This window comes from Bacteroidetes bacterium SB0662_bin_6, assembly GCA_009839485.1.
Classification (GTDB): domain Bacteria; phylum Bacteroidota; class Rhodothermia; order Rhodothermales; family VXPQ01; genus VXPQ01.
In genome coordinates this window covers 57,672-106,680 of record VXPQ01000001.1, presented here as the reverse complement: position 1 = coordinate 106,680, position 49,009 = coordinate 57,672, and the positions used below count along the sequence as shown (strand labels likewise).

The 49,009-nt window shown below is 59.9% G+C and carries 33 protein-coding genes (1 of these 33 running past the window's edge); 23 read left to right on the top strand and 10 right to left on the bottom strand.

Annotated elements, in window-relative coordinates; genetic code table 11:
* Positions 1-439 precede the first annotated feature (439 nt).
* Positions 440-2,269: a T9SS type A sorting domain-containing protein gene (locus tag F4Y00_00385; protein ID MYE03427.1), complete on the top strand. Its 1,830-nt coding sequence runs from the start codon at positions 440-442 to the stop codon at positions 2,267-2,269.
* A 9-nt stretch (positions 2,270-2,278) separates the two neighbouring features.
* Here the strand turns inward: F4Y00_00385 and F4Y00_00380 are convergent, their stop codons facing one another.
* On the bottom strand, positions 2,279-3,076 hold the full coding sequence (locus F4Y00_00380; GenBank protein MYE03426.1) for a TIGR02757 family protein: 798 nt from the start codon (positions 3,074-3,076) through the stop codon (positions 2,279-2,281).
* Positions 3,077-3,107: 31 nt separating this feature from the next.
* Complete coding sequence (locus F4Y00_00375; GenBank protein ID MYE03425.1) at positions 3,108-3,323, bottom strand: hypothetical protein; 216 nt, start codon at positions 3,321-3,323, stop codon at positions 3,108-3,110.
* 422 nt (positions 3,324-3,745) lie between these two features.
* Between F4Y00_00375 and F4Y00_00370 the strand changes: the two genes are divergently transcribed.
* Both F4Y00_00370 and F4Y00_00365 read left to right on the top strand, forming a co-directional pair.
* Positions 3,746-3,952 carry a type II toxin-antitoxin system HicA family toxin gene (locus tag F4Y00_00370; GenBank protein ID MYE03424.1) on the top strand — a complete coding sequence of 69 codons (207 nt, stop codon included), beginning with the start codon at positions 3,746-3,748 and terminating at the stop codon, positions 3,950-3,952.
* The gene (locus F4Y00_00365; protein ID MYE03423.1) at positions 3,952-4,392 is read left to right on the top strand and encodes a type II toxin-antitoxin system HicB family antitoxin; all 441 of its coding nucleotides are present in this window, start codon (positions 3,952-3,954) and stop codon (positions 4,390-4,392) included. Before F4Y00_00370 ends, F4Y00_00365 begins: the two co-directional genes overlap by 1 nt.
* Positions 4,393-4,497: 105 nt before the next feature.
* On the opposite strand, the gene F4Y00_00360 is transcribed toward F4Y00_00365, so the two are convergent.
* The 3 genes from F4Y00_00360 to F4Y00_00350 form a co-directional block, all read right to left on the bottom strand.
* On the bottom strand, positions 4,498-5,793 hold the full coding sequence (locus tag F4Y00_00360; GenBank protein ID MYE03422.1) for a T9SS type A sorting domain-containing protein: 1,296 nt from the start codon (positions 5,791-5,793) through the stop codon (positions 4,498-4,500).
* A 189-nt stretch (positions 5,794-5,982) separates the two neighbouring features.
* Positions 5,983-8,433, bottom strand: a complete 2,451-nt coding sequence (locus F4Y00_00355) for a T9SS type A sorting domain-containing protein (GenBank protein ID MYE03421.1) — start codon at positions 8,431-8,433, stop codon at positions 5,983-5,985.
* Positions 8,434-8,650: 217 nt separating this feature from the next.
* A complete protein-coding gene (locus tag F4Y00_00350; GenBank protein ID MYE03420.1) occupies positions 8,651-9,583 on the bottom strand; it encodes a tyrosine-type recombinase/integrase in 933 nt (310 codons plus the stop codon).
* A gap of 438 nt (positions 9,584-10,021) precedes the next feature.
* Between F4Y00_00350 and F4Y00_00345 the strand changes: the two genes are divergently transcribed.
* The gene (locus tag F4Y00_00345) at positions 10,022-10,360 is read left to right on the top strand and encodes a hypothetical protein (protein MYE03419.1); all 339 of its coding nucleotides are present in this window, start codon (positions 10,022-10,024) and stop codon (positions 10,358-10,360) included.
* Positions 10,361-10,423: 63 nt separating this feature from the next.
* Here F4Y00_00345 and F4Y00_00340 read toward each other — a convergent pair whose 3' ends face one another.
* Positions 10,424-11,257 (bottom strand): class I SAM-dependent methyltransferase, encoded by an 834-nt coding sequence (locus tag F4Y00_00340; protein MYE03418.1) that lies wholly within the window; start codon positions 11,255-11,257, stop codon positions 10,424-10,426.
* Between the two features lie 328 nt (positions 11,258-11,585).
* Between F4Y00_00340 and F4Y00_00335 the strand changes: the two genes are divergently transcribed.
* The 7 genes from F4Y00_00335 (at position 11,586) to F4Y00_00305 (ending at position 21,075) form a co-directional block, all read left to right on the top strand.
* The gene (locus F4Y00_00335) at positions 11,586-13,001 is read left to right on the top strand and encodes a hypothetical protein (protein ID MYE03417.1); all 1,416 of its coding nucleotides are present in this window, start codon (positions 11,586-11,588) and stop codon (positions 12,999-13,001) included.
* A gap of 342 nt (positions 13,002-13,343) precedes the next feature.
* Positions 13,344-14,627 (top strand): sugar isomerase, encoded by a 1,284-nt coding sequence (locus F4Y00_00330; protein ID MYE03416.1) that lies wholly within the window; start codon positions 13,344-13,346, stop codon positions 14,625-14,627.
* A 10-nt stretch (positions 14,628-14,637) separates the two neighbouring features.
* Positions 14,638-16,056, top strand: a complete 1,419-nt coding sequence (locus F4Y00_00325) for a rhamnulokinase (GenBank protein ID MYE03415.1) — start codon at positions 14,638-14,640, stop codon at positions 16,054-16,056.
* Positions 16,057-16,109: 53 nt separating this feature from the next.
* On the top strand, positions 16,110-18,269 hold the full coding sequence (locus F4Y00_00320) for a bifunctional rhamnulose-1-phosphate aldolase/short-chain dehydrogenase (GenBank protein ID MYE03414.1): 2,160 nt from the start codon (positions 16,110-16,112) through the stop codon (positions 18,267-18,269).
* Positions 18,266-18,994: a (Fe-S)-binding protein gene (locus F4Y00_00315; protein ID MYE03413.1), complete on the top strand. Its 729-nt coding sequence runs from the start codon at positions 18,266-18,268 to the stop codon at positions 18,992-18,994. The genes F4Y00_00320 and F4Y00_00315 overlap by 4 nt, the downstream gene beginning before the upstream one ends.
* Entirely contained in the window at positions 18,987-20,384 is a 1,398-nt protein-coding gene (locus F4Y00_00310; GenBank protein MYE03412.1) for a lactate utilization protein, read from the top strand. The genes F4Y00_00315 and F4Y00_00310 overlap by 8 nt, the downstream gene beginning before the upstream one ends.
* Positions 20,299-21,075: a hypothetical protein gene (locus tag F4Y00_00305; GenBank protein ID MYE03411.1), complete on the top strand. Its 777-nt coding sequence runs from the start codon at positions 20,299-20,301 to the stop codon at positions 21,073-21,075. Before F4Y00_00310 ends, F4Y00_00305 begins: the two co-directional genes overlap by 86 nt.
* 12 nt (positions 21,076-21,087) lie before the next feature.
* Here F4Y00_00305 and F4Y00_00300 read toward each other — a convergent pair whose 3' ends face one another.
* The 4 genes from F4Y00_00300 to F4Y00_00285 form a co-directional block, all read right to left on the bottom strand.
* Positions 21,088-22,455 carry a hypothetical protein gene (locus tag F4Y00_00300; GenBank protein MYE03410.1) on the bottom strand — a complete coding sequence of 456 codons (1,368 nt, stop codon included), beginning with the start codon at positions 22,453-22,455 and terminating at the stop codon, positions 21,088-21,090.
* 199 nt (positions 22,456-22,654) lie between these two features.
* Positions 22,655-23,776 (bottom strand): tagatose 1,6-diphosphate aldolase, encoded by a 1,122-nt coding sequence (locus F4Y00_00295; protein ID MYE03409.1) that lies wholly within the window; start codon positions 23,774-23,776, stop codon positions 22,655-22,657.
* Complete coding sequence (gene iolC, locus F4Y00_00290) at positions 23,650-24,579, bottom strand: 5-dehydro-2-deoxygluconokinase (GenBank protein MYE03408.1); 930 nt, start codon at positions 24,577-24,579, stop codon at positions 23,650-23,652. Before iolC ends, F4Y00_00295 begins: the two co-directional genes overlap by 127 nt.
* 45 nt (positions 24,580-24,624) lie before the next feature.
* A complete protein-coding gene (locus tag F4Y00_00285; protein ID MYE03407.1) occupies positions 24,625-26,100 on the bottom strand; it encodes a CoA-acylating methylmalonate-semialdehyde dehydrogenase in 1,476 nt (491 codons plus the stop codon).
* A gap of 261 nt (positions 26,101-26,361) precedes the next feature.
* On the opposite strand from F4Y00_00285, the gene F4Y00_00280 reads away from it, so the two are divergent.
* The 12 genes from F4Y00_00280 to F4Y00_00225 form a co-directional block, all read left to right on the top strand.
* On the top strand, positions 26,362-27,384 hold the full coding sequence (locus F4Y00_00280; protein ID MYE03406.1) for an alcohol dehydrogenase catalytic domain-containing protein: 1,023 nt from the start codon (positions 26,362-26,364) through the stop codon (positions 27,382-27,384).
* A gap of 83 nt (positions 27,385-27,467) precedes the next feature.
* Positions 27,468-30,941 carry a TonB-dependent receptor plug domain-containing protein gene (locus F4Y00_00275; GenBank protein ID MYE03405.1) on the top strand — a complete coding sequence of 1,158 codons (3,474 nt, stop codon included), beginning with the start codon at positions 27,468-27,470 and terminating at the stop codon, positions 30,939-30,941.
* Between the two features lie 108 nt (positions 30,942-31,049).
* Positions 31,050-33,389 (top strand): hypothetical protein, encoded by a 2,340-nt coding sequence (locus tag F4Y00_00270; protein MYE03404.1) that lies wholly within the window; start codon positions 31,050-31,052, stop codon positions 33,387-33,389.
* Positions 33,390-33,476: 87 nt separating this feature from the next.
* Entirely contained in the window at positions 33,477-34,562 is a 1,086-nt protein-coding gene (locus F4Y00_00265) for a PorV/PorQ family protein (protein ID MYE03403.1), read from the top strand.
* Positions 34,498-36,285 (top strand): CRTAC1 family protein, encoded by a 1,788-nt coding sequence (locus tag F4Y00_00260; GenBank protein ID MYE03402.1) that lies wholly within the window; start codon positions 34,498-34,500, stop codon positions 36,283-36,285. Before F4Y00_00265 ends, F4Y00_00260 begins: the two co-directional genes overlap by 65 nt.
* A complete protein-coding gene (locus tag F4Y00_00255) occupies positions 36,282-38,072 on the top strand; it encodes a CRTAC1 family protein (protein ID MYE03401.1) in 1,791 nt (596 codons plus the stop codon). Before F4Y00_00260 ends, F4Y00_00255 begins: the two co-directional genes overlap by 4 nt.
* Positions 38,073-38,108: 36 nt before the next feature.
* Positions 38,109-39,344: a tetratricopeptide repeat protein gene (locus tag F4Y00_00250; protein ID MYE03400.1), complete on the top strand. Its 1,236-nt coding sequence runs from the start codon at positions 38,109-38,111 to the stop codon at positions 39,342-39,344.
* 22 nt (positions 39,345-39,366) lie between these two features.
* Positions 39,367-40,689, top strand: a complete 1,323-nt coding sequence (locus F4Y00_00245; protein ID MYE03399.1) for an alpha/beta fold hydrolase — start codon at positions 39,367-39,369, stop codon at positions 40,687-40,689.
* A 40-nt stretch (positions 40,690-40,729) separates the two neighbouring features.
* Positions 40,730-43,114, top strand: coding sequence for a TonB-dependent receptor plug domain-containing protein (locus F4Y00_00240; protein ID MYE03398.1), 2,385 nt, complete (start codon positions 40,730-40,732; stop codon positions 43,112-43,114).
* Positions 43,111-44,070, top strand: a complete 960-nt coding sequence (locus tag F4Y00_00235) for a hypothetical protein (protein MYE03397.1) — start codon at positions 43,111-43,113, stop codon at positions 44,068-44,070. Before F4Y00_00240 ends, F4Y00_00235 begins: the two co-directional genes overlap by 4 nt.
* Positions 44,071-44,204: 134 nt before the next feature.
* On the top strand, positions 44,205-47,534 hold the full coding sequence (locus F4Y00_00230) for a TonB-dependent receptor plug domain-containing protein (GenBank protein ID MYE03396.1): 3,330 nt from the start codon (positions 44,205-44,207) through the stop codon (positions 47,532-47,534).
* A gap of 53 nt (positions 47,535-47,587) precedes the next feature.
* Positions 47,588-49,009, top strand: the 5' portion of a protein-coding gene (locus F4Y00_00225) for a hypothetical protein (protein MYE03395.1). It continues 825 nt past the right edge of the window; 1,422 of the gene's 2,247 nt are visible here — the first part of the coding sequence; its start codon is at positions 47,588-47,590; its stop codon lies beyond the right edge, outside the window.

The window sequence follows — 49,009 nt, the reverse complement described above, 5'->3', positions numbered from 1 at the left end:
TTCGTTGATAAATACGCCAACTGATTTTGTAACCCCCTCGGGGAATTTGATCCGCAGCGCCCCCGCGGCCTTGCGCCGGGGGGGGCCTTGTGTGTTTGATAAAGGCGCTCCCGTCGCAACGCTACTTAAATCAAAGTAGAATGAAGAATCTTCGAATCTTCATTCTCGCAGCAAAATCACCTGCATAGTATTGTGCCCTGTTTATACATAAGTGTTAAATTTGCCCCCAGCCTCATTTCCCACCCGTTCGCCTCTGTACGAAAAGCCTGAATAATATATCGGGTACACAGAGAAATTGTCATTCTGCAATTCGCAACGAACCCGTAGGGGCTGAACGGTGGTATCTCCCGCAACCTGGCGAACCCGTGTCTGGGGTAGCCCTGTACCAAACTCCATTCCGGTCGTTTTTCCATCACGGACGTTCTGCATTACATTCACCTTGCTGACGGTGCTTGCAACCAGCCCGGCCATGCGTGCGCACGCCACGGAAGTCGAGCATCGGCACGACGGCAATGACGAAAGGCTTGCATCCACACTGGCCGTCGCTGTCCCCGGCGCGCCGACCAACTTTACGGCGACAGCCTCTGGAACGAATACGATCAATCTTTCATGGACTGCGCCAACGAACAACGGCGGAAAGGCCATTACCGGATACCGGATCGAGGCATTCTCGATGTACGAAAGCAATCTCGGTACAGTAAGCTCAGACTCAGAGGAGGGGGGAGATTGGCGCACACTGGTGAAAGATACCGGAGATACCAACCTGTCCTATAGCCATACCGGGCTCTCGCCCAATACGGTGGTGAAATACCGGGTCCGGGCAATCAACGACGATGGCGTAAGCGAACCATCGAACGAGGACGAAGCCAGGACGGGCCTGCTCGGCGGCGGTACGGCGCCGACAATCACTTCGGTGACCGTGAACGACACCGAGATGGAGATAACCTTCGATCAGAACCTGGATGCCAATTCGATGCCGGGCGAAGTCTTTTTCCCGGTAAAGGTCTCTGGCAACGGGGGTGACTATCGTGTGCAGGACGTGGCGATACAGGGCGCCAAGGTCACGCTCACACTGGCGGAAAACAATGGAATAAATCATGGCCAGACGCTGCATGTTCGTTATTACCAGCCAACGTACATAGAGGAAGACGTTTTTCTGCCGACATCCGGCGGCCTGAAGAGCCCGGCCGGGAATCCGGTCGAGAAAACTATGTGGAAAAGCGTGACCAACAACACCCCGCCAAGAATCACGCTGGCGCTGAATCCGGTATCGATTAATGAGAATGGCGGCACGGCCACCCTGACGGCGACCATACCCTCTGCCATAACGGAGGCGAAGAGCCTGACGCTCACTCTGGAACCGGTAGCTCCGGCGGTGGACACTTCCCTGACGATAAGCGGAACCACCCTGAATCTTGCCCAGAACGCAACGACGAGCACCGAGACATTGACGATCACGGCAACGGACAACGCGGTAAAGGAAGGGCACAAGACCGTGCGGATAAGGGTACTGCGGGAAAATTATCCGATTAATGAGGTCGCGGCGAAGCCTTTCACCGTAGACCTGACGATCATCGATGACGAAAGTCCGCCGCCGCTGCCGCCCACACTGTCTACACCGTCCACACCGCTCGAGTTGACCCCGGAAGCGCCGATGTACTTGAGGGATACTCCCGGTAACGAACAGGTGACACTGACATGGGACCCTCCGTTTTATGACACGGGGGATATCACCGGATACGCGTACCGGTACAAGGAAAGTGACCAAACCTTTGGCTTCGACGCTCCTGCAACCTGGAACGATATCCCCGGTGGAGCAAGCGCCCGCAGTTATACGGTCACAGGCCTTACGAACGGGTTGGTGTACATATTCGAGGTGCGGGCGGAGAACCCGAGTGGAGGAGGAGTTTCTGCAAGAACTACTGTCCGTCTGCCCCGGTCAGAGAGTCAGTCATTAATGGCAGGGAACCCCGCGCCCGTGAACACAGAAAACGAAGAACTGCCTACCGAGGCAGCACTCCTTGGCAACTATCCGAACCCGTTCAATCCGCAGACGACCATCGACTATGCGCTGCCGCAGACAGGTGATGTGAGCCTTGTCGTGTACGACATGCTCGGTCGCGAAGTGGATGTGCTCATTGACGGTCCGCAGACCGCTGGCCGGCACACGGTGCGCTTCGACGCGAACCATCTGCCGAACGGCGCCTACATATATTGCCTTGTGGCTGGCGACAAGACGATTACACGCACAATGGTTCTGGTCAAATAAGCGGCAATTTCACCAGTCAATCGGCTCGCCCAAGTCGGGCGCACCGTAAGCGCCTATGCCGAAAAAGGCGAAATCGTAGCGCGCAGGATCCTCTGCGCACAGATGCCGGCAGTTTTCCGTCAACTCGATACAGGCTTTCCAGTCGTTGCTCTTGCGCGTGAGCATACTTAGACGGCGGGCTTCCCGCCCCGAATGCACATCCAGCGGGAGCATGAGTTGATCCGGCGCGATGTGGTTCCACAGGTTCATGTCCACCGGCCCCGGGCGCACCATCCACCGCAAGTACATGTTCAGCCGCTTACAGGCGCTTCCCGTTGCAGGACGCGCAAGGTGTTTTGCAAGGCGTGGCGGGGTATCCGGATGCGCGGACAGAACCGATTCGCTGAACCCCTGTATGGCCGGTCCGACATGGGTGGCGGAGATCGGTAGGTATCGCACAAAGAGTTCCTCCATCGTTTGGTGCCGGCGCAGCAGGATACTCAGGTTATTTGTGAGCCAGAAAAGATCCTCCGGCTGAAATGTCCGGTGCCTGAATCCATACAGGCGGTCGGCATCCCGTGCTCCGTCGAACCCTCGGACGAATGCATAGGGGCGAAAATGCATCCGCTCGCAGAGATCGTTCATCTTCGCCAGCACGGTCTCCCGGCGGCCCCAAGCGAGCAGGGCGGCATATAGGCCGATAACCTCCCGATCGCGTGGATCGTCGAACCCGTGAGGGATGGAGATGGGATCCTTGTCGATAAAGGCCGGCCGCTCGAAATGACTAACGAGCCGCTCAAGGTAATGATGCGTAGTGCCGGGGATCATGCGGTGAGATGATCAACCCAGGTATTTCAGATTATGCCGCACCGAGCTTCGATTCGATGTTGCCCACCCGCTTGTTCATCTGCTCAAACCGCTTGTTCATCTGCTCAAACCGCTTGTTCATCTGCTCAAACCTTCCGACAAGGTTGCCTACGTCCCGATGCAAGGTGCTTACACTATGCAGCAGCCAGCCCAGAAGAACGGGTACCGATAGACTCAACGTGGCAAATACGATTTGGAGGGTGTCCATGGTCTCGGAGACGGTTTAAAAGTCATCCAACATCCAGACATTGTCTGGAATAATATATGTCATTGACCAGTAAGGTCCCGAACAAATTTCCGGTGGGGCCATCTTCAGAATCGCCCCCTGAAGAATCAGTGCAGGTGCAACCGGAAAACCGGCCATCGCTCTATAGACTCTTTGCCGGCCCAAACATAACTCCGGCAGCACCAAAAACTTGCGGGCACCCATTACTTATGTAATCGAGCACGCTTGCACGTATTCCACCGCCGCATGTGACATTCGCCGGACACATTTTTTGAAAAATCTGGAGTTATATCTGGCGGGACCATGCATCTATATGCATGGGGTCGGGTTTCGGAGTGATTCTGAGCATTGACACACCATTTTTAAGGCATTTTCTATTGACAATCGTACATAAAGGTGCGAATTTGACGGGTGCTGAATTTCTCAGGCGAGCCAGACGCTATGCTAAACGACATGGCAAAGCGTATCACTATGACCCGAGGCAAGGAAAGGGAAGCCATGGAATCCTGTACGTTGGCGATCATCGCACGACGGTCAAGCGAGGTGAATTGGCGACGGGCACGTTTCGCAACATGCTGAAGCAACTCGATATTCCAAAGGAGGATTTCTGATGCAGTATGCATACCCGTGTGTATTGACCCCCGAAGCAAATGGCGGGTTCTCGGTCTCCTTCCCGGATGTGTCCGAGGCGCTTACCAGCGGCGGCGACCACGCCGAGGCACTGGCCATGGCGGAGGATGCCCTCGTAGCTGCATTGGGCGCATACATTCAATGCCGCGAAGATATCCCTTCGCCCAGTCCTGTTATCGCTGGTCAGAGGCGTATTGCCGTTCGGTCCATTGTCGCCGCCAAACTGGCTCTTTACTCGGCGATGCGGGCACAGCGTATCACAAAAACCGAACTTGCCCGCCGCATGGGACTGAGCGAAGGCGCTATCCGAAAGTTGCTTAATCTCGATCACCGTTCCCATATCGGACAAGTCGAACGAGCGTTGCGTATGGTCGGGCGCAGTCTGGTCATTTCCGACGAACCTGCATTACAACTTAACTGATCGGGATCGCGTATTTCACCGCCGCCACAAACACACAAGGCCTCCGCTGCCTTTCGGCAACAGGGGCCTTGCGAGTATAAGCCGAGAGGCATTCTCCCCCTTGGCTTATTTGGCCAGAACCATTGTGCGCGTAATCGTCTTGTCGCCAGCGATCAGGCGGTACACGTAGGTGCCGTTCGGCAGGTGGTTCGCGCCGAAGCGCACCGTGTGCCGGCCAGCGGCCTGCGGACCGTCCATGAGCACATCCACTTCGCGCCCCAGCATATCGTACACGACAAGGCTCACGTCGCCTGCCTGCGGCAGCGCGTAGTCGATGGTCGTCTGCGGATTGAACGGGTTCGGATAGTTCTGCGAAAGCGCGACTTCCGTCGGAAGCTCCGCGCCCTCCGTACCCGTGGTAACACCTTCGCATGGATCACTCATATCCACGCCATCGCAAGACACCACCGTGATGGTCGTCGTCACCGAAGCCTTGTAGCCCTCACGGTCTATCGCCGAGACCGTCACGGTCGCCGAGTTGGCGCCGACAGGCGTAACCGTCAGCGTACCCGCGACAGGATCCAGCACGAGGCGCATGGCCGACGTGTACACATCGTTTTCCATGCTCAGGCGATCATAGCGATGATCGGCTACCACATCCTCTACGCCCATACTGAACAACAACCCGCCCGGAATCGGATCGTTATCGGCAACGTTCGGATCGATGAAGAGCGGTATATAGTCCCCTTCTTCCTTTTCGCCCGTGAGATTCCGCAGATGTATTACCAGTGAAGGGGTGCCCGTCCTCAGCCGGAAGCCGGAGGCCAGAATGCCATGCACAACGGGATCCGCATTCACGATCGGCTTCCTGGCTGTCTCGACCGTCAGGTCGAAGTACACGGGGACACTGGTCTGGTCACGGGTGTTCGTAGCCGTGACCTTAACGCGGGTGGTCTCGGTGTCCTCCCGCCAGATCGGGGTAATCGTCACGATACTTCCGTCCACCGTTATCGTTGCGATCTCGTCCTCCTGCTCCAGCGTATACGTCAGCCCCCCGCTGGTGAGGTCCGAAAAAGCTTTCGGATTGCCAATCGCATCGCCGTTCAGATCTTCCAGGTCGAACGTGATGGCTGTTGAGTCCGCTATTACTTTCTTGTCCCCAATGGGGGTATCCGGCACCGGCACGGTCCTGGCTGCGACCGCCGCGGGAACTCCGGAATGACCCACGCCGCCCCCCGTCACATCCGTTAGCGCAACCTCCGCCGTCGCGGACCCCACACTCAGGAAGCCCGCAAGCAACAGACAAACCGCAAAGCGCCCGGCGAATGCGCCGCCGCTCGCGGAAAACCGCAAGCCGTTCCGGGCCTGCGCCCCGGCGCGTGCGCGGTCGATTGCATTGAATTTCCGGAAAAAGAATGCCATGGCGTACGTTCAGGTAATAGTGACGAATGTACCACCATGCCAAAGCCTTGTTCTCAATAATTTCAAAAAGCCCCGCTCTGGCTTCCATCCTATAAAATACCCGCCACAAACACACAAGGCCCCCGCCGCCTTTCGGCAACGGGGGCCTTGCTGAGCATAAGCCGAGAGGGGTTAACTCTCTCTTGTCGCTTATTTGACAAGAACCATTGTGCGCGTAATCGTCTTGTCGCCAGCGATCAGGCGGTACACGTAGGTGCCGTTCGGCAGGTGGTTCGCGCCGAAGCGCACCGTGTGCCGGCCAGCGGCCTGCGGACCGTCCATGAGCACATCCACTTCGCGCCCCAGCATATCGTACACGACAAGGCTCACGTCGCCTGCCTGCGGCAGCGCGTAGTCGATGGTCGTCTGCGGATTGAACGGGTTCGGATAGTTCTGCGAAAGCTCGACTTCCGTCGGAAGCTCCGCGTCTTCCGCGCTCACGCCCGAAACAACCATCACCGGTATGGTGACCGAAGCCGATTTGTTTGCACGGTTCGTCGCCGTAAGCGTAACCACAGCCGAATTTGCGCCGAGCGGCGTGACCTTCAGCATGGCGGCCTGCGGATCGAGATTGACGATCATGGCCGACGTGATCACGTTGTTCGCGGTGCTTGCAGGCGATTTGAAATCGGCCTCCACTCCCAGTACGTACAGCAACCCGCCGGGAAGCGTACCGTGATCCGGGTACGGATTCATAAAGACGGGGCCGAGCACCAGGGGCATGGTCGCATCTGCCGGATTCGGAATCATCACATTGGCCAGATTCACCGTCATCGCAGGATCGCCTGTGTTCAGCGTGAGCGTAAAGCCTGTCGCAAGAGCAGCCTGCACCGCCTCGCTGACAATGGGAGCAATGGCGTGGGTAACTTTCACGTCGATCTCACGGTGGAAGGTTTCTCCCAGATTGTTTTCCGCCGTAACCGTCGCCTTGGCCGTTTTGGCATCCTTTTCGCCATGCCAAACCGGGGCAAACGTGATCACGGAACCGTCCACGCTGGCCATGGCGATCGGCTTATCCAGTTCCACCGTGTAGGTCAACCCGCCTTCCGTAGCATCTTCGAAGGCTGCCTGGGCGTCGGCCTTATCGGCATCGAGATCCGCCAGATTCACCATCTCCGGATCGCCGTCGGCAACCAGTTCAACCTCCTCAATGTCATTATCCGTAGGCTTGGGCGTCGTTTTGGTGATCACCGTAATCGTGAACGAATACGATGCGCCCATGGAGTAATCCGGCTCGCTGGCTATACTTTCACCCTCATCATTGGTATCGCCATCATCGTTTTTATCTTGCGTGCACGCATCAGCTACAAACGAAACAGGAGTACCATCAAACCCGTCAGCACATTTGTACTGGTTCGTAGCACTCACCGTGACCTCAACCTTGCCCGTCGAACGGATGTCGGTTATATCGAACGTGGCAGTGGGACCCGGAGCGTCCGGATCGTCCCCGGTCTGCGTGACGGACGCAACCAAAGCCGGGGCGACAATGGTATACGAGGCGTCGTTTGCATCCGTCACGTACGCGCTGTTATCAGCTTTGGCGACGACAGAATAGTATACAGCCTGGGTGTTCTCACCCATAGAAAATCCATTCGCCAAATTGATCTCCGACAAATCAGCCGTGGTAGAGGTATCGTTCTCACGATATATCTTGTCGTCTTCCTTATTGTCATTGACGTAATAATTCTGCGCTGCCTCCACCGCGCCCAGGTCGATCTGCAACCTGGCGTATTCGCCCCGGGAGTCCGTCGCTATCAACCACACCTTGGTCGCATCATCTGCACGCGCATCGCCTGTAAGGGCAATGGTCAACGTCGTACCGCTTAGCGTTGCGGTTACAACGGCTACGTCGATCATGTCCGAACTGGGAGAGGCACCATCTGCTTCAACCGCTTTCCAGTTTTTAGCCTTCTTCACCGGATCCGCCTTGACGCTGTATGCAAGGGTGATGTCATTGGGATCGTTGAAAAGATCGTCGATATCCTTGATCTGCATGGACGGCTTGTCTCTCACCGTCAACATCACCGTGCTGTGCACATGCGGAGCGGTTACTTCCTCGTTGTACCCCGTGGCGTCATTATCGTCACTGGTGCCCATGAGATACGGAGAACCACTCGACATGATTTCGAACTCGATGGGCGTACCGTTATTAGTACCGTCTGCTCCGGTGGTAAGGTCCTGATCAGGATTCGGAGCCAAAGCCAGTTTGACTTTGCCCGCCGAAAGTGGAGTAACGGTCAGGTTGTCGCTATTAACTACCACATGGGCATGCGTACCCGCGACGAAATTGGTGTGACTCGAGGGGGTGACACCGTCTCCATCGTTAAGCACGTAATGATGGACTCCGGTGGCGGAGGAGGCGCCTTCACTTGTAAGGCTAAGCGTAGCGCTTCCGCCCCCTACGCGAAGAATTATGGGCTGTTGCTGCGCTGTCTGCGCCACTGCGGAGCCCACACCCAGGAAGCCCGCAAGCAACAGGCAAACCACCACAAGGCGGCCGGTGAAAGCGATGCCGCTTGCGGGAGACCGCAAGCCGCTTCGGGCCCGCGTCTCTGTGCGAGTGCGGTTGATCGCATTGAATTTCTGAAGCAAGAACGTCATGGCTTATGCTCAATGTTGGTTAAAATGACGCGCCACTCTCACAGAGAATGGTCATTTTGTTATGGGTGGGTGTGTCCAGGCAGGTGTACGCGCTCAGTGTGTTCCCATAAGGGCACTTGATGGAAATGATGCCGTGCCGAAGCCCTCTTCAAAAGAAAGCCCCGCTCCGGATAACCGGGGCGGGGCTTCTTTCTCATGCAATACCGCAGAACAGGGATTATATCCCTATAAAGTCGGCCGCGGAGTTGTTGAGTTTGTCGCGCTGGTGAATGTAGCGCAAGGTGGTGTTGATGTTTTTGTGCCGCGCATGGATCTGCACCTGATGGAGGGTTGCGCCCGCTTCCAGGGCAAGCGTGCATCCCGTATGCCTGAGCGTATGCGTGGATATTTCGGGAGGCAGGCCGGCTCGCTTTGCCGCTTTCTTGATAATGTTGCATATCTGCCGCGTACACAGCCGTTTGCCTTTCGTTCGGCCTTCCATCGATCTCCAGAGCGGCCCGGATTCGATCCCGTAAAATGTCTGCATTTCCTGTATTTCCTTGATCACATGCGCAGGGACCTTCACGAATTGATCGGCGCCGCCCTTCGTTTCCGGCAGGTCTATGACCCAATGCCCATCCAGACTTCGGATGTGCTCCACGTTCATGGCGCCCATTTCGGAGCGCCGGAGCAGACAGTTGAGAAGCGTTAGTACAATCGCGTGATTGCGCTTGGCCGTATTGCAGCGGTCGTGGAAGGGGCTAACCAGTGTTGCGTCCAGCAGGCGCTGAGATTCTTCTTTCGACAAGGCGAATATTTTTCGCTGTGCTCTGCCCCCTTTCTTCCACCTTCGGATAAGGTGCTTGTTCGCAGGATTTTTGCGAATGACGTCGATGGCGCAAAGCCAGTCGAAGAAGATTATTATGGAGGTTACGAACCCTTCGACGGTAGCCGGCGCGAGCACGTTTTCGGCTTTTTCGATTTGCCTGTTAACGTACTCGGTGGTGATCGCTGCCGCTTCTTTCATGGTCACTGACTCCACTCCGAAGAATCTGCTCAGGTGATAACGGTAAATACGAACCGTATTGGGGCGTTCGTATTTCGAAAGAAATCGGCTGATCAGATTGGTATCGGCATGGATATGGGTCGCTTGCGGGGCTTGGGTGGTCATAGCTATTTCCGGGTTTGTTTTTTTGTGATGCGGACACTTCTTTCCTGTTGCAGGAAAGCGTTCGTACAAACCAGGTTTCGTGTTGCCGGGATTATGTTTGGGCCAGCGGAGAGTCTATGGAGCGACGACCGGTTTTCCGGTTGCGCCCGCACTGATTCCCGGCGATCGTACGCAGGTACCCGGAATTTGAGTCGCTGGAGGCGGCGCAGGAGCGATGCAAATTGAAACGAGCAGGTTGACCAGGGAAAAACCAACCGATGTGGGGGTTAATCTTTCTTTTCAGGAGTATATTGACAAGGAAATAACATCTAAAATATCCGAAGTAGAGAAAGTGTTCTGGAGAGGGATAGCCACGCGTCTCGCAATTGCCTGGGTTTCCGCACTTGGGGCTGTTGCGGCAGCGATCCTTTCGTTCTTTGTGTCTTAACCCGTGTTGTCATGAAAGACAAAGAGAAAATGATAATTAACATTCCGCCCGATTTTGTGCGGTTAACGGGTGAAAAGGCGCGTATGTTCAGAGACAAATTCGCCTGGGAGATGGTTGCGAGAGAGTCGGATGGCGGGCCTGACCGGGCCAGGATTTTAGCCAGGTCGGAGCAGTTTGTAATCAAGCTGTATTTGAAGGGCGAGCAGATGTACTACGATGTGGGAGTAGACCAGAATGAAGAATCGTTTGTAGCCATTGATCCTGTTTGTGCGGCCCGCCTTTTGGGCGAGGCTGTTCCATTTATGCAGATGAAGGCGCCCAATCCCGGGATGCAATATTCTACGGCATGAGATAGATGCCCGTACGTTTTTCGTGCTGCCGGGATTATGTTTGGACTGGTCGCACCATCCGTATCACCCCACCCGTGCGTACGCCGTCACATGCGGCGGCAGGAGGAGGGGGCGTTTTGAGGTCTTCACCTCCTGCTTAAGGCGTTCTTCCAGCGTGTCCAGACCCACTTCTTCCGCGGTCGTAATGCCGAATTGTTCGAAGAGCGGCAGGAAACTTGCGAATGCCTGCACGGCGTACGGGTAGCCGGTCCACGTATCCGCGCCGCCCAGGAGTGCTTCGTAGTGCATCATCGGGGCGGGCAGGCCGGCGTCCACGAAGGCGCGGTACAGGCCGAAGCCCATGTCTACAGAGGCCCCGGATTGCTCGAACACCGCAATGACCCAGTCCTTGATCTGGTTCAGCAGAGGCGTTTCCGGGTGTTCGAAGGTGCGGTATCGGGCTAAGTCCGCCTCCTGAAACGCGACAATGCCGCCGGGGCGAAGGCGCTGCACGAATCCTCTCACGGCTTCCGTGGGATCGGCCATGTACATGAGCACGAGCCGGCCCACCACGGCGTCGAAATCGTTTCCGATGTCCAGCGTACGGGCGTCGCCCGCCACGAATTCGACGTGTTCGTGTCCGGCGGCTTCGGCGCGCGCCCGGGCGGTTTCTACGATATCCGGGTTCATGTCCACGCCGATCACGCGGCCTTCCGGGCCGACGATTCCGGCAACGGCGAGCGACACGTCTCCGGCGCCGCTGCCGACGTCCAGCACCTTCATACCCGGAGCGATGCCGGCTTCCCTGAAAAAGCGAAGGGTGATGCCCTCGTAGAGCAGCGACTGGGAAATGAGGCGCTCGGTTTCTCCCTCGCTGCGTCCCATGGTGTAGATCGGGTCGGCATTCGTGTTGGTCATGGTGTGTACAGGTGCTGAAAATCGTAAGAAAAGAGCGGTTTGATGAGGCTTGAACCCTGCCGCTCGTCAGGGAATCAATTTCGCCGGTGGATCGATGCGTTGTTAATTATTGAACCGAACCGACAGGCCTATCCTGCTAAAATGCTGTGCACAGGGCAGGAATGTCAAGTAAAAACTATGTGAGGAATGCCGTTGCGGAATTCGTGGTTCGGTATCGTATTTTGGGCATGCCGTGTTTTCGGAAGAGGTTGTTTGCGGGGTTTCTGCAATGTGTTGATTGGAATACCCTTTTTCCGTGATTCGCCCGCGCCATATCCAGGCCTGTTCCATGACGGATTCTTCCCCCGGAAGCACTCTTGCCGCCCGCCTCGACGCGATCAACGAATTCGATCGGGAGCCGGTCTCCGAAGACCGCCTGAGGGGGCCGGGCGGGTTTATCGGGTTGTATGCCGGCGAGCATGTGGCGGGCACCGAATTCGTGATCGGGCCGCTTTTCGTGGCACATGGCGTAGCGACGGGCGATCTGCTGCTGGGCCTGCTGGTGGGAAATTTGCTGGCTGTATTGTCGTGGGCTTTTCTGTGCGCGCCCATCGGCACAAGGACCCGGCTGAATCTGTACTGGCACCTGCGGAAGATCACCGGTCCCAATCTGCTTTTCGCCTACAATATCGTCAACGCCCTGATGTTCTGTTTTCTGGCGGGGGCGATGATTTCCGTGGCGGCCACGGCGGTGGGCATTCCGTTCGATATGCCCATGCCGGGCCTGAGCGACCTGTATCCCAACAGCGCCGCATGGGTGGTGACGGTGCTGGCGGTCGGAAGCGTGGTGACCGTGCTCGCCGTGCTCGGGTTCGACAGGATTGCACGCTTTTCCAAGATCGCTTCGCCGTGGTTGCTGCTCGTGTTTCTGGCTGCGGGGCTGGCCGTACTGCCGGAGTTGGGGGTGCGGTCGTTCGAGGATCTGCGGACCGTGGCGAACGAGAAGATATGGACGGGCGTGCCGGTGGAAGGCCGCGTCCGGTTCACCTTCTGGCATGTAACGTTTTTTGCCTGGTTTGCGAACATGGCCATGCATATAGGCATGGCGGACCTGACCATTCTGCGGTACGCCAGAAAATGGCAGTACGGTTTCGCCAGCGCCTTCGGGATGTATCTCGGACATTACATGGCCTGGGTGGCGTCGGGCGTGCTGGTGGCGCTGGCTATTCAGCAGGGGGGCGAAGTGGCGCCCGGCCCGATTGCGTGGCTCGGAGCGGGAATCGCGGGGTTGATCGCCGTGGTGGTGGCCGGGTGGACTACGGCGAACCCGACGATTTACCGCGCCGGGCTGGCCATGCAGACCATCACTCCGAACTGGAAGCGCTGGAAGGTGACCCTCGCGGTGGGAGGGGTTACGACCGTGGCGGCCCTGTTTCCCGCGCTGATGATGCGCCTGCTTGACTTTGTGGCGCTCTACGGGCTCATTCTGATGCCGATGGGGGCGGTGATTTTCGCCGATTTCTGGATTCTGCCGAAGATGGGTCTGCGCTCCGGATACGCCGGCTGGAAACAGATCGCTTTCGACTGGCCCGCTGCGTTGACATGGATAGGGACGCTGGCCGCCTGCCGGTTGATGCATGTGATCTGGGGATGGGATATATTTTTTCTGGGCCTGCCCGGCTGGTTCATCGCAACGGGTTTGTTTATCGGGCTTAGCGTGATCCGGCAACGATCGGGTCGGGCGTCTCCTGCCGCGCAATCGTAACGTTTCCGCCTTGCATCATCGTTTCATCATACAGCGATTCGTCGCCCTGTACGCAATCATACGCCAATGACCACCGTGCTGAAAATACTGTCGTACAGCGGCCTTGCCCTGACGGTCGTTCCGGCTGTGCTGGTGCTTGCGGGCGTGCTTTCCTGGCGCACGCATGCGGTGCTTATGCTTGTGGGCGCCGTGCTCTGGTTTTCGACCGCCTCGTTCTGGATGGGCCGCGCCGATGCTTCCTGACAGGAGCCGGCAGCATACGCGCTGCGCCATGCCGGCAAGGTCCGCATTTTACCTCCCCCATAGTTTACCTTCCTGTTTCATTCCTATTGTCCTGACGCCATGATGACACCGGATCAGATCGACGCTTCGAACCGGGAATGCGACGAAGCCTGGCGCAGCGACTATGCGCATCTCGACGAACAACTGCGCCGCCGCGGCCTGGACCCTGATGCGGTCGTGGAGCAGGTGGCTGCTTTTGAGGTGGCGGTGCCCTCGTGGGCCCTGGGGACCGGCGGCACGCGGTTCGGGCGTTTTCCGGGCGGGGGCGAGCCGCGCGACGTATTCGAGAAAATGCAGGATGTGTCCGTGGTGCGCCGGCTCACCGGCTCGGCCTCGCGGATATCGCTCCACATTCCCTGGGACGAACCCGACGATCCGCAGGCCCTGCGGGAGCAGGCCGCGGCGCTTGGGCTTGCATTCGATGCCGTAAACTCGAACACCTTTCAGGATCAGGCCGGTCAGACGGTTAGCTACAAGTTCGGATCGTTCCAGCACACGGATCCCTCGGTGCGCAAACAAGCGGTGGCGCACAATCTGCATGTGGTCGAAGTGGGCGCCGCGCTGGGTTCGAACGCGCTGACGATCTGGCTGGGCGACGGGGCCAATTATCCGGGACAGACGCATTTGCGCAAGGCCTACGAGCGGGTACGGGATTGTCTGGCGGACGTGTACGAGGCGATGCCTTCGGACTGGAACCTGTTCATCGAACACAAGCCGTTCGAACCGGCGTTCTACGCCACGGTGGTGTCCGACTGGGGATCGTCGCTTATGCTGGCGCGGGAGACGGGGGAGCGGGCGTCGTGTCTGGTCGATCTGGGGCACCATCTCCCGAATGTGAATGTCGAGCAGGTGGTGGCGCGCCTCATCACGGCGGGCAGACTGGGCGGTTTTCATTTCAACGATGCGAAGTACGGAGACGATGATCTCACATCCGGCTCCATCAAACCCTACCAGTTATTTCTTATATTCAACGAATTGGCGGATGCCCTTGCGGACGGCGCGCTGCCCGCGAGCCCTTCGTACATGATCGACCAGAGCCATAACGTGAAGGATCCGGTCGAAGCGCTTCTGCAAACGGTGGACCGGCTGCAGAAATCCTGGGCCCGCGCGCTTATCGTGCGGCGCGATGCGCTGGCGCATTACCAGGAAACGAACGATGTGCTGATGGCCGAGGAGACGCTCCGGGAAGCCTACGAGACGGATGTGAGTGCATTGGCGGCGGCCGCTCGCAAACGTCTTGGGGGCGCCATCGACCCTGTGGGCGCGTTCCGGGCCTCACGGTACCGTGAGCAGGTTTCCGAGGCGCGCACCGGCGCCGCGTACGTTCCGCCGCAAAGCCTCTGATCGTAACCGGATGCACACCGGCGGCCCTATGCGGGAACGGGCACAACATATGCTTGCCGTGGACCTTGGCGCTGCGAGTGGGCGCGTCGTGTTGGGCCGGTTCGACGGGGAGCGTGTGGAGATGCAGGAAGTGCACCGTTTCGGGACGCCCATCGTGGAGGGAGACGGGCATATCCGGTGGGATATCCACGCCATGGAGGAGGAGATACGGATCGGGCTGCAGGCTGCGCTGGCCGAGGCGCCCGGGGTTCGCTCGGTTTCCGTGGACTCATGGGGCGTCGATTATGTGTTGCTCGATGCAGACGGATCTCCGGTTGGTTTACCGTATTGCTACCGGGATCATCGCCTCGACGGAGTGATGGAGACGGTATTTGAAACGGTGCCGCCGGAGGATATTTACGAATGCACCGGCATCTACTCCTGGCCGTTCAACACGCTGTACCAGTGGGTGGCCGATTCCGAAGAAGGTCTGCAAGCGGCGCATTGCCTCATGATGGCCGATTATTTCAACCACCGGCTTGGAGGCAGGCGGGCTGTCGAAGTGTCGCTGGCCAGCACCACGCAGATGATGGATGTGCATACGAGGGAGTGGGCGGCCCCGCTCATGCGGACAGTCGGTCTCGATCCCGTTCGGTGGCCCGAAATCGTTCCGTCGGGCACGATCCTCGGGTCGGTGCATGGTCATCCGGACATCGCGGTCATTGCCACATGCAGTCACGACACCGCGCTGGCTGTAGCGGCTGCCCCGGCGGTCGATCCGGATGCGGCATGGGCCTATATCAGTTGCGGGACCTGGTCGCTTTTCGGGGTGGAACGCGCTACGCCTGTGGTGACGGCCGAGGCGCTCGCCGCCGGGTTCACAAACGAGGCGGGGCTGGACGGTTCCATCCGCCTGCTCAAGAACCTGACCGGTCTGTGGGTGTTGCAGGAATGCGCGCGCGAGTGGGGGGGCGTGGCGTGGGATGCGCTGGAAGAGGAGGCTCGCGCAGCGCCCTCTATGGGTGTCGTGGTGGACCTGGAGGATCCGCGTTTTCTGCACCGCGACGGCATGGAAGAACGCCTGCTGGACACGCTGCGTGAAAACGGATCGCCGCTTCCGGCCTCGCGCGGCGCGTTATGCCGCCTGATCGTGGAGAGCATTGCGGATAGCTACCGCCGGGCGCTCATCGATCTGGAACGGGTGACGGGAGAGCGTATCGATGTGCTGCACCTCATGGGCGGGGGGTCGCAGAACAGCCTGCTGTGCGTATTGACGGCGCAGGCGTGCAACCGGCCTGTGGCGGCCGGCCCCGTCGAAGCGACGGCGCTTGGCAATGCGCTGATCCAGCTCAGAACGCTGGGCGCCCTGCCTCAGGGGGTTTCCCTGCGCGAGGTGTCCGCCCGCTCCTGTAATGTGCGCGCGTATCGGCCCAGCGGTCAGGTTTTGTAGGAGGTGATATCGCAAATTGCGCCTTTTTTACTCCATTTTTGCACATAGCCGTTATGAACAACCCTTCCGAATCCCCGAATTTCCTGCATGTAGAGGACCAGTGGGACGAGGCCGTGGCCGCCGGGCTGGACGGACTGGGCCGCCTCGTGTATCGCTCGAATCTGCTGGGCAGCGACCGGCGCTTCACGAATACCGGGGGCGGCAACACGTCGTCGAAGATCATGGAGCGGGACCCGGTTACGGGCGAGGAGGTGGAGGTGTTATGGGTCAAAGGGTCCGGCGGTGATCTGGGTAGCGCGGGCAGGGAAAACTTTGCTTCCCTGTACCAGCATAAACTGCTTGCCCTGCAGGAGACCTATGCGCGGTTTCCGGACCGGGGCCTGAAGACACAGGCGGAGGATGCGATGCCTGCGATGTATTCGCATGCCGTGTTCAATCTGAACCGGCGGGCGCCCAGCATCGACACGCCTCTGCACGGGTTCGTACCGTATCGGCATGTGGATCACATGCACCCGGTGGCCGCCATCGCCATCGCCACGGCGGACAACGGCGCCGAGTTGACGCGCGAGGCGTACGGCGGCGAGGTGATATGGGTGGACTGGAAACGGCCTGGATTCGAGTTGGGCCTCGACATGCAGCGCGTCTGCGAGGAATACCCGGAGGCGAAGGGGGTGATGCTGGGCGGGCACGGCCTTATCAACTGGGCCGACGACGACAGGGAGTGTTACTTGCTCACGCTCCGCCTGATGGACCGGGCGGAGCAATTCGTGGCCGAGCGTACCGCCGGGAAAACCCCGTTCGGAGGCGAAAAGTACGAGGCGCTTTCCGAGGCGGAGCGCAGCGCCGTGCTGGCGGACCTGCTTCCCTGGCTGCGCGGGCGGCTGAGCCGGGACCGGAAGGTGATCGCTACGGTCGATACGTCGAAAGAGGTGCTTGAATTTGTGAATTCCCGCGAGGCGTCCCGGCTCGCCGAACTCGGCACGTCGTGCCCCGATCACTTTCTGCGCACGAAAATCAAGCCGTTGTACGTGGATCGGCATCCCGCGGACGGGAGTCCCGATGCGCTCAGGGAGCATCTCGACGAGGCGCTGTCCGGCTACGCGGACGACTACGCGGCCTATTATGAGGCGTGCCGTCACCCGGATTCCCCGGCGATGCGCAGCGCCTTGCCGTCGGTGCTGCTTCTTCCGGGCGTTGGCATGATCGGATGGGGCAAGAGCAGGCGGGAGAGTGGTCTTGCCGCGGAGTTTTACGCTGCCGCCATACATGTTATGCGCGGTGCGGAAGCGATTGGCGCGTATACGGCGCTGCCCCGGCAGGAAGCCTTCGATATCGAATACTGGGCGCTGGAGGAGGCGAAGCTGCAGCGCATGCCTCCCGAGAAAGAGCTGGCGCGCGAGGTGGCGGTCGTTGTGGGGGCAGGCAGCGGGATAGGGGTCGCGGTGGCGCAGCGTCTTGCGGACGAGGGGGCGGTAGTGGCGGCGGTCGATCTGGACGAAAGCGCGGCCCGCGCCACGGCGCAGGGAATGCGCGGTACGGATGCGGACCATGTGCTTGCTTTTGGCGCTGACATCACGGACCGGGCGTCGGTGCGCAGCGTGTTGCAGCAAGTGGTGCTGGCCTGCGGGGGGATAGACCATGTGGTGGTCACGGCCGGGCTGTATCCGACCCCGGATGCCGGGGGCGATATCCCCGATACGGCCTGGGCCCGTGCGTTCGGCGTGAATGTGACCGGCTCCTGGATCGTGGCGGACGAGGCGGCCCGGATTTGGTCGGCGCAGGACCTGCCGGGGAGCCTCGTGCTGACGACGAGCGCCAATGCCGTGGTCGTCAAGTCGGGAAGCCTTGCCTACGACACGAGCAAGGCCGCCGCAAACCATCTCGTGCGCGAACTGGCCATGCGCCTGGCGCCGAAGATTCGCGTCAACGCCGTGGCGCCTGCGACGGTCCTCGGCGGGAGCGCCATGTTTCCGAGGGATCGCGTCATGGATTCGCTGGCCCGGTACGGATTGCCCTGCGAGGAAGGGGAGGATACGGACACGCTGCGTCGCCGGCTGGCGGATTTCTATGCAGAGCGTACGCTTACTCGCCAGACCATTTTCGTCGAAGATCAGGCCGAGGCCGTTTTTCTGCTGGCGAGCCGCCGTCTGGGTAAAACCACCGGGCAGATTCTTCAAGTGGACGGCGGGTTGCCGGAGGCGTTCCTGCGATGAAGGTCGGCCTGTTCGTGCCCTGTTATATCGACCAGTTCTACCCGCGGGTGGCGGTCGCGACGCTCGAATTGCTGGAGCGTCTCGGGTGTGACGTGGCGTACCCCCGCGAGCAGACGTGCTGCGGCCAGCCGATGGCGAATTCCGGGTGCGCAGAGGACGCCGAGGCGACGCACCGGCATACTGCCGCCTGCTTCCGGGAATTCGATTACGTGGTAGGGCCTTCGGGGAGTTGCGTGTTGCACCTGAGGGAGCATGTCGAGCAGACGGACACCGTCCGGTATTACGAATTGTGCCAGTTTCTTGTGGAAGTGTTGCAGGTGGACCGCCTGCATGCGTCCTTTTCCGGTCGGGTGGGTCTGCATGCCTCCTGCCATGGGCTCCGGGGGCTGCGCCTGGCAAGTTCGTCAGAGCGCCGCGAGCCGCCGTTCGATCATGTGGCGCATCTTCTGGGCATGATAGACGGGCTGGACCTGGTGGGTCTGAGCCGCCCGGACGAGTGTTGCGGATTCGGAGGGATCTTTGCGGTGCAGGAAGAAGCGGTTTCGGTCCGGATGGGCGCCGATCGCCTCGACGACCACTTGCGGCATGGCGTAGAGGTCATCACAGGCGCCGATATGTCCTGTCTGATGCATCTCGATGGGCTCATCCGCCGGCGGGACATGCCGTTGCGGGTGCTGCATGTGGCCGAGATTCTGAACGGAAGTGCGGAGGCGCATCATGCATGACGCTGCACAGCATGCCGGTCCCGTCGATCATTCCGACCGGGCGGCGCGCTTCAATGCCGATAGCGAGCAGGTAACCTGGCACGATTCCGTGCTCTGGCGCATCCGTGAAAAGCGTGATGCGGTTTCGGAGAATGTGGAAGGGTGGGAACGGCTGCGTGAGCTTGCCTCGCAGATCAAGGAACACACGCTGTCGAAACTGGACGAATATCTGGTTGAGTTCGAAGCCTGCGCCACGGCGAACGGCGTGCAGGTCCACTGGGCCTCGGACGCGGAGGCGCACAACCGCATCGTGTACGATTTGCTGGAAGCGCGGGGGGTCCGCCGCGTGGTCAAGAGCAAGTCCATGCTGACGGAGGAATGCCACCTGAACCCGTATCTCGAAGCGCGCGGTCTCGAAGTCGTGGATACGGATCTGGGTGAACGCATCGTGCAGCTCAGGGAGGAGCCTCCCAGTCATCTTGTGGCGCCGGCGATACATATCCGGAGAGAGGAGATTTCCGTACTGTTTCACGAGAAGCTGGGCACGCCCGCAGGATCGTCCGATCCGCAGTTTCTGGCCGGAGCCATGCGCCAGGATCTGCGCGCCCGTTTCCTGAGCGCCGACGCCGCGATCACAGGCGTCAATTTCGCGGTGGCCGCCACCGGCGGGCTGGTGGTGGTGACCAACGAGGGGAATGCGGACCTGGGGGTGCATCTGGCGCCGGTACACATTGCCTGCATGGGCATCGAGAAACTTATTCCGCAACCGGAGCACCTGAGCGTTTTTCTGCGCCTCTTGTCCCGCAGCGCCACCGGGCAGCCTCTTTCCATCTACACGTCGCATTTTCACCGTCCGGCGCCGGGTGGCGAACTCCATATTGTGCTCGTGGACAACGGGCGCACGCGCCATTTGGCGCGGGAGGATTTTCGTGCTTCGCTCAAGTGCATACGGTGCGGGGCGTGCCTGAACACCTGCCCGGTGTACCGGCGCAGCGGGGGTCATAGCTACGGAGCCACGCCATCCGGTCCGATCGGGGCGATTCTGGCGCCCGGCAGGGATATGAAGCAGTACGCTGCGCTCCCGTTCGCCTCGTCGCTGTGCGGTTCGTGCAGCGACGTATGCCCGGTCAAGATCGATATCCATGCCCAGCTCTACCGGTGGCGTCAGGTGGCGGTGCGCGAGGGGCATATTTCCCGGGGCAAACGCCTGGGGATGAAAATGGCCGGATGGATTACCCGGCGGCCGGGCCGGTACCGGCTGGCGGGCCGGTTGGCCCGGAGTTTTCTGCGGTATGCGCCGCGCCGCCTGGTCTACACGCGCTGGAATGCCTGGGGACGGGCGCGGGAGCTTCCGGAACGTCCCGGCCGGTCGTTTGGCGAATGGTATGCCGCGGAGCGGGGGAAGGAATGAAACGAAAGGAACACGATTGCGCCTTGGGCGGATGTATGATCCATTGTCCCGAAGGCGCCGCAAAAAGATGAGCCGAAAGCGCCGACATAACGCTTTAGACAGGGCCGAACATGGATCCCCGGCCCGCCAAGCCATTCTTGATGCGGTGCGCCGCGCCGGACTGCCGTCCGTGCCCCTTCCGGCCATCACCGGCGTGCGGGATCCCGATACAGGCGATCAGGTTTCCCGGTTCATGGTCTCGGTGGAGGCCGCTGCCGCAGCCGTACAGATCGTGGAGACGGGCGGCGTGGAGGCGGCGGTGCGGGAGCGCTTCCCGGAGGCCGCTTTCATCGCGGCGACGGCTCCGGCGTGGTCCTTCGACCGGATCGACGCCCACACCGATACGCACACCATGGCCCGGCTCGACGTGCTGGTGTGCCCCGGCGAATTCGGCGTGGCGGAGAACGGGGCCGTATGGCTGGGCGAATCCGCGATGGGGTCGCGGGCGGCCCCGTTTCTGACGCAGCACCTGATGCTTGTGCTGGACAAAAACGCCATTGTGCCGGACATGCACGCAGCCTATGATCGCCTCGATGTGGCCCGGGAGGGCTATGGCGTGTTTGTCGCGGGCCCGTCCAAGACCGCCGACATCGAACAAGCCCTGGTAATCGGGGCGCACGGCCCCCGCAGCCTCACCGTGCTGCTTACATAGGGTACGCTGCCATTATGCCCGGAACGGCGCCAGATGCTTCTCGAAATGCCGCCGGACGCCTTCCCGGTGTGCATCGGTGTGCTCGGTAAGTACCGCATACACCTCGTCGTAGTATGTTTCGAGGACCGCGCCGAACGCCACATGAACTACCTGTCGGGCGTGATGATCGTCGAGCAGGGTCGGCAGGGCGCCATCGTCCACGTCCGGGATCCGTTCGATGCGCCCGTCCAGATGGTAGCTCTGGCGGTTCGTAGCATACCCGTCCACGGCCAGGTCCAGAATGCGGCGGAAGAGGCCCGGCGCGCACTTTGCGATGACGCGCAAGGCCTCCAGCCAACTGGTGCCGGAGGTTTTGACATGGACGTATTCCGGCGTGCGCCGCTGGATATACGGGTAGATGGCCAGTTTGTCGCTGCCGGAATGCACGCTCAGTTTGTAGGGGCCGAGTGATTCCGCAATGGCGGCATGGGTGGCGTAGTCCTTGTCGAACGCGTCCACATCGCCCACATAATCCACGCCCTTGTAAAAATCTCCGACGAATCGGGGGGCAAGGCCGATGAAGTCGATACCGAGCCGGTGCAGTTCCAGCGTAATGAAGCGGTGTTGCTCCGGAGTGGTGGGCGTGTCCGTTTCGTCGACCGAGACCTCGAGATCGAAGGGGATTGCGCCGAAGCGGCTGCGCAGGTGTGCATGGAGCCGGGCCGTTTGCGCCAGCGCCGCGCCGTACTTGACCGCGGCCCGCAGGTAGGCTTCTTCAGAGAATGTATCCGCCGCCTGCCCGATTACGTAAAGATTGCGATGGTCCTTCGGATTGCTTTGCAGGATATCCCAGGGCAGTTCGGCCAGATGCTGCTGTAGCGCAGCGCTGTTCTCCGTATCGGCGGCGGGGTACACGTATTGCCCCGGGTCGAGCGTGAAGCCGATGAAGCCCGCGTCGATGCACCGGTCGATTTCCGCCTCGGTCTTGACATGGTCGGCGTCGCAGCCGAATCCGCCCCGGTATCCGGTTTCGAGCACGGCCCAGGTAACATCGTCCATGACCTGTTGGGGGCTGCGCCGGGCCCGCGCCATTTCACGCATGGATTGCTGCGGGAGAACCGGAAAGAAGCCGCTTTCCTGCACGGCTTCGAGCGCGTCGAGGTGTCCGGGTGTGGCGATACCCAGCCGGTCTCCGAACCCGAACGATTTGCGCAGACCTGTGAGTTCCGGCGCCGTCCATGGGAGCGTCTCCCGAAGGGCCCGGGCATTGTGCGCATTGAGGGGACCGTGCAGTCCGTTTGCGGCTCGTTCGCCCTGGAATCCGTTCGGTGCGTCTCCGGCAATGTGCAGCAGGCGCTCGGCGCCGCGCCGGATGATGGTGAAGGTATTTTGCGTCGCCATCCTGTTACCGATTGATATAGGTTATTGATATAGGAACCTCTGATTAAATCCGCATGGACGAGGACCTTGGGACGCGTCTTCTCTCAAAACATAAACGTGCGGTTGGCCGCGGGTTTGCAGGATATCCCGGGCCCTATGTTTTGTTCGAATGCGCGTCCCAAGGTCCCTGTTCTCGGTTGCGATTTTGCAGACCGGGGCGTTACGACCGGGCATGCCAGGGGGTCCCGTACCGGTTGCACAGCGCAGCAAGGGTTTCCATACGCTTGCGGGCAGTGGTCTTCATGAAAGTATCCAGGGCCTCGCCTTCCAATGACACCCCCTCGCCCCAGACGGCCCGCCCCGCAATGACTCCGCTGGCCCCGGCCCGGCACGCTGCCTCCGCCTGTTTGGCGAACAATTCGAACGATACGCCCCCGCTCAATAGCGTCCACGGGACCGTGCAGGCTTCGTCGAGGTCCCGGAGCGCCGGTTTCCAGGTATCCGGGGACACATCGGGATTCAGGGGGAAGGGCACTTTCAGCACATCCACGCTGCGTTGCGAAAAATGCCGTGCGGTTTCCACCGTGACCTGTGTGCGTTCCTCATTGGAAAGGGTCTGGTCGGGTTTGAGCGAGCAGGCCACCGGTTCCAGAAAGAACGGCAGGCTGCAGGCGCGGCACTGTGCCCCGATCCGGTCGACCAGTTCCGTTTGCGCGCGGGCTCGCGCGGATTCCGGGTGAAAAAACAACAGCAGTTTGGCCCCATTGCCGCCGGAACGGACGATTTCCTCTACCCCCCAGTTTTCGATGAATTTCGTTTCCCGGCGGCTTGGATGCGCGCTGTAGTCGGTGATTTCCAGGGGGGCAAGGAGGCCGAATTCGCTTTCGGGGTTGCCGGGCATATCCGCGGGCATATTTTCGAGAGCAAGGAAGCCATAATCCGGATCGGCCAGCACGGCGCTGTACGAACCGGCAAGTCCTTGGATCGCCGCCCGCTTGAATGTCAGGAGGTCCTGTCTGCTTACAGGGCGGCCCCGTGCGGTGGCCATATCCTCTGCAAGATTGGCCCGGTGATCGATGGCGAGTATGGTAAACACCCCTTCTGCTCCCGCACACCGGCTCAAATGCCGCTCGATCGCAAGGCGCGCCGCGGGCCGGTCCTTGGGATTTTCGTCCTTGCGGGTTTCCTCGTCTGCCCGAATGAATGCAGTCCCCATCAGAATCCCCCTTGCTCCTCGATAAAGGAAACTGCTTCGTCCTGCGTGGGCATGTCGTTCGCGCAGGCATGGCGCGTCACGATGATGGCTCCGGTAGCGTTGCCGAACCGGGCGCATTTCTCCCATGTCCATCCCTGCAAAAAGGCGTAGACGAATCCGGCGGCCCAGGCGTCCCCGGCGCCAAGCACATTGAGTATCTCCACGGAAAACGGGGCCGCGCGATGCACGCCTCCGTCTTTGGTATACACCTCCGAGCCCCTTTCCCCCCGCTTGACGGCGACGGCGCGCTGCACCAGATCGAGCAGTACGGGTACGGCCTCCTCGACACTGGGCCGGTCGGCCGCGGCGGTGATTTCGTCCTCGGTTCCGATGGCGATGTCCACGAGAGGGAGGGCGTTGCGAAGATGTTTGCCGAAGGCGTCAAGGTCCGCCCAGAGCGTGGGCCGCCGGTCTATATCGAGGATGATTTCGGCGCCTGCCGCGCGGGCGAGCTCCATAGCGTGCAGCGTGGCGCTTCGGGCGGGCTCGCCGCTGAACCGGGTCCCCGCCACGAACAGCGCGTTCGCATCGTCGAAAGCGATCGGAGCAATATCCTCTGCCGTCATGTGCATATCGGCCGGATCGGGGCGGTAGTACACGAGCGGGAACGTGTCGGGGGGGAGGATGCTCAGAAAAGCCAGCCCGGTCAAGTGCTCCGGATCGCGGACGACATACCGGGTATCGACGCCTTCTTTCGTCAGAAAGTCGATCAGGCCGTCGCTCAAGCCATCCGTGCCGATCCGGGAGGCCATCGCCACACGCAGGCCCAGCCGGGCCGCGCCGGTGGCAAAGTTGGTCGGGCATCCCCCGGCATAGACACTGAAATGCCGTACGCGGGACAGTTCCACGCCGATCTCGTCGGCGTACAGGTCGATCGCCAGCCGCCCCAGGCTGATGACGTCAAACGTTCGTTCGGACATATTTGGCCGGAAAAATCAGAAGGTGCGGGTCCATTCGCTCGGCCAGCGTTCCACCACCACTTTCGTTTGCGTGTAGAACTCCACGCCGTGCCGGGACTGCGCATGCAAGTCCCCGAAGAAACTTTCGTTCCAGCCGCTGAACGGGAAGAAGGCCATCGGGGCGGCCACGCCGATGTTGACGCCGATGTTGCCGGCGTCCGCTTCGTAGCGGAATTGGCGCGCATGCGCCCCGCTGCTTGTGAAGATGCAGGCCATGTTTCCGTAGGGACGGTTGTTTACGAACCGGATAGCCTCGTCGAGGGTCTCGACATGGGAAAGGCTCAGTACCGGGCCGAACACCTCGATCCGGGACAGCGTGCTTGCCGGGGGAATATCCGAAAGCACGGAGGGGAAAAGAAAATACCCGTCTTCGTAGCCTCCGACTTGCCTGCCCCGCCCGTCCACTACGACCCGGGCGCCCTCTTTCGCACCCGTTTCGATGAGTTCTTCGATGCGCTGCCTGCTTTGCTCGGAAATCACGGGCCCCATTTGTACGTCCTCGTCCAGACCGTAGCCCACCCGGCGGGCTGCGGCGGCCTCCGCGATTCGTTCGGTAAATTCCTTGCCTGCGCTTCCTACCGTTACGGCTACGGAAGCGGCGAGGCATCGCTGTCCGGCGCACCCGAACGCGGAGTCGGCCATGATCTGCGTCGTCATGTCCATGTCCGCATCCGGCATGATCACCACCGGGTTCTTGGCGCCTCCCTGGCATTGCGCGCGTTTACCCGAAGCGGCCGCCCTGCCGTAGATATATCGCGCCACCGGCGTGGATCCTACGAAACTCACGGCGCGCACCAGCGGATGATCGAGGAGCGCATCCACCGTGTCTTTGCTACCGTGCACGAGTTGCAGCACACCCGACGGAAAGCCGCATTGGTCGATCAGGTCGAATAGCCGGGCGCTGGTCATAGGGACGCGTTCGCTCGGCTTCAGGATGAAGCAATTGCCGGTAGCGACGGCGTAGGGCAGAAACCACAAGGGGATCATGCCCGGAAAATTAAACGGGGTAATGGCGGTGGTCACGCCCAGCGGTTGCCGGATCATGTGCTCGTCGATGCCGCGCGCAATGTCCTCGTTGTTCACGCCCTGCATGAGTATGGGCGTTCCGATAGCCACCTCCACGTTTTCGATGCCGCGCCGGAGCTCGCCCAGGCTTTCCCGGAAAGTCTTGCCGCATTCGTTCGTGATGGTCCGGGCAAGGTCTTCGACGTGTTCTTCCAGCAGTTGCTTGAGTCGGAAAAGGTGTTGTATGCGTTCCGTGATTGGCGTAGCCCGCCATGCAGGGAATGCCTTGTGCGCCGCCTGCACGGCATGGTCCACCTCTTCCTTCGAGGAGAACGGAACCCGCGCCAACGGCTCGGCGGTGGCCGGATTGATCACGTCCAGCAGGGAGCTTTCCCGGCGGAGGCGCCAATCGCCTTCGATATAATGATAGAGTGGGGTGGGAGGCATGACGTAGAGTGAGAATATTTTGTGAAGATGCGTGATGCGGAAGGCATGCGCACATCGGCAGGCCCGCAAGGTACAACCGGCGCCACAAAGGGTAAATCCGGCGAATGGCTTCCGGTTCCTGTCACCATGCGTTGCAGAAAGGCGTCATGGTCGGGCAGGACGGAACCCGGTTTTCAGGCGGTATGTAAAGGGAAGGCAAGTACGCTTGGGGCGAGGCCCCGTTAACGGACGTCGAACGAAACGGTTGCCATGAAAGCCGTAATGAAAGTGGCCCCGGGCGTGGGGCATATCGAACTTCGCGATATCCCCGAACCCGACCCGGCTCCCGGACAGGTCAAGATTCGTGTGCAGGCTGCCGGCATCTGCGGCACGGACCTGCATATATATAAGGCCGAATTTCCATCGCGGCCTCCCGTCGTGCTCGGACACGAAGTGGCAGGGGAAATTGTGGACGCCGGAGACGATGTGGATCATCTTGCGCCGGGTCTTCGCGTGACGACCGAGACCTATTTTTCCACGTGCGATGCATGCCGCTATTGCCGCACCGGGCGCGCCAACCTGTGCCTGGATCGTCTTTCGATCGGCTCCGCGGTCAACGGAGGGTTCACCCGGTACGTGATCGTGCCGGCTTCCAACATCCATGTCCTGCCGGACAATGTGGATTTCCGTGCGGGCGCCCTGACGGAGCCGCTTGCATGCGTGGTCCACGGCGTTTCGAGCACCCCGACCGTGTCCCCCGGCGATGTAGCGGTCGTGGCGGGCCCCGGAGCCATCGGTCTGCTTACATTGCAGGTGATCAAGGCGGCCGGCGCGACGGTGGTTATGCTCGGCACGGACAGCGATGGGCACCGTCTGGATATGGCCCGTTCGTTCGGGGCCGACCACATCGTCAACGTGCAGCGCGATAATCCTTCGGAACTCGTTGCCGGCATTACGCCTGAACGAATGGGGGCCGATGTGGTGTACGAATGCTCGGGTGCGGGACCTGCCGCGGCGGGGTTGCTGGACCTTGTTCGCCGAGGGGGGCGGTATGTGCAGATCGGCCTTTTCGGTAAACCGGTCGCGTGGGACCTTGACCAGGTATGCTACAAGGAGCTTGTCGTGACCGGCAGTAACGCGAGCGTACCCGCCGCCTGGCTGCGCGCGTTGCAGTTGCTGCAAACCGGGCAGGTGCGTACGAAACCGCTCATCACCGATATCCGTGAGGTGACGGAGTGGAAGCAGGCCTTCGAAGGGTTCGAGCGCCGTCGGGGTGTCAAGACGCTCTTCATCCCCGTGGATTGACGGACCGTCCTGCCGGGACATGCCGGGAAGCGATAAGAGAAAAAATTTTCGGAGTTGCTTTATTATTCACGATGTCGTAACCTATGTCGGATTTTAGGCGTTCTGTCCGCGCAATATGCCCGGCAGGCGCCCTTTTGAAGTCATTCACATCAATCCAGAAGGTCATGCAAATGAGACTGGCAAAGTTACTGTTTACGCTTGCTCTGCTTATCCCGGCCACTGCCTGGGCGCAGCAAGGCAAGATCGCTGGTCAGGTAACCGATACGGCCACCGGAGAATCGCTTCCCGGGGTGAATGTCGTGATCGAGGGGACGACGCAAGGCGCCGTAACCGATGCGGAAGGGTTCTACCACATTCTGAATGTGCGTCCCGGTACGTACGACCTGCGCGCATCGTTCATCGGATACACGGCGTCGGTACAGGAGGGAATTCAGGTAAGTACCGACCTTACCTCCACCGTTAATTTCCAGATTCAGGAAGAAACGGTAGGACTTGACGAAGTGGTCGTCGTGGCCGAGCAGCCTATTGTGCAGGCGGACGTTTCGGCGAACGTGGCGAACCTGAGCGCCCAGGATTTCCAGGATCTGCCTGTAGCGGGCGTCTCGGAAGTGCTGGATCTGCAGGCGGGCATCGAGCCGGGCATGAGAGTGCGCGGCGGCGGGCTCAACGAGGTCGCCTTTATTGTGGACGGCTTGCAGATGCGCACGGGCCGCCACAACGATCCCATGACCAGCGTCAGTTACACGTCGCTTGAAGAAGTGCAGGTGCAAACGGGCGGGTTCAGCGCGGAATACGGAAACGTGCGCTCGGGCATCGTGAATGTGGCTACGAAAGAGCCTTCCCGCACGGAATACACGGTGGATGCGCTCCTTCGTTTTGCGCCGGCTCAGGACAAGACCTTCGATCCCTATCACCAGTTGCCCTCGAGTTGTTCCTATCCTTCTTCCGTCATCGAATGCAACACATGGTTTGCGCGTCCGGTGCTGGATCCCTCGGTTCGGCTGAACGGTTCGGGCGGCGTATGGGATGCCTACGAAGCACGGCAGTACAAGCCGTTCCCGGGTTGGGCGGGCATTATTAGCCGTTTGCACGATGAAGGGTTCGACGTGACCGAAGCGGACATGATCGAATACTGGCACTACATGTGGCGCAAGAGCAACGAGATCACAATGCCGGATTACGATGCCGATATCACGATCGGCGGTCCGATTCCGGGTATCAGCCAGCATCTCGGCGGTCTGCGCTTCCTTGCTTCTTATCGCGGATCTCAAACGGCGTATCTGTATCCGCAGGACCGGGAAGCATACACGGACAATACCTATCAGGTGAAGCTGATTTCCAACGTGGGCCCCGGCATGAAACTGACGGCCCATGCGCTCGGCACGCGGCAGCGCGGCCAGCTTTGGCATGAAAACGCCCGGGGCACGCAGTTGTGGACGGGCCAGATCCCGGCGTATCCATGGTGGCAGAGTGAGGGGCGTGACGTAGGCAAGCAGATCTGGGAGATCGACATTCGCGGGGACGAGTTGTTCACGGACGGGCAATGGCCCATCGGCGATGTCGATCACGACATGCTGGGCTTGCAGTTCACGCATACGCTGAATCAGAACACCTTTTACGAGGTGGGCTTGCAGCGCATGGAGTCGAATTACCAGACCCGTCTTCCGACGCTGCGGGACGGATCGTTCGTATGTTCGGCAGACGGCACGGGTCCCAATGGCGAGTCCTGCCAGCCGTATGAACTCGTTCGTGTTCCCTGGACGGACAACTTCGGTCGCCCCAATCCGGGCTTCGAAGGGCACGCGGGTCTCGTGTGCTTCGGCGGCGGATCCGATGTCACCGGCGACGGTGCGTCTACGCCGTATTGCTCCGGTGAGGAGCCCTTTGGCTTTGCCGGGATCGGCGGTAATATCCTGACGGACGAATCGACGGGCGGCCACTGGGTGAAGACGCGCGATACCTCGTCCGTGACGGTGTACACCGGTCGCTTCGATCTTACGAGCCAGCTCAATCGTTTCTTTCTTTTCCAGACGGGCGCCGAGCTGATCTACAGCGACTACGACATGAACTACGCGAGCATAAACATTGCGCTGGCAGGCCCGCAGTCGGGCGCGCGCTGGCCGTGGGACGGCTCGCCGGTACAGGGCGCCGCCTATGTCCAGGGTAAGCTCGAATTCCAGGGCATGATCGCGAATCTCGGCGTGCGCCTCGATTACTTCGACCCGAATACGGAATGGTGGCAGTACGGATTCTACGATGGCATCCTGCGCTTCGACAGGGACAGACTGGATGAGGATCTTCCAAGAGAATCCGTCGGGTCCCAGATTGGCGTCAGCCCCCGCGTAGGCATTTCCTTCCCGATCACGACCAACAGCAAGTTGTACTTCAACTACGGTCACTTCCGCCAGATGATGGACGCCTACGACGTACTGGGCATTCAGCAGTCCAAGGCGGGCGGCATCGATCAGATCGCGAATCCGAACCACCCCCTGCCCAAGACGGTGGCGTACGAACTGGGCTTCGACCAGAACGTGCTGGATCTCTTCCTGCTGCGGGTTTCCGGGTACTATCGGGATAACAAGGAAGAAACCCGGAACGTCAATTTCCAGAGCCTTGGCGGCGTGGTGAATTACTCTACGAAGATGCCGTGGCATTACTCGGATACGCGGGGAGCGGAGTTCAGCATCTCCAAGAACCGCGGCAGGTGGGTCCAGGGTTTTGCGAACTTCACCTACCAGCAGCGTAAGTCGGGCAACTTCGGGTACTCGAATTTCTTCGAGAACTCGTTCCAGATGGTGAACTGGCTGCGCACCGCCACGGACTACAGGCAGTCTGCGCCGGTGGCCGAGCCGTTCGCCCGCGCGAATCTGCTGGTGCTTACGCCGCAGGGCTTCGGCCCAGAGGTCGGCGGGAAGACCCCCCTGGGCAATTTCCGGATCAGCCTCCTCGGCGAATGGCGTCAGGGCGTTGCGCTGACCTGGGCGGGCGATTTTGCCGCAAGCATTCCGGAAGTGCGCAACAATCTCCGGTACCGGGATTACTGGAATTTCGACCTGCGGTTTACGAAGCACTTTGCCGCCGGCCCCACGCAGTTGCAGTTGTTTGCGGACATCGACAATGTGTTCAATCTGCGGCATTTGAACTGGGGCGGCGCGTTCCTCGAACGTCAGGGAGACGATGCCGGGGATTACATGCGGTCGCTCCATTTGCCGGAGGATATGTTCGACCAGTTGCCGGAAGGCAGTTCCAAGCCGTACGAATGGGTTCCGGGGAACGACCGCCCGGGCGTATTCCGCGACTGGGATGTCGCCTGGCAGCCGATCGAAGCCAAGGCCACGCTGCCGGAGGCTCCCGATGCGGGCTTCGAGAAGGGCTGGGTGTATGCCGCCGATACGGGTACGTATCATGAGTGGACGGGCAGCGCCTGGCAAGAGGTTTCCGGTAGTAAGCTGGATCAGGTGCTGGACGACAAGGCATACATCGATATGCCGAACCACCGGTTCAATACCTTCCTGAATCCGCGCCGGGTCACGCTCGGTCTGCGAGTAAGCTTTTAGAGCAAATTGATGCGTCCGGGGGGCGGCGGCATTGTGTCCGTCGCCCCTTCGACGTGTCCATCCGGGGATGAAATCACCGGCAGTTATTCTGTACATTCGAACGAGATCATGATGAAAGCCAGTTACAAACTTTTCACGGGCGCTGTTCTTGCGTTCACGTTGGGGGTACTGGGCGCCGGTACGGCCGCTGCCCAGTTCACCGTTTCGTGGATCGACATCGGAGACTACCAGGACGGGTACCCCCAGGTGGGCGTCAAGAACGAAACGTCGAACCTGATGGCCTATCCGGCCATTCACCGGAATGCGACGCACGAGCGCTCCGGAGCCTTCTGGATCGGCGCCAAGAACTGGACGGATCCCAACGGACAGGCGTATCCGTACTACACGTCGCGCATCGGTCCCCGCGACCCCGGCGTGGATTTCGCCTTTCCGGTGGAAGACAAGTTGATTGCCAAATGGGAGGACACGGAGGTCACGGTAGACGGCGTGGCTTCGTTCGACCGGGTGGCGGTTGTGAGCGAGGTCGATCCGAACCTGCCGGCCGACCGGGTTCAGGAATCCGTATGGAACATGAACATCGGCATCACCGTCCGCAAGCGCGCATACGCCTGGAGCAATGCGTTTCACGACGAATACCACATTGTCGAGTATCTCTTCACGAATACGGGGAATACTGACGACGACCCCGAAATCGAGCTGGATGGCCAGAATCTCGAGGAAACCTATTTCTACTGGATTCATCGCTGGCGTGGTACGGATACGGCCGCATGGATCGGTGATGGCGGCCAGGTGTGGGGCAAGTACAGCATGGTGGACGCCGTAGGCGACGGCCATGCCGATTATCCGCTCGACATCACGGCGTATTATCTGTGGAAGGGCTACGAGCCGGATTATTCCGCGGGCAACTGGGACAACCTCGGGGCGCCGATTCTCGAAGCGCACTGGTCTCAGGCGACAGGAGATACGGTGGGTCGTCTGGCCGGGGCCTATTTCGATGGGGAGATGCCTTTGTACGCTCCGAATTCCATAAGCGACGCCTCCTTCGATCGCAATGTGCAGCCGCATACGATCGGCTTCATGGATCAGGACGAGAAACTGACGGCGGCGGGAGCTCCGCACCTCGAGTATTACGAAGACGGCATCCTCACGCGCGAGGACCACACGCCGGCGCCCGAAGGATGCTCTTCGGATGTATCCCGCACGCGTATGTGCCCGATGTGGGCGGATCGTATCGAGCCTGACGGCAATTTCTGGGATCCGTCGAACAATCCGAGCCAGGGCCGCCAGGGAGGCCACGCCGCAACGGTGGCGTACGGCCCCTACGAAATGGCTTTTGGCGATGAGGTGCGTATCGTGTTCGCACGTTCCGTGGGCGGTCTCGACTTCGACGCCGCACTCGCTATCGGCCGGGAGTATAAACTCACGGGTCGGAACAGGGATGCGATCATTCGCTACGACGCCAACGGCGACGGGGTCATCAAGGACGATGTAGCGTACAGTTTCCATGACGTGTACGATCTGGGGCTCGAGGCCCAGACAAAGAACCAGTGGGTACTGACGGCAAGGGATTCGCTTTTCAAGAACTTCGTGAATGCCAGGGCGGTCTACGAGGCGTCGAACAATTTCACGACCTACCCCGTTGCACAGCCGCCGCTTCCGCCGAGTACGTTTGCGGTAGCAGGCAAGCCCGGTCAGATCGAACTTTCCTGGGAGCCGCTGTCGGGCGGTCCGACGCGCACCGGTTGGGAAGTGTACCGTACGGAGCGGAATGTCTGGTGGAGCCCGGCGTACGACTACGTACGTGAAGCAGGCGATCTGATGGGAGCGTTGAGCAGTATGGACCAGAATGCGCAGGAGGGAAGGCTTCGCCGGGTGGAAGACGAAATGCCATACACTTGTCTGGCTGGCGCTCGTCCCGATTGCGAAAGCGGCATGCTGGCTGCCTCGGCGACATCGTTTAACGATCAGACCGCCGTCCGCGGTACGGATTACTACTACTATCTCGTTGCGGTTGGCGAAAACCTTCCCAACGATCCGAATGGGCTTACGGGGGTTCCCGGCGGAGGCGTGCCGCTGCGCAGCAGCCGGTACCTGACGCAGACCTACCAGCCGGCCAACCTGAAGCGACCGCCGTTCGGGGCTACCGGGACGATCGAGGATGTTCGCGTAGTGCCGAACCCGGTGAATCTCGGTTCCGACCAGTCCATTCGTTTCACGAAGGAGGACGAAATCGCTTTCTTCAACATTCCGGGAGATTGCACGATCAGGGTTTACTCGGAGATCGGCGAACTCATCGAGACGATCGAACACACCGACGGCAGTGGGGACGAGAAGTGGAACCTCACCACAAGTGCCCGGCAGTTGCTCGTGAGCGGTATTTACATTGCCGTGATTACCGACAATGCAACGAACGATCAGGTATTCCGGAAATTCACGGTCATTCGGTAACCCGGCAAAGGGGGTGGGCCGTTTGTCGGCTCACCCCCGAGGCCTCTACACACGAGACCCTTTATCGACATTCAATCAGGCTTGATTATGAAAAGGAGTATTGTTACTACGTGCTTCCTCGTAGCCATCGGGTTACTGACGGCCCCGTCGGCGTTTTCGCAGACGTTTATCCCCAGCCCGGACGAGGAGGTGGAAACGACCAAGCGCGGTCAGACCGGCTTCAAGTTTCTCTCTGCGTCCGTGGATGCGAGGGCGACCGCCATGGGCGGCGCCGTGACGTCGTCCACGACAGGTTCGTCGTCGGCGATGTTTTACAATCCCGCTTCCATGGCTCGCATGGGGAGTAATTTCAGTGCGGGATTCGGCATCATGAACTACCTCGTGGACATCCAGTACAATGCCGCGAGCGTGGCGTACCGCCCGGGCGGAGGAAACTACGGAGTGGTCGGCCTTTCCCTTGTGAACGTGGATTACGGGGATTTTCTGGGCACGGTTCGCGCGGAAAACGAAGACGGCTACATCGATACGGGGGTCTATAACCCGACCGCGCTTGCAGTAGGCGTAGGGTATGCCCGGTCGTTTACGGATCGCTTTTCCGTAGGCGCGCATGTCAAGTACGCCAAGCAGGACCTGGGCTCGCACGCCAAGGCGCGTTCGGACGACGGCGCTACGTCTCTTGACGACGGTACATCCGCCACCTTCGAGGATTATGCGCTGAATACCATCGCGGTCGATTTCGGCGTGCTGTACGACACGGGCTTCGAGAGCCTCACGATCGCTATGAGCACCCGGAATTTCTCGCGGGAGCTGGTGTACGAGCGGGAGCGTTTCGAACTTCCCCTGACGTTCCAGATCGGTATTTCGATGGACGTGATGGATCTCACCAGCATGGATCCGAACATGCATTCCTTCATGGTTTCCGTGGATGCGCAGCGTCCGCGTGACTTTGCGGAGCATGTCAAGGTCGGCGGCGAGTACACGCTCATGAACATCCTGTCCCTGCGCGGCGGGTTGGGGCGCGCTTTTGTGGGCGAAGACTCGGAAGAAGGATTCAGCTTCGGAGCAGGTTTGCAATACAGTGCTTCGGGCATTGGATTCGGTGTGGATTATGCCTACACGGACTTTGGTGTTTTCGACGCAATCCAGCGCTTCGCCGTCAATATCTCCTTCTGATCCGATCTCCGGTTTTTTGTTGACGGGCTGGCCGGGCGCTGTCCTTGTCTGTTTCGCTGCGGGTTGGTTGAGTGCATGTTCGCTCTCCACGCCGCAGTCGGCAGATGAGGAGGGGGTCCGGCTTCCTGTTTTTACGAATGTGGCTGCGGAAGCCGGGCTTGGCGCCTTCAGGCACGTCAATGGCGCCGCCGGAGACAAGTGGTACCCCGAGCAAATGGGGTCCGGGGGGGGATTCTTCGATTACGACGGCGATGGCTGGAGCGACATTCTGCTCCTTGGCGGAGGGAATTGGGATCCTGAAATACCGGCCCAGGCGCTGTTTCTGTACCGGAATAACGGGGACGGCTCTTTCACGGAGGTAACGGAAGCCGCGGGGCTCACCGGCGTGGACGGGTATACGATCGGGATGGTGGCTGCCGACTACGACAACGACGGGGACGCAGACCTCTATATTACCTGTCTCGAGGACAATTTTTTCTTTCGAAACGAGGGAGGGCGATTCGTCGAAGCCACCCGCGAGGCGGGCCTGGAGGGGAACGACATCTGGAGCAGTTCCGCTATCTTCTTCGATGCGGACCGGGACGGGGACGTTGATCTGTATGTGGCGAACTATGTGGCATGGATCCCCGAAACGGACATCTTTTGTCCGTCGCAGGGAACGGTCAAATTGTATTGCCACCCTGCGGTGTATACCGGAGTGCAGAGCCGGTATTATGTGAACGACGGGAACGGCGTGTTTGCGGATCGCACGGAAGCCGCCGGTTTCATGCCGACGCTTGGCAAATCGCTGGGCGTGGCCGAACTGGATTTTAATTTCGACGGCTGGCCCGATCTCGCCGTGGCGAACGACGGAGAGGGCGATTTGCTGTTTCGGAATAATGCGGACGGCACGTTCACCGATATCGGCGTACCGAGCGGGTTTGCGTTCAGCGAACACGGAGAAGCTCGCGCCGGCATGGGCATTGACGCAGGGATTACGGACAGCACGGGCCGTTATTCACTGTACGTCGGCAATTTTTCGGGTGAGATGATCGGGGTGTACCGCCATGAGGAGGGGGAATCGTTCATCGGGCGGGCGGGCCTGTCCCGCGTCGGATTCCCGAGCATGCTGTCCCTTACGTTCGGGTTGTTTCTTATGGATGCGGACATGGATACGGACCTGGACCTGTTTGTGGCCAACGGGCATGTGCATCCCGACAGAACCGGCGAGAACGACCGTATCCGCTACCGGCAGCCCGCACAGCTTTTCCTGAATCGGGGGAATAGCGTGTTCGATGAATTTATTCCGGGAGAAGGGGTATGGACGGATCTGCTCGTTGGCCGCGGGGCGGCCTATGCGGATTACGACCGGGACGGGGATCAGGACATTCTCGTGACCGAGAATGGAGGGGCGGTGCATCTTTGGCGCAATGATACGGCCACCGGGCGCTATCTGCGTGTGCATGTCGAGGGGCGTACCAGCAATCGCGACGGTCTTGGTACCCGCATTACGGCCAAACTGGGCGAACTGACCATGGAACGGCGCATTCGGACGGGATCCAGTTATCTTTCGCAATCGGAGCCGGTGGCTGCGTTCGGACTCGGCAGTCATGAGGAAGTCGATACGTTGACCGTGTACTGGCCCAGTGGCCTTGTCGAGCGGTTTTCCGGCGTGGAAGGGGGTCGGGATGTGTTTCTTGTCGAAGGGACGGGCGATCTGACACCTATCGGGTCCCGTCCATGATGAGTATATCCGGGCGCCCGATGGGCAGGACGCGTCGTGGAGTGCATTGGGCCATGCGTTGCGCCGGCATCGCGATAGCTGTGTGCTGCGCGGGACTTGCCGCCGGGTGTATGGGGGGAGAGGATGTCTCTTCCGGGTCTTTGTCCGCGGCACTTGCTTTTACGAGGGTTACCGAGGAAGCCGGCCTCGGTGCATATCGGCACGAGAATGGAGGCCTTGGCCAGAAATGGATGCCCGAAATAGTGGGACCCGGCGGGGCGTTTCTCGATTACGACGGCGATGGCTGGCAGGACATTCTGCTGGTGGGCGGCGGGCGTTGGGCCCGTGTTTCCGACGAGCCGGTCGAAGCGCTGCGGCTTTATCGCAATCTGGGCGACGGCACGTTTGAGGATGTCTCCGTCGCAGCGGGCCTCAGCGGCATGGAAGCATACGGGTTCGGCGTGGCCGCCGCCGACTACGACAACGATGGGGATACGGATTTTTTTCTGACCACCCTGCACGAGAACCTGCTCTTTCGCAATGACGGCGGACGGTTTGAGGAGGTCGGCGAAGAGGCGGGGCTTGCGGACGAGGCGTACTGGAGCACATCCGCCGCATTCTTCGATGCCGATGGGGACGGCTGGGTCGATTTATTCGTGGGCAATTATGTATCCTGGACGCCCGAGACGGATATTCCCTGTTTTCATGGGGGAGAGAAAGCCTATTGCACACCCCAGAATTATGCGGGCGTCGCCAGCACGTTCTATCGCAACACGGGCGATGGTTCCTTCGTCGATGCGACGCAGGAAGCCGGTTTTTCGGGGGCTATCGATCCCGTGCTGGACAAGACGCTCGGGGTGACCGAGCTGGACGTAACCGGAGATGGACATTCCGACCTGTATGTGGCCAACGACACGGAGCGGAACCTGTTGTTCGTGAATCGCGGGGACGGCACGTTTGTCGAGTCCGCGGTGCGCAGCGGCGTCGCCTACGACCAGCATGGACAATCGCGGGCCGGTATGGGGGTGGATGCGGGCGTGGTGGACAGCACCGGGCAAACGACCATCTTCGTAGGCAATTTCACCCAGGAAACCGTGAGCGTTTTCCGGCATGCTTCGGGCGGTTATTTCACGGATCGGGCCACCATCTCCCGTGTCGGATTTCCGACGATGGGGACCCTCACATTCGGCCTGTTTCTTTTCGATGCGGATCTGGATGGAGACCTCGACCTCTTTCTCGCCAATGGGCATGTGCTGGAGCATATTGCCGAGATTCTCGAAGGGGCGACGTTTGCGGAGCCGGCGCAGCTGTTTTTGAATCGGGGCGACGGGATATTCGATGAGGCGCCTGCAACGACCGGTGTGCTTGCGCAGCCGATGGTGGCCCGCGGCGCTGCCTATGCCGATTACGACCGGGACGGGGATCTCGACGTATTGCTGCTGGAAAACGCGGGGCCGGCGCATCTCTGGCGCAACGATCTCAACGAATCAGGTTGGCTGCATGTCCGGCTGGAAGGGCGCGCCAGTAACCGCAGTGCGCTCGGCGCCCGGATCGAGGCGGTGGTCGGCGATTTGCGCATGGAGCGCCGTGTCCGATCGGGTTCGAGTTTTTTGTCGCAGTCCGCATTGCCTGCGGTATTCGGGTTGGGAGCACGTCGGCAAATAGATAGTCTAATAGTGCATTGGCCGAGCGGCCTTGTTGAGCGCTTTGCGGAGGTGGAGGCCGGACAGGAAGTGATTCTTGTCGAAGGATCCGCTGCGTTGCGCCCGGCGGAACCTGCCGCAGGGCACTCCGGAGAACTCCGGTAATCGTGCACAAGGTTCTTCGTGAACAGGAAAAATGATATGATACGACGGTTTTGCATGGTGGCGGTCGCCTGCCTGCTTGCAGGATGCGCGCAGCAGGACGCGGAGGAGTCGCTTACCCGGACAGAAGAGCTCCGCGAATCGCTGGATCTGAACGTACAACGGTTTATGCTTCAGGCCGAGGCTGCGTGGCGTCAGGGGAATTATCTGCATGCGCTGGCGCTCACCGACAGCGTAGAGAAGTATGTGCCGGAATTGGCGGATACCTACTTCCTGCGCGGCAGAATCTACACGGATCTGAACCAGCTCGAGATTGCCAATGCAGCGTACGCCACCGCCCTTGCCGCAGACGAGCAGTACCGGGGGGCGCACATGAATATCGGCATCAATTATTTTCGCAGGGGGCAACTCCGGGATGCGATTGACGCTTTCCGGCGCGAGGAGGCGGTCATGCCGAATACGCATTTGTATCTCGAAATGGGGCGCACCTATGCGAAACTCGGTATGGCCGACAGTGCGCAGTGGTCGTACGAGCAGTCTATCATGATTGACAGTACGAATACGACGGCGTATATGTGGCTCGGGCAGCTCCATGAGGAGATGGGGGATTTCGAGACGGCCATCGCCTTGTCGAAACGCGCTGCCAAAATCAGGCCCGAGAGCGTGGACTACCGCTATGTCATCGGGACACAATTACTCCGCATGGGTGAGGTGGAGGAGGCCGTGGCGCAACTCCGCATGGTGGTCGAGGAACGTCAGTGGCATCATGGTGCGCAGTACAATCTCGGGCAGGCGCTGATGCGCCTTGGCGAGGAGGATGAGGCGGAGATTCATCTTGCGCTGGCCGAAGAGGCTCAGCAAATCCAGCAGGATATCAACGAGGCGCACGAGGCAGTGAATCGGGATCCCAGCGATGTGCAGAATTGGCTGCATCTGAGCGAGGTGCACCGCAAGGCGGGGATGTACGACCGGGCGCTGGATGCCTACAAGCGGGCTATCGCCATCATTCCGAACGATCTTCGGATGCACGTGAATCTGGCGTCGCTGATGCTGGAGAGCGGCGATACCGACGGGGCGATCGCGCAATACCGGATGATCGTCGATCGCGATCCGTCGTTGACGGACGCCTGGTTGAATCTGGGCGTGGCGTACGGAAACGCCGAGCGGTATGACGAGGCGCGTCAGGCCTGGGAAATGACGATTCGGCTCGATCCGGACAATCGAACCGCCCGGAACAATCTGAATACGCTTGCCCGTATGGCGAGCGAAGGATAATGCATTTTTTGCTTTTTCTGCAATGAACCAACCGTTTTACGTACCCATGCGTTTTGTCGCGATGGCGTTTTGCGCCGCTGTATTCCTTCTTTCGTGTGATCTTCGGCATGCTCAGGCCCAAACTTCCGTGCCGGCCGACGATATCATAGAGGCAGGCAGATGGACCGGATTCATGCAGAATCCCGGCGGTACGCCTTTCGGCGTGACGATCGTTTTTCCCGAGGCCGGCGAGTCGACGGAGGCGCGCCTGCATGTCGAACACCTTACGCAGGATCAATTCCGTGTGGAGGGAGTGCGTTTGCTGGAGGGGATGCTGTCCTTTGCCTGGTGGCCTTCCATGCGCATACATTGCGAGCTCGAGCGGGAGCCGGACGGAGTGTTTGTGGGGGTTTGTTCCGATGAGGAGGCAAGCATGGGGCCGGTGACGCTCGCTCCGCCCGGCGGCGTTACATCTGTGGATCGCTTTTCCTGGGAGCGGGTGCAACAGCGCCTGGATCGGCTCGAGCGGCGGGTGAAATACCGCGAGCTGGATATGCTTGAGGGTCCTCTCGGGCGGAAAGTGGATGCGGGGGGGTACAATCTGTATGCACTGGATGCAGGCGAAGGCATTCCCGTTGTTTTCGTGTCCGATCTGGGCGAAGACCTGCGCGTATGGGATTATGTACACCATGATGTGCAGGCGTTTGCCCGGGCCATCTCGTATTCGCGTTCGGGTCTGGGATATTCGGATGGCTTGCCGTCGTCCCGTCAGTCCGAAACGACACTCCCCGGAATTGCGGAAGAACTCCATACCCTCTTGCAGAATCTGGAGGTTGAGCCGCCGTACATCCTCGTGGCGCATGGACTCGGAGCCGTTTTCGCCCGGACATTTACGGTGCGCTATCCGGATGCCGTAGCAGGGTTGGTGCTGGTGGAACCGGTGCATGAAGGGGAAGGGCAAAGACTTGGCGCCATGGATAAGGAGTCCATGGATCGATATCTTGCCGGAAGGAATATGTTATACGGTCTCGCTTCGGATGCGGAACGCGGCGAATTCGGGATATACAGGGATATGATGGAAACAGGCGCGTTTCCAGGCGCCGGGGTGCTGCCGGATATTCCCGTGGCTGTGCTCACATCCCTGCAAACTCCCGAAACTCCACGCTGGGTGGGCGAAACGGAGGCCGGGGTCCGGGCCAGGGCCGAATTACGGGAAGAGCTGCTGGACGGGCTCACATGGCGCCGGCATGTGCAGACCCGGCGCAGTGGAACGTGGTTTCACCGGGAGGCGCCGGATTTTGTGGTCGAGGCCATTCGGGAGGTCATGGATGCTGCTTCGACGGCTGCCCCGAACGGGGCGCGTTAAACAGGGCATGTACGGCTTCCCGGCTGTGCGATAAACAAGGATGGCCGTGGAATCCGGAGTTGACATGGGGAAGAAACGGTTGCGCAACGCTTTCGCGTATTTTCGGCGCATGAATGGGTGTATTCGGCCTTTCCGGCAGCGTGCGCTTATACTTTGCGCGGGCGTATTGTGCGGATCCGGTTTTTTTTCTGTTCAGTACGATGCGCAGGCGCAGCAGGCTTCTGTCAGCGGATTCGTTACCGACATTACGGATGGACAACCGCTCGAACTGGTCAATGTGGTGCTGGAGCAGGACGGGCAGGTCGTCCGCGGGGCGGCCACGAATGAGGATGGGTCGTATGTGATTTCCGGGCTGATCCCCGGACGCTACCGGATTGAGGCGCGCTTTGTCGGATACCGTCCGCACACCGATTCATTACGGCTCCAGGCGGGGGCGGTGCGCACGTACAATATTGCGCTCGAACCGGGTGACGAGGAGATGGACGAGGTGCTGGTGGAGTCGGAGCGCCAGGGCGGAGGCGCCCGCGTGACAGCCGGTCAGCAGACGATCCGGGCGGCGGATATCGAATACGTGCCGGGGCCGGACGTGACCGGCGACCTTGCGACCTATCTGTCTACGCAGCCCGGCATTGTGATGACGGGCGATCGGGGCGGGCAGCTTTTCATCCGCGGTGGAGAGCCTTCCCAGAATCTCATCCAGCTGGACGGCATTTTGCTGTATCAGCCGTTTCACATCATGGGATTCTATTCCGCCTTCCCGTCCGACAATATCAACCGGGTCGATATTTATGCCGGCGGGTACGGAAGCGAGTTCGGGGGGTGGATTTCTTCGGTGATCGACATCTCGTCGCGGACAGGAAACATGCGCCGCTACGCCGCTTCCGCCGCTGCGTCGCCGTTTCTCAGTTCGGCGCGCATCGAAGGTCCCTTGTGGCCGAATCGCATTTCCATTGCCGCTTCGCTTCGCCGGTCGAACATCGAACAGGGCGTAGGACGTTACCTCGACGATGAACTGCCCTTCACCTTCGGCGATGCCTTCGTCAAGCTGCATGGTGTGGTGAAGAGCAATATGCGAGCCTCGGTGACGGGTCTCAAGACCTGGGATCGCGGGTTTTTGACGGGGGACACGGGGGGCGTGCAGGAAGAAATAGGCTGGCGCAATGATGCGGTCGGAATGCGCCTGCTGATGCTGCCTCGCGTCTTTTCGATCATGGCCGATCTCCATGTCTCGTATTCACGGCTCGAAACGGAGCTCGGGCCCCGCGAAGAGCCCATACGCTGGTCAAGTATCGAAAACACGCATGTCTCGGTGGATATGACGTATTTCGGCGACGGTATCGATGCCCGGGCAGGCAGCGAATTGCGCGCCACGAAGTTGAACAGCGCCATCGGGGGCCTCTATCAGAATATCGAACTCCGATATGCCAGCGTACCCCAGTGGGGCAGTTACCTCGAACTCGATGTGGCGCCCGGGGGAGGGTTCAGTATTCGACCGGGAATTCGTCTCCAGTTTTACAAGGTCCGATTCGATCCGTATATCGAACCCCGGCTGCGTGCGGTATGGCAGCGCGGGATTCATGAGATAAGCGCTGCCTGGGGCATCTATCATCAGGAGATTCTGGGCATCAACGACCGCCGGGACGCCGCCAGCGTGTTTACGGTCTGGGCGAATGTCCCCAAGAACAACCCCAATTTGCTGAATGTCCTGCAGGGGCGGCCGCAGCGGGCTTCGCATGCCCTGCTGGGGTACCGGGCCCGGCCCTTGCGCAGGCTGGAGTTGTCCGTGGAAGGGTATTACCGAAACCTGTCGAATCTTTTTATTCCCGAATGGACGAGTTATCCCCGGCTCATCTCGAAATTGCAACCGGCTACGGGCCGTTCGATGGGCGTCGATGTGCGTCTGGAGGTGCGGGGGCAGAGATACTACGGGTATATAAACTATGGTCTTTCCTCGACCCGGTACGAGGCGGAAGACGCTTCCATTCCACTCTGGTACGGCGAAGAGACGTTGAAATTTCGCCCGGCGCATGACCGCCGTCACCAGCTTAATATTGTGGCAACCACGGAAGTGCTGGGATTCGATGTGAGCGCGCGGTGGGATTTCGGCTCGGGTCTTCCGTTCAGCCAGGCTATCGGGTTCGACGGTTTTCTTCTCGTGGACGATGTGGAAAAGGCTGTGGACGCGCCGGCCACGCGCCGGGTTATTTACGAACGCCCTTTCAATGCGTTACTGCCGAAGTATCACCGGCTGGACCTGTCGGTGGAGCGGGCTTTTTCTGTCGGGCCAACGGAGGTTGCGCTGCTTGCAAGCGCCATCAATACCTACGGTCGACGCAACATCTTCTACCTCGACATTTTCACGCTCAACCGGGTCGACCAGCTTCCTTTCGTGCCTTCTCTGGGAATCAAGGTGTCCTTCGAATGAGCGCGGCGCTCCGCATACCGTTCCGTTTCCGGATCATCCGGCGTGTTGCACGATCCGCTGTGCCCGTTACGCTTGCTATGACGATACTCCTTGGCCTCAGCGCCTGCGAGGAAGATGTGGTAGCGGTTACGGGGACGGATGTGCCGTATTCGATCTATGGCGTGTTGTCGCCGCAACTTGATTCGCAATGGGTGCGGGTTTTTCCGGTAGAGGAGCGCCTTGTCCCCGCTACGCCGGAGTCGTTGGATGCACGGGTTGTGTCGATAAACCACACGACCGGTGAGCAACACGTCTGGCAAGATTCCGTTATCGTCGATTTTGCAGACCAGTATGCGCATGTATACCATGCCCCGTTCCAGGCCCGTTTCGGGCATACCTACGAGATTGCGGCGATTCGTTCGGACGGCGCGGAGTCCACGGTCGAGGTGACGGTGCCGTCCGAGGCGGAAATCATTCCCCAGGATCCGGTTATTCGTCTTGTTTCCGTGGTCCAGCCGGTATTTATCCGGGGAGATGTGCCCGGCCTCGTGCAAGTGGAGGTTGATTATGCCGTAGCGTACAAGGTTGCCAACGAGACGGATATCGAATCAGACCGTATCGTCATTCCTTATCTCCTGAGGCACGAAAAAACCGATGGAGGCTGGATCATTCCGGTGGATTTGCGCAGGGATTACCTGGAAGTCACTGCAAATCTGGCGCAACAGGTCGATGTAGGTATCGACCTGCGCGTAGGCATCATCCTGCTGAACGTGACGTTGCGGTTTATTGCAGCCAACGAAGCCTGGGATCCACCCGGAGGGATATTCGATGCGGAAGTGCTGGTGCAGCCGAACGTGATGCGGAATGTCCGCAACGGGTTCGGGTTTGTCGGAGCGGGATATCGTCTTTCCAGGCAGTGGCTTCCGCCGGTAGAAGCGATCGAGGAGGCGGGTTTCCGTTCGCCGGAAGAAAACTGAGGCCTGGCGTATCCACGCACCAGGGCAATCAAATCAGGATAAAGGTGTGGATCGGCCTGACTACAGGAGCAAAAAAAATCAAATTCATTTGTTTTTTGTTTTACAGAGGCTTACCATTTACTAAGCGGGATAGTATGCATGCGCCCGATGTGCTAGGTCATACGCCCGTGCTGCTTGTATCAACCCTCTACGTTAAGCATTCTCACCTAAACCCTATCTGGAGGATCACGCACATGAGATTCGCAAAGTTACTGTTTGCGCTTGCTCTCTTTCTTCCGGCCTCTGCCTGGGCTCAAACGGGTAAAATAGCCGGCCAGGTTACGGAGGCCTCTACCGGTGAATCGTTACCCGGCGTAAACGTGGCCATTATGGGCACCACACAGGGCGCCATCACCGATGCGGAAGGGTACTACTTTATCGTGAACGTGCGTCCCGGCTCGTATGATCTTCGGGCCTCGTTCATCGGTTACGCTCCCGAGGTGTACGAAGCCGTTCGGGTCAATATCGGCCTGACGACCGAGCTCGACTTTGTTCTGCAGGAGGAAGCAGTAGGCCTTGAAGAGGTGGTCGTTACGGATGTGCGGCCCGTCGTGCAACGCGACGTGTCGGCCAGTGTGGCGAACATTACGGCCGAAGAAATCGAGAACCTCCCGATTACCGACATAGAAAGGGTCATCGGATTGCAGGCCGGCTTCGAGCGCGGTCTTACCGTGCGCGGCTTCGGCGGCGACCAGGTTCAGTTCATGGTGGACGGCCTGTCGATGTCCAGCGGGCGCGACAACACGCCGTATACGGGCGTGAGTTACACTTCCGTTCAGGAAGTGCAGGTGCAGACGGGCGGTTTCAATGCGGAGTACGGGAATGTGCGTTCCGGTCTGGTCAATGTTATCACGAAGGAGCCCGACCAGAACGAGTACTTTGTGGATGCGATTGTACGATACAGTCCCACCGCGCAGAAGAACTTCCCGGGCGTGGACGTGGACGGGAACGAAGTCGAGATGGTCAGTTCCAATAACAGCTTCCATCTCCGCCCGCTGACGGATCCGGTCGTGGCGTTCGAAGGCACGCAGAACTGGCCTTCCTGGATGCAGCGCGAGTACGATTCTTTCGAGGGGGGATGGAACAAGATTGCCGCGGATTACAATAACCGTCCCGAAGTCATGGCCCTGGGGAGAACGTTTACTGCGCAGGAACTCCAGCGGGTCTATTTTGACCATTACCTGCGCAAGGATGTGTCGGTCCAGAAACCCGACTACGAATTTGACGCTACGATTGGCGGCCCGTTACCGGGGCTTCACCAGCTTATCGGCGATATGCGGTTTACGGCGTCGTTCCGCCAGGTCCAGACGGGGTACGCGATGGGAGGCTACGAACGGGATGCCTTTACGGAGCGCGTGGGACAAGCGAAGATCATTTCGAATGTGGCGCCCGGCATGAAACTGATCGTGCAGGGTATGCTGTCCCAGCAGCTCGGTCTCAACCGCAACGAACAGGGACAACCCAATCTGACGACCGGGGACGCGTTGTATTATCCGTGGCAGGGCGGCCATCAGACGATGTTCGGCCTGGGCCATGACATGGGCGCCTACTTTGCGCCCATGCTGTACAATCTCATGGATGTGGACCGCACCATGATCGGCGCGCAGTTCACGCATACGCTGAATGCGTCGACCTTCTACGAGGTGCAGCTCCAGAATTCCACGACGGATTACTTTACGAGAACGGTGCGTGACCGCGACGAAACGCCGAGCATTTCCTATCTCGGCGGCGCCATCATGCTCGACGAGGAACCCTATGGGTTCAGCATCAGCGACGATTTCGACAAACTGGGTCTTGGCAAACGTACCTCGGGCCACTGGGGCAGCGGGTACGACAGCTCGGCGGTAAACCGTTTCACGGGCCGGTTCGACATTACCAGCCAGCGGAATCGTTTCATGCTTGCCAAGGCGGGCGTTGAGTATATCTACTCGGACTACGATACGGATTTCGGCGAGGACGATCCGGAACATCCGCACCACACGAATCCCAAGCGGCTCTGGAACCGCAAGCCGCAACAGGCCGCGGCCTATGCCCAGTCCAAACTTGAATTCCGGGGCATGGTCGCCAATGTAGGCGTACGGCTGGATTATTTCCATGCGGGCGGCGATTGGTATACGTACGAAACGTACGAGCGCACCTTCTCCGCGGCGATCGGGCGAGCCCGTATCGACGAACTGCTTGAACAGGAGCCCACAAAGCGTCAGATAGCCTTGAGCCCCCGCCTGGGTATTTCTTTCCCCGTGACCGAGGACAGTAAGTTGTACTTCAACTACGGTCATTTCCGGAATGCTCTGAACCCGATCAATCTCTTCAACATCGAGGAAGGGTCCGCTGGTGCGCTCGTGAACATCGGCAACCCCGATCACCCGATGCCGAGGACGGTGGCGTACGAACTGGGCTTCGACCAGAATCTGTTCGATCAGTACCTGCTCCGCTTGTCCGGGTATTATCGCGATCTGAGCAGGCAGCCGAGGGGTGTGCAGTATATCAGCCTTGATGACCTTGTCAGCTACAGAACGTCTCTGCCATGGAACTACGGGGATGTGCGCGGTTTCGAAGTCACGATTTCAAGAAACCGGGGCCAGTGGGTGCGCGGGTTCGTCAACTACACGTACCTTGTGCGCAAGACGGGTAACTTCGGGTTCAGCCGGTTCGACGAAAACCGGACGGAACAGGACAACTTTGTCCGAACCACGACGGAGCATTATACGAGCAAGCCGGTTCCGGAGCCCTTCGCCCGGTTCAATATCGAGGTTCTCCTTCCGAGGAACATGGGCCCCCAGATCGGAGGCGCTTATCCGCTCGGCGACTGGCGCGTGAACTTCCTCGGCGAATGGAGGCAGGGCCTTACCCTTACGTGGGATGGCCAGAATCTGTCCGGCGCAGCGGGAAGCGGCGATCGCGAGCTTCAGGGGAATGTGCGCTGGAAGGATTACTACACGCTCGACATGCGCCTCAGCAAGAGCTTCAACACGAACATCGGGTCCGCGCAGTTCTTCGTGGACCTTACGAACGTGCTGAACATTCGCCATCTGTATTATGCAGGGGGCAATCTGTTCGGGGCGGGTCAGCAGGACCTGACCAATTACATGTCGTCGCTCCACTTGCCGCAGAGTACGCTTCCCGATTCCCCCGACGGCGGTTTGTACGGCGACGATCAGCCGGGTGACTTCCGCGGGCCGGGCATAGCGTTTGTGCCGATCATTCAGGGGCCGTTGCCCGAGACCGGCGAAGACAGGCCGCTCTACTATGTGCTTGACGACCGGCAGTACTACAAGTGGAACGGAAGTTCCTTTACGGCTGCAAACCAGTCCGAGGTGGATCAGGTGCTGGACGACAAGGCATACATCAACATGCCGAACCGGATGTGGCAGCAGTTCCTGAATCCGCGCAACGTCTTCTTCGGGCTGCGGCTGTCCTTCTGAACCGATTACGTTGCTGACGACTCCCTTTTGACATTCTGAATCCGAGATACACCATGCGAACCGTTCATTACACCCGTACGTCGGGACTTATCGCAGCCGGGCTGGCGCTGGCCCTGATGTTCGTTGCGCCGGTAGAGGACGCAAAGGCTCAGTGGATTCCGAAATGGCTTAGCGTAGGCGATTTCCAGAGTTGGTACCTGTCCGGCGGTGCAAACCCCGAGCGGAGCGATGTGGTCTGGAACTATCCGGCCATCCGCCCCTCTTCAGGGTACAGCCGCTGGAAAGGGTTCTGGGTTGGCGCAAAAAACGTGACCCATGGAGAAACCGGGAACCAGTATGATGTCCGCGTTTCGCACACGGGCCCCCGTGCCCCTGGAATCGGCGAGATGTTCAGCATATCGCATGTGCTGTATTCCAAATACGAAGGGGGAATGGTGCAGGTAGACGGAGCGGACACCTTCCTTCAGCCGGTGGTTCCGGACGTGATCGATCCGAGCATGGGTCCGGACCGTATGGTGGTTTCGGAAATCAATTCCTCCATCGGGTTAACCACGCACCGGCGCGCCATGCAGTGGAGCCATGCGGATCACGATAACTACCATATTATCGAGTACACCTTCGTCAATACGGGGAATCAGGACGGAGACCCCGAGATCGAAGTAGAGAACGATCTGGAAGGCGTGTACATTGCGTTCCTCGAACGTCCTACGGGCGCCGGGTTCGCGGGTGCATGGGGGAATAGTTCAGGCGGCGTGGGCTGGGGACGGTACACCATGAACGACGCCATTGGCGACGGGCTGAACGATTACGGCGTGGACATGCGCGCTTCGTTCGCGTGGCTCGGGAATATCCAGGCGACCGGGTACCTCGTGAATACGCTCGGAAATCCGTTCTGGAGCGACCATCAATGGGGTTTTGCGGCGGATACCCTTGGGCGGCTCGGCAGCGCCAATTTCACGGGCGTGGTGACGATCCATGCGGATACGGAGGCTCATGCTCCGGGAGAAAGCCGTCCCGACGATCGGGCGCAACCTTCCATGATGACGCATCTCAATTCCGATTACGGCAGGTTAACCAGTGAGCCCACGCACAACAAACGGGACCTCATGCTGGAACAATACGACTGGTTCACATGCGGTTCCACCTCGGCTCCGACAGGTGGCATTGCCCGGCCCGGGGACGCCGACTGTACGGGGCGTTCCTGGCCGACCCAGGCGGGTTTTGTGATGGGCCTGACGGCTGATTCTCCGTACGACACCAACCCCGATTTCGCGAATCAGACGGGCGATCCCGAGCACGGTGCAGGCGCAGGAGGCTGGGGCTTTGCGTTTGCGTACGGACCGTACGACATTGCCCATGGCGAGGAGGTGAAGATCGTCGTGGCGGAAGCAGCCGCAGGGCTTAGCGACGAGGCGGCCTGGCATATCGGTCGGACGTACAAGCTCTCCGGGGATATGCATGGAAACCCGCCCCGG

Excerpts from the sequence above, each read along its gene's own strand:
- F4Y00_00380 (MYE03426.1), bottom strand. The coding sequence starts at position 3,076 with ATGATCCCCGGCACTACGCATCATTACCTTGAGCGGCTCGTTAGTCAT.
- F4Y00_00375 (MYE03425.1), bottom strand. The coding sequence starts at position 3,323 with ATGGACACCCTCCAAATCGTATTTGCCACGTTGAGTCTATCGGTACCC.
- F4Y00_00365 (MYE03423.1), top strand. The coding sequence starts at position 3,952 with ATGCAGTATGCATACCCGTGTGTATTGACCCCCGAAGCAAATGGCGGG.
- F4Y00_00360 (MYE03422.1), bottom strand. The coding sequence starts at position 5,793 with ATGGCATTCTTTTTCCGGAAATTCAATGCAATCGACCGCGCACGCGCC.
- F4Y00_00355 (MYE03421.1), bottom strand. The coding sequence starts at position 8,433 with ATGACGTTCTTGCTTCAGAAATTCAATGCGATCAACCGCACTCGCACA.
- F4Y00_00350 (MYE03420.1), bottom strand. The coding sequence starts at position 9,583 with ATGACCACCCAAGCCCCGCAAGCGACCCATATCCATGCCGATACCAAT.
- F4Y00_00345 (MYE03419.1), top strand. The coding sequence starts at position 10,022 with ATGAAAGACAAAGAGAAAATGATAATTAACATTCCGCCCGATTTTGTG.
- F4Y00_00340 (MYE03418.1), bottom strand. The coding sequence starts at position 11,257 with ATGACCAACACGAATGCCGACCCGATCTACACCATGGGACGCAGCGAG.
- F4Y00_00335 (MYE03417.1), top strand. The coding sequence starts at position 11,586 with ATGACGGATTCTTCCCCCGGAAGCACTCTTGCCGCCCGCCTCGACGCG.
- F4Y00_00330 (MYE03416.1), top strand. The coding sequence starts at position 13,344 with ATGATGACACCGGATCAGATCGACGCTTCGAACCGGGAATGCGACGAA.
- F4Y00_00325 (MYE03415.1), top strand. The coding sequence starts at position 14,638 with ATGCACACCGGCGGCCCTATGCGGGAACGGGCACAACATATGCTTGCC.
- F4Y00_00320 (MYE03414.1), top strand. The coding sequence starts at position 16,110 with ATGAACAACCCTTCCGAATCCCCGAATTTCCTGCATGTAGAGGACCAG.
- F4Y00_00315 (MYE03413.1), top strand. The coding sequence starts at position 18,266 with ATGAAGGTCGGCCTGTTCGTGCCCTGTTATATCGACCAGTTCTACCCG.
- F4Y00_00310 (MYE03412.1), top strand. The coding sequence starts at position 18,987 with ATGCATGACGCTGCACAGCATGCCGGTCCCGTCGATCATTCCGACCGG.
- F4Y00_00305 (MYE03411.1), top strand. The coding sequence starts at position 20,299 with ATGCCTGGGGACGGGCGCGGGAGCTTCCGGAACGTCCCGGCCGGTCGT.
- F4Y00_00300 (MYE03410.1), bottom strand. The coding sequence starts at position 22,455 with ATGGCGACGCAAAATACCTTCACCATCATCCGGCGCGGCGCCGAGCGC.
- F4Y00_00295 (MYE03409.1), bottom strand. The coding sequence starts at position 23,776 with ATGGGAGAAATGCGCCCGGTTCGGCAACGCTACCGGAGCCATCATCGT.
- F4Y00_00285 (MYE03407.1), bottom strand. The coding sequence starts at position 26,100 with ATGCCTCCCACCCCACTCTATCATTATATCGAAGGCGATTGGCGCCTC.
- F4Y00_00280 (MYE03406.1), top strand. The coding sequence starts at position 26,362 with ATGAAAGTGGCCCCGGGCGTGGGGCATATCGAACTTCGCGATATCCCC.
- F4Y00_00275 (MYE03405.1), top strand. The coding sequence starts at position 27,468 with ATGTCGGATTTTAGGCGTTCTGTCCGCGCAATATGCCCGGCAGGCGCC.
- F4Y00_00270 (MYE03404.1), top strand. The coding sequence starts at position 31,050 with ATGATGAAAGCCAGTTACAAACTTTTCACGGGCGCTGTTCTTGCGTTC.
- F4Y00_00265 (MYE03403.1), top strand. The coding sequence starts at position 33,477 with ATGAAAAGGAGTATTGTTACTACGTGCTTCCTCGTAGCCATCGGGTTA.
- F4Y00_00260 (MYE03402.1), top strand. The coding sequence starts at position 34,498 with ATGCCTACACGGACTTTGGTGTTTTCGACGCAATCCAGCGCTTCGCCG.
- F4Y00_00255 (MYE03401.1), top strand. The coding sequence starts at position 36,282 with ATGATGAGTATATCCGGGCGCCCGATGGGCAGGACGCGTCGTGGAGTG.
- F4Y00_00250 (MYE03400.1), top strand. The coding sequence starts at position 38,109 with ATGATACGACGGTTTTGCATGGTGGCGGTCGCCTGCCTGCTTGCAGGA.
- F4Y00_00245 (MYE03399.1), top strand. The coding sequence starts at position 39,367 with ATGAACCAACCGTTTTACGTACCCATGCGTTTTGTCGCGATGGCGTTT.
- F4Y00_00240 (MYE03398.1), top strand. The coding sequence starts at position 40,730 with ATGGCCGTGGAATCCGGAGTTGACATGGGGAAGAAACGGTTGCGCAAC.
- F4Y00_00235 (MYE03397.1), top strand. The coding sequence starts at position 43,111 with ATGAGCGCGGCGCTCCGCATACCGTTCCGTTTCCGGATCATCCGGCGT.
- F4Y00_00230 (MYE03396.1), top strand. The coding sequence starts at position 44,205 with ATGCATGCGCCCGATGTGCTAGGTCATACGCCCGTGCTGCTTGTATCA.